The organism is Corynebacterium sp. 1103A, from assembly GCF_055700955.1.
On the sequence record NZ_JASTTF010000003.1, the window covers coordinates 1 to 56,805 of the forward strand.

The 56,805-nt window shown below is 65.8% G+C and carries 54 protein-coding genes and 4 pseudogenes (1 of these 58 only partly in view); 25 read left to right on the forward strand and 33 right to left on the reverse strand.

Annotation, left to right across the window (positions count from 1 at the left end; genetic code table 11):
* Positions 1–77: 77 nt before the first annotated feature.
* The 5 genes and pseudogenes from QQS52_RS03215 to QQS52_RS03235 all read left to right on the forward strand — a co-directional run.
* Positions 78–617: pseudogene (locus QQS52_RS03215) on the forward strand (IS3 family transposase); the annotation flags it as partial.
* 28 nt (positions 618–645) lie between these two features.
* Positions 646–819, forward strand: a pseudogene (locus tag QQS52_RS03220) (integrase core domain-containing protein); the annotation flags it as partial.
* 639 nt (positions 820–1,458) lie between these two features.
* Complete coding sequence (locus QQS52_RS03225; RefSeq protein ID WP_472772552.1) at positions 1,459–3,123, forward strand: carbon starvation CstA family protein; 1,665 nt, start codon at positions 1,459–1,461, stop codon at positions 3,121–3,123.
* Positions 3,120–3,362 (forward strand): cory-CC-star protein, encoded by a 243-nt coding sequence (locus tag QQS52_RS03230; protein ID WP_070768664.1) that lies wholly within the window; start codon positions 3,120–3,122, stop codon positions 3,360–3,362. Before QQS52_RS03225 ends, QQS52_RS03230 begins: the two co-directional genes overlap by 4 nt.
* The gene (locus QQS52_RS03235; RefSeq protein WP_472772553.1) at positions 3,353–4,249 is read left to right on the forward strand and encodes an ArsA family ATPase; all 897 of its coding nucleotides are present in this window, start codon (positions 3,353–3,355) and stop codon (positions 4,247–4,249) included. The genes QQS52_RS03230 and QQS52_RS03235 overlap by 10 nt, the downstream gene beginning before the upstream one ends.
* Here the strand turns inward: QQS52_RS03235 and QQS52_RS03240 are convergent.
* From QQS52_RS03240 to dacB, 12 genes and pseudogenes are all read right to left on the reverse strand, one after another.
* Positions 4,193–5,011, reverse strand: a complete 819-nt coding sequence (locus tag QQS52_RS03240) for a pantoate--beta-alanine ligase (protein ID WP_472772554.1) — start codon at positions 5,009–5,011, stop codon at positions 4,193–4,195. The two genes, QQS52_RS03235 and QQS52_RS03240, sit on opposite strands and share 57 nt — an antisense overlap.
* Positions 4,995–5,600, reverse strand: coding sequence for a Rossmann-fold NAD(P)-binding domain-containing protein (locus QQS52_RS03245; RefSeq protein WP_472772555.1), 606 nt, complete (start codon positions 5,598–5,600; stop codon positions 4,995–4,997). The genes QQS52_RS03240 and QQS52_RS03245 overlap by 17 nt, the downstream gene beginning before the upstream one ends.
* Positions 5,601–5,602: 2 nt before the next feature.
* Positions 5,603–6,301 carry a DUF6779 domain-containing protein gene (locus QQS52_RS03250; protein WP_472772556.1) on the reverse strand — a complete coding sequence of 233 codons (699 nt, stop codon included), beginning with the start codon at positions 6,299–6,301 and terminating at the stop codon, positions 5,603–5,605.
* A gap of 5 nt (positions 6,302–6,306) precedes the next feature.
* Positions 6,307–6,777, reverse strand: coding sequence for a DUF3180 domain-containing protein (locus QQS52_RS03255; protein ID WP_472772557.1), 471 nt, complete (start codon positions 6,775–6,777; stop codon positions 6,307–6,309).
* The gene (gene folK, locus QQS52_RS03260; RefSeq protein ID WP_472772558.1) at positions 6,778–7,245 is read right to left on the reverse strand and encodes a 2-amino-4-hydroxy-6-hydroxymethyldihydropteridine diphosphokinase; all 468 of its coding nucleotides are present in this window, start codon (positions 7,243–7,245) and stop codon (positions 6,778–6,780) included.
* The gene (gene folB, locus QQS52_RS03265; protein ID WP_070768670.1) at positions 7,245–7,616 is read right to left on the reverse strand and encodes a dihydroneopterin aldolase; all 372 of its coding nucleotides are present in this window, start codon (positions 7,614–7,616) and stop codon (positions 7,245–7,247) included. The genes folK and folB overlap by 1 nt, the downstream gene beginning before the upstream one ends.
* Positions 7,616–8,476, reverse strand: a complete 861-nt coding sequence (gene folP / locus QQS52_RS03270) for a dihydropteroate synthase (protein ID WP_472772559.1) — start codon at positions 8,474–8,476, stop codon at positions 7,616–7,618. Before folP ends, folB begins: the two co-directional genes overlap by 1 nt.
* A 4-nt stretch (positions 8,477–8,480) precedes the next feature.
* Positions 8,481–9,053, reverse strand: a complete 573-nt coding sequence (gene folE, locus QQS52_RS03275) for a GTP cyclohydrolase I FolE (protein WP_472772560.1) — start codon at positions 9,051–9,053, stop codon at positions 8,481–8,483.
* Positions 9,054–9,126: 73 nt separating this feature from the next.
* Positions 9,127–11,121 (reverse strand): annotated as a pseudogene (gene ftsH / locus QQS52_RS03280) (ATP-dependent zinc metalloprotease FtsH); the annotation flags it as partial.
* Positions 11,122–11,133: 12 nt separating this feature from the next.
* On the reverse strand, positions 11,134–11,721 hold the full coding sequence (gene hpt / locus QQS52_RS03285; RefSeq protein WP_472772703.1) for a hypoxanthine phosphoribosyltransferase: 588 nt from the start codon (positions 11,719–11,721) through the stop codon (positions 11,134–11,136).
* Between the two features lie 42 nt (positions 11,722–11,763).
* Positions 11,764–12,642: pseudogene (gene tilS / locus QQS52_RS03290) on the reverse strand (tRNA lysidine(34) synthetase TilS); the annotation flags it as partial.
* A 2-nt stretch (positions 12,643–12,644) separates the two neighbouring features.
* Positions 12,645–13,907 (reverse strand): D-alanyl-D-alanine carboxypeptidase/D-alanyl-D-alanine endopeptidase, encoded by a 1,263-nt coding sequence (gene dacB, locus QQS52_RS03295; protein ID WP_472772561.1) that lies wholly within the window; start codon positions 13,905–13,907, stop codon positions 12,645–12,647.
* 86 nt (positions 13,908–13,993) lie between these two features.
* Between dacB and QQS52_RS03300 the strand changes: the two genes are divergently transcribed.
* The 4 genes from QQS52_RS03300 to QQS52_RS03315 are packed head-to-tail and all read left to right on the forward strand — an operon-like array spanning position 13,994 to position 19,114.
* Entirely contained in the window at positions 13,994–14,470 is a 477-nt protein-coding gene (locus QQS52_RS03300) for an inorganic diphosphatase (protein ID WP_070768674.1), read from the forward strand.
* An 8-nt stretch (positions 14,471–14,478) separates the two neighbouring features.
* Complete coding sequence (locus QQS52_RS03305) at positions 14,479–14,769, forward strand: rhodanese-like domain-containing protein (protein ID WP_290223330.1); 291 nt, start codon at positions 14,479–14,481, stop codon at positions 14,767–14,769.
* A gap of 58 nt (positions 14,770–14,827) precedes the next feature.
* The gene (locus QQS52_RS03310) at positions 14,828–15,271 is read left to right on the forward strand and encodes a MarR family winged helix-turn-helix transcriptional regulator (protein ID WP_296203317.1); all 444 of its coding nucleotides are present in this window, start codon (positions 14,828–14,830) and stop codon (positions 15,269–15,271) included.
* Positions 15,272–19,114 carry a Pls/PosA family non-ribosomal peptide synthetase gene (locus tag QQS52_RS03315; protein WP_472772562.1) on the forward strand — a complete coding sequence of 1,281 codons (3,843 nt, stop codon included), beginning with the start codon at positions 15,272–15,274 and terminating at the stop codon, positions 19,112–19,114.
* On the opposite strand, the gene QQS52_RS03320 is transcribed toward QQS52_RS03315, so the two are convergent.
* The 7 genes from QQS52_RS03320 to QQS52_RS03350 all read right to left on the reverse strand — a co-directional run bounded on the left by QQS52_RS03320 (position 19,111) and on the right by QQS52_RS03350 (position 27,906).
* Positions 19,111–20,580 carry a metallophosphoesterase family protein gene (locus QQS52_RS03320; RefSeq protein ID WP_472772563.1) on the reverse strand — a complete coding sequence of 490 codons (1,470 nt, stop codon included), beginning with the start codon at positions 20,578–20,580 and terminating at the stop codon, positions 19,111–19,113. The genes QQS52_RS03315 and QQS52_RS03320 overlap by 4 nt on opposite strands.
* Before the next feature lie 202 nt (positions 20,581–20,782).
* Positions 20,783–21,682, reverse strand: coding sequence for a polyphosphate kinase 2 (ppk2, locus tag QQS52_RS03325; RefSeq protein WP_472772564.1), 900 nt, complete (start codon positions 21,680–21,682; stop codon positions 20,783–20,785).
* A gap of 132 nt (positions 21,683–21,814) precedes the next feature.
* Positions 21,815–21,964 (reverse strand): hypothetical protein, encoded by a 150-nt coding sequence (locus tag QQS52_RS03330; RefSeq protein ID WP_472772565.1) that lies wholly within the window; start codon positions 21,962–21,964, stop codon positions 21,815–21,817.
* Between the two features lie 91 nt (positions 21,965–22,055).
* Positions 22,056–22,268 (reverse strand): hypothetical protein, encoded by a 213-nt coding sequence (locus QQS52_RS03335; RefSeq protein WP_472772566.1) that lies wholly within the window; start codon positions 22,266–22,268, stop codon positions 22,056–22,058.
* Positions 22,269–22,772: 504 nt separating this feature from the next.
* A complete protein-coding gene (gene groL / locus QQS52_RS03340) occupies positions 22,773–24,422 on the reverse strand; it encodes a chaperonin GroEL (protein ID WP_070768681.1) in 1,650 nt (549 codons plus the stop codon).
* 188 nt (positions 24,423–24,610) lie between these two features.
* Positions 24,611–25,843, reverse strand: coding sequence for a metallophosphoesterase family protein (locus QQS52_RS03345; RefSeq protein WP_472772567.1), 1,233 nt, complete (start codon positions 25,841–25,843; stop codon positions 24,611–24,613).
* Positions 25,844–25,947: 104 nt separating this feature from the next.
* Positions 25,948–27,906 (reverse strand): OPT family oligopeptide transporter, encoded by a 1,959-nt coding sequence (locus QQS52_RS03350; RefSeq protein WP_472772568.1) that lies wholly within the window; start codon positions 27,904–27,906, stop codon positions 25,948–25,950.
* Positions 27,907–28,079: 173 nt separating this feature from the next.
* Here QQS52_RS03350 and QQS52_RS03355 point away from each other — a divergent pair, with 173 nt between their 5' ends.
* The 8 genes from QQS52_RS03355 (at position 28,080) to QQS52_RS03390 (ending at position 37,494) form a co-directional block, all read left to right on the forward strand.
* Positions 28,080–29,441: a M20/M25/M40 family metallo-hydrolase gene (locus QQS52_RS03355; RefSeq protein WP_472772569.1), complete on the forward strand. Its 1,362-nt coding sequence runs from the start codon at positions 28,080–28,082 to the stop codon at positions 29,439–29,441.
* A 315-nt stretch (positions 29,442–29,756) separates the two neighbouring features.
* Positions 29,757–32,771 (forward strand): Na+/H+ antiporter subunit A, encoded by a 3,015-nt coding sequence (locus QQS52_RS03360; protein ID WP_472772570.1) that lies wholly within the window; start codon positions 29,757–29,759, stop codon positions 32,769–32,771.
* Positions 32,772–33,272: a Na(+)/H(+) antiporter subunit C gene (locus tag QQS52_RS03365; RefSeq protein ID WP_070768686.1), complete on the forward strand. Its 501-nt coding sequence runs from the start codon at positions 32,772–32,774 to the stop codon at positions 33,270–33,272. It begins immediately after the preceding gene.
* Positions 33,265–35,025, forward strand: a complete 1,761-nt coding sequence (locus QQS52_RS03370; RefSeq protein WP_472772571.1) for a Na+/H+ antiporter subunit D — start codon at positions 33,265–33,267, stop codon at positions 35,023–35,025. Before QQS52_RS03365 ends, QQS52_RS03370 begins: the two co-directional genes overlap by 8 nt.
* Complete coding sequence (locus QQS52_RS03375) at positions 35,026–35,565, forward strand: Na+/H+ antiporter subunit E (RefSeq protein WP_472772572.1); 540 nt, start codon at positions 35,026–35,028, stop codon at positions 35,563–35,565.
* The gene (locus tag QQS52_RS03380; RefSeq protein ID WP_296203287.1) at positions 35,566–35,841 is read left to right on the forward strand and encodes a monovalent cation/H+ antiporter complex subunit F; all 276 of its coding nucleotides are present in this window, start codon (positions 35,566–35,568) and stop codon (positions 35,839–35,841) included. It begins immediately after the preceding gene.
* Positions 35,838–36,218, forward strand: coding sequence for a monovalent cation/H(+) antiporter subunit G (locus tag QQS52_RS03385; RefSeq protein ID WP_472772573.1), 381 nt, complete (start codon positions 35,838–35,840; stop codon positions 36,216–36,218). Before QQS52_RS03380 ends, QQS52_RS03385 begins: the two co-directional genes overlap by 4 nt.
* Before the next feature lie 13 nt (positions 36,219–36,231).
* Positions 36,232–37,494 (forward strand): glycosyltransferase 87 family protein, encoded by a 1,263-nt coding sequence (locus QQS52_RS03390; RefSeq protein WP_472772574.1) that lies wholly within the window; start codon positions 36,232–36,234, stop codon positions 37,492–37,494.
* Here the strand turns inward: QQS52_RS03390 and QQS52_RS03395 are convergent.
* The 3 genes from QQS52_RS03395 to QQS52_RS03405 form a co-directional block, all read right to left on the reverse strand.
* Positions 37,491–38,630, reverse strand: a complete 1,140-nt coding sequence (locus tag QQS52_RS03395; protein WP_472772575.1) for a glutamate--cysteine ligase — start codon at positions 38,628–38,630, stop codon at positions 37,491–37,493. The two genes, QQS52_RS03390 and QQS52_RS03395, sit on opposite strands and share 4 nt — an antisense overlap.
* Positions 38,631–38,701: 71 nt before the next feature.
* Positions 38,702–39,331, reverse strand: a complete 630-nt coding sequence (locus tag QQS52_RS03400) for a LytR C-terminal domain-containing protein (RefSeq protein WP_472772576.1) — start codon at positions 39,329–39,331, stop codon at positions 38,702–38,704.
* Positions 39,332–39,341: 10 nt separating this feature from the next.
* Positions 39,342–39,647, reverse strand: a complete 306-nt coding sequence (locus QQS52_RS03405; protein WP_472772577.1) for a DUF3263 domain-containing protein — start codon at positions 39,645–39,647, stop codon at positions 39,342–39,344.
* Here QQS52_RS03405 and QQS52_RS03410 point away from each other — a divergent pair.
* The 5 genes from QQS52_RS03410 (at position 39,646) to QQS52_RS03430 (ending at position 43,822) form a co-directional block, all read left to right on the forward strand.
* The gene (locus QQS52_RS03410; protein ID WP_472772578.1) at positions 39,646–40,269 is read left to right on the forward strand and encodes a peptide deformylase; all 624 of its coding nucleotides are present in this window, start codon (positions 39,646–39,648) and stop codon (positions 40,267–40,269) included. The two genes, QQS52_RS03405 and QQS52_RS03410, sit on opposite strands and share 2 nt — an antisense overlap.
* Positions 40,270–40,272: 3 nt before the next feature.
* Positions 40,273–41,019, forward strand: coding sequence for a GNAT family N-acetyltransferase, cg3035/Rv0428c family (locus QQS52_RS03415; protein WP_472772579.1), 747 nt, complete (start codon positions 40,273–40,275; stop codon positions 41,017–41,019).
* A 3-nt stretch (positions 41,020–41,022) separates the two neighbouring features.
* Complete coding sequence (locus QQS52_RS03420) at positions 41,023–41,832, forward strand: exodeoxyribonuclease III (protein WP_472772580.1); 810 nt, start codon at positions 41,023–41,025, stop codon at positions 41,830–41,832.
* Complete coding sequence (locus QQS52_RS03425; protein WP_472772581.1) at positions 41,832–43,304, forward strand: phospholipase D-like domain-containing protein; 1,473 nt, start codon at positions 41,832–41,834, stop codon at positions 43,302–43,304. The genes QQS52_RS03420 and QQS52_RS03425 overlap by 1 nt, the downstream gene beginning before the upstream one ends.
* An 80-nt stretch (positions 43,305–43,384) precedes the next feature.
* Positions 43,385–43,822 (forward strand): hypothetical protein, encoded by a 438-nt coding sequence (locus tag QQS52_RS03430; RefSeq protein ID WP_070768699.1) that lies wholly within the window; start codon positions 43,385–43,387, stop codon positions 43,820–43,822.
* Positions 43,823–43,824: 2 nt separating this feature from the next.
* Here the strand turns inward: QQS52_RS03430 and QQS52_RS03435 are convergent, their stop codons facing one another.
* The 5 genes from QQS52_RS03435 to QQS52_RS03455 are packed head-to-tail and all read right to left on the reverse strand — an operon-like array spanning position 43,825 to position 46,688.
* On the reverse strand, positions 43,825–44,046 hold the full coding sequence (locus QQS52_RS03435) for a hypothetical protein (RefSeq protein WP_472772582.1): 222 nt from the start codon (positions 44,044–44,046) through the stop codon (positions 43,825–43,827).
* Positions 44,047–44,104: 58 nt separating this feature from the next.
* The gene (locus tag QQS52_RS03440; protein WP_472772583.1) at positions 44,105–44,431 is read right to left on the reverse strand and encodes an MFS transporter; all 327 of its coding nucleotides are present in this window, start codon (positions 44,429–44,431) and stop codon (positions 44,105–44,107) included.
* A 27-nt stretch (positions 44,432–44,458) separates the two neighbouring features.
* Positions 44,459–45,220: an ABC transporter permease gene (locus QQS52_RS03445; protein ID WP_472772584.1), complete on the reverse strand. Its 762-nt coding sequence runs from the start codon at positions 45,218–45,220 to the stop codon at positions 44,459–44,461.
* A complete protein-coding gene (locus tag QQS52_RS03450; protein ID WP_472772585.1) occupies positions 45,210–46,148 on the reverse strand; it encodes an ABC transporter ATP-binding protein in 939 nt (312 codons plus the stop codon). Before QQS52_RS03450 ends, QQS52_RS03445 begins: the two co-directional genes overlap by 11 nt.
* 30 nt (positions 46,149–46,178) lie before the next feature.
* The gene (locus QQS52_RS03455; protein ID WP_472772586.1) at positions 46,179–46,688 is read right to left on the reverse strand and encodes an NUDIX domain-containing protein; all 510 of its coding nucleotides are present in this window, start codon (positions 46,686–46,688) and stop codon (positions 46,179–46,181) included.
* 84 nt (positions 46,689–46,772) lie between these two features.
* Between QQS52_RS03455 and QQS52_RS03460 the strand changes: the two genes are divergently transcribed.
* The 3 genes from QQS52_RS03460 to QQS52_RS03470 are packed head-to-tail and all read left to right on the forward strand — an operon-like array spanning position 46,773 to position 51,731.
* Positions 46,773–48,278, forward strand: a complete 1,506-nt coding sequence (locus QQS52_RS03460; protein ID WP_472772587.1) for a hypothetical protein — start codon at positions 46,773–46,775, stop codon at positions 48,276–48,278.
* Complete coding sequence (locus tag QQS52_RS03465; RefSeq protein WP_472772588.1) at positions 48,278–49,327, forward strand: glutamate ABC transporter substrate-binding protein; 1,050 nt, start codon at positions 48,278–48,280, stop codon at positions 49,325–49,327. Before QQS52_RS03460 ends, QQS52_RS03465 begins: the two co-directional genes overlap by 1 nt.
* Complete coding sequence (locus QQS52_RS03470) at positions 49,320–51,731, forward strand: serine/threonine protein kinase (RefSeq protein WP_472772589.1); 2,412 nt, start codon at positions 49,320–49,322, stop codon at positions 51,729–51,731. Before QQS52_RS03465 ends, QQS52_RS03470 begins: the two co-directional genes overlap by 8 nt.
* 74 nt (positions 51,732–51,805) lie before the next feature.
* On the opposite strand, the gene QQS52_RS03475 is transcribed toward QQS52_RS03470, so the two are convergent.
* The 6 genes from QQS52_RS03475 to QQS52_RS03500 form a co-directional block, all read right to left on the reverse strand.
* Positions 51,806–52,090 carry a hypothetical protein gene (locus QQS52_RS03475; protein WP_472772590.1) on the reverse strand — a complete coding sequence of 95 codons (285 nt, stop codon included), beginning with the start codon at positions 52,088–52,090 and terminating at the stop codon, positions 51,806–51,808.
* A gap of 143 nt (positions 52,091–52,233) precedes the next feature.
* Positions 52,234–52,554 carry a hypothetical protein gene (locus QQS52_RS03480; protein WP_472772591.1) on the reverse strand — a complete coding sequence of 107 codons (321 nt, stop codon included), beginning with the start codon at positions 52,552–52,554 and terminating at the stop codon, positions 52,234–52,236.
* Positions 52,555–52,693: 139 nt separating this feature from the next.
* Entirely contained in the window at positions 52,694–53,914 is a 1,221-nt protein-coding gene (locus tag QQS52_RS03485; protein WP_472772592.1) for an acetate kinase, read from the reverse strand.
* Complete coding sequence (gene pta / locus QQS52_RS03490; RefSeq protein WP_472772593.1) at positions 53,915–55,291, reverse strand: phosphate acetyltransferase; 1,377 nt, start codon at positions 55,289–55,291, stop codon at positions 53,915–53,917.
* Between the two features lie 149 nt (positions 55,292–55,440).
* Entirely contained in the window at positions 55,441–56,427 is a 987-nt protein-coding gene (locus QQS52_RS03495) for a lactate/malate family dehydrogenase (RefSeq protein WP_472772594.1), read from the reverse strand.
* An 89-nt stretch (positions 56,428–56,516) separates the two neighbouring features.
* Positions 56,517–56,805, reverse strand: partial view of an SLC5/6 family protein gene (locus tag QQS52_RS03500; protein ID WP_472772595.1) — the end only. It continues 1,061 nt past the right edge of the window; the window shows 289 of its 1,350 coding nt (coding positions 1,062–1,350); its start codon lies beyond the right edge, outside the window; it ends in the stop codon at positions 56,517–56,519.

A 56,805-nucleotide genomic window follows, 5' to 3' on the forward strand; every position in this document is an offset into this window, starting at 1 on the left:
TGCCGGTCCCTGACACCAGCACAGCTCTAGCCCACTGATTCAGGAAGGACAGATACACCACTTTCTCGGACTTGACCGATGCTGGTGAGCTTAACCGGGTATGGCTATCGGATATTACCTATCTGCGCACCCGTGAAGGCTGGTTGTATCTGTGCGTTATCCGTGATGGGCATTCTCGCCGGGTGTTGGGCTGGGCGGTGGATTCTGTCCAGGCAACAAACTTGGTGGAGCGTGCTCTGCGGATGGCTCACACACTGCGTGGTGAGGTGCCCGACGGGCTGGTGTTCCATGCTGACCGTGGGTGCCAGTTCACCAGTACGCAGATGTGGCAGGTCTGCCAGGAACTGGGGATTGCTCAATCGGTGGGCCGTACCGGGGTGTGCTTTGATAACGCGATGAGCGAGTCGTTTTGGTCCACGCTTAAGACCGAGTTCTATGAACGGAAATCGTGGGCCACAAGGAACCAGGCGCGCAAGGCGGTGGCCCACTGGATTGAGGTGGTCTACAACCGGCGGCTCCGGCACTCGGCCATCGGAATGATCTCACCCGTTAGCTTCGAGAGTCAGATCACCGAAGGAAAGACCCCAACAACCGCGGCCAACACCAAAGCCGCTTAATTACGTGTCCACGCTTTGCGGGCAACCCCAACTGATTCATGCCCAAGATCCGTGGACATCGGTGGGGGAAGTCGAATTGGCCACCTTGCGGTGGGTGCATTGGTGGAACACCAAGCGGCTTCATTCAGCTTTGGACTACGCCACCCCACAGGAAGTCGAAACCGAGTACTATCTCACCCAGCCCATCAACACAGGGCCGTAAAAGAAGCGGAACTAAACCCAGGACGCTTCAGTCCAAGAGCGAGGTTTACAGTGGTTCTAGCGCGCCAGGAAAAGCTACCAGCAGCGAACGCAAAGCACTAGCCACCATGGGGCGCAGAGGCGGTAAGAAAGCCGCAGAGCGCTGGAAAAACGACCCACACGGCGAATATGAGCGGACAGAGCGCAAAAAGCTTCAAGCCGCAAACCCACTTCGACAGAGTCGTGGAAAAGGTACCCGCGGACGGGTGCTAGCGACAGCGATGGACATCTTGACGCAGACAGGAAAGACTCCGTCAGGACGAACCGTAGGTCAGGAATTGGGCATCACTCGTCAGCTACCTGGTCAACCTCTGCCAGCACCACCACAACATCAAAACCGACGGCCGCGTGACCTATATCCTCGACCCGTGCACCGGCGCCGTGGTGTGGCTGTCTAACGACGGCACCTGGGAGTCCACCTCCCCGTAAGGCCCGCTGTCCGCGAAAAACGTCAATTGGATGCGGACTATGGCTCAGGCGCAGCACGCCCGGCGCGACCGCGCGCACGCCAAAGCCACCTCCCCCATTTCAGAAAACTGGCCCCTCCACGAAACATTCGTGCCACAATAGTGATTCATTGCACACTTCGACGGAGGATACCATGAACTCACTCATCCTCGCTGCCATCGGCATCGCCATGATGGCCGCCGGGTACTTTCTCTATTCCCGCTTCCTAGGAAACCGAATTTTCCGACTCTCCCCCGACTACGCCACCCCCGCGCACACCATGCGCGACGGCGTGGATTACGTCCCCACCAACAAGTACGTCCTGTGGGGGCACCACTTCACCTCCGTCGCCGGCGCAGCCCCCATCATCGGCCCGGCCGTAGCCGTCATCTGGGGCTGGCTACCCGCGTTCCTGTGGGTGACCATCGGCACCGTCCTCATGGCCGGAATGCACGACCTCGGCGCGCTGTGGGCATCGCAGCGCCACAACGGCCAGTCCATCGGTACGCTCTCGGGCCGCTACATCGGCTCCCGCGGGCGCAACCTCTTCCTAGTCGTAATCTTCCTCCTCCTGCTGATGGTCAACACCGCCTTCGCGGTGGTCATCTCCAACCTGCTGGTCTCCACCCCGACCGCGGTCATCCCAACCTGGGGCGCCATCGTCGTGGCGTTGCTCATCGGCCAGGCCATCTACCGTTTTAACTGGAACCTGCCGGTGGTCTCCATCGTCGGCGTCGTGGCCCTCTACGCGCTGATGATTATCGGCGACCGCGTGCCGGTGGTGCTCCCGGAGACCGTGCTCGGAATTCCGGCCAACGGCGTCTGGATCATCGCGCTGTTCATCTACGCTTTCGCGGCTTCCCTCCTTCCCGTCTGGGTGCTGCTCCAGCCGCGCGATTACATCAACGGCCTGCAGCTCTTCATCGGCCTGGGCATCCTCTACGGCGCCTTCTTGGTCACCGCCCCGGACATCGTCGCCCCCGCGCTTAACGATGCCGTCCCAGACGGCACCCCACCCATCTTCCCGCTGCTGTTCGTCACCATCGCCTGCGGCGCCATCTCCGGATTCCACGGCGTGGTGGCCTCGGGCACCTCCTCGAAGCAGCTGGACAAGGAAACCGACGCCCGCTTCGTCGGATATTTCGGCGCCGTCGGCGAAGGCCTGCTGTCCCTGGGCACGATTATCGCGACCACGGCCGGCTTCAAGGCCCTCCGGGACTGGGAAGAGATCTACCACGAATTTAACGCCGGGGGCGTGGACGCCTTCGTCGCCGGCGGTGGCTCGCTGATGAACGAGGGCCTGGGTATCCCGACCTCGCTGTCGGGGACCATTCTCGCGACCATGGCGGTGCTCTTCGCCGCCACCACCATGGACTCGGGCATCCGCCTACAGCGCCTGGTGGTCCAGGAAATCGGCGAGGTCGTCGGGGTGAAGATCGGTGCGCTCGTCGCAACCTTGATTGCGGTCGGTGTCGCCTTCGCGCTGACCTTCTCCCAGGGCACCGACGGCTCGGGCGGCATGACCATCTGGCCGCTGTTCGGCACCACCAACCAGCTGATGGCGGGCCTGACCCTGGCCGTCCTGGCGGTCATCCTGACCTACCTGCGCCGCCCCACGCTGCCGGTGCTCATCCCCTTCGCCTTCCTCATGGTCATGTCCGTATGGGCGCTCATCATTCAGCTCGGCGCCTTCTGGCAGGAGCAGAACTGGCTGCTACTGGTCATGGACATTATCATCCTCATCGCCGCGCTGTGGGTCACCGTCGAGGCGCTCGCTTCCCTCAAGCAGGCGCGGCGGCAGCCGGAGCCGGTCCAATGAGCCTGCGGCAACTGCTCCAGGATTTCTACGCCGGCCCCTACCGCGCGACCTTCGCGAAGGCGCGGCAGGAAGAGGATGACCTGTTCCTGCTGCTGGTGCTGTCAGAGGCGCTCGGAGTGCCCAACCCAGCGTCCTACTACACGCTGGAGCTGTTGCCGGTCGTCTACGACGAGTTCCACGACTGGCACCGGCGCATGGGGATGGACCGTTCCCCGCTGGAGGGAATCTCATGCTGCTAAAGCCCGTGACGTTTTTCGGCGGCAAGGGCGGCGTTGGCAAGACCACGCTGGCGGCCGCCGCGGCGTGGAAGGCCGCGCAGCAGTATTCGACGCTGCTGGTCTCCACGGATCCGGCACACAACCTGGGCCACCTCTGGGATGTCTCGCTGAATGATACCCCCACGGCAGTCGCCGACCGCCTCGACGTCGTGGAGATTGACCCGGCCGAGGTCACGGAAAAGCACCTGACCGAGGTCCGGTCAACCATGCAGAAGATGATGCCGCAGCGGCTGCACTCGCAGGTCGACCACCACCTGGACCTGGCGCGGCAGTCGCCCGGCACGCACGAATCCGCGCTGCTGGAGCGGATGGCGGACCTGGTCGATAGCGGATACGAGCGCATCATCTTCGACACCGCCCCCAGCGGCCACACCGCCCGCCTGGTGGAGCTGCCAGAAATCATGCAGGCGTGGACCGACGGGCTGCTGGAGCGGCGGGACCGCTCGGACCGGTTCACCTCGCTGGTGCGCGGGCTGGGTGGAGACACCGACAAGGTGGACAAGCGCAACCAGGAGATTCGAAGCATCCTGTGGCGCCGGCGGGAGCGCTTCGTGTGGCTGCGGGAAACGCTGCAGCAGGACTCCGATTTTTACCTGGTTCTGACTCCCGAGCGGCTGCCGGTGCTAGAGACCAAGCAGTTCTACTCCCAGCTCCGGAACAGCGGCATGACCATCGGCGGCGTGATTGTTAACCGACGCTCGCCGAAAGGGCAGGGCAGCTTTATGGATGCCCGCCGGCGGGTCGAGGACGAGGCCTTAAAAAGCCTGGGCCTGCCGACCGTGGAGGTGCCGCTACTGCCCGCGGACGTCGGACCGGAGCAGCTCGGCTTCATCGCGGAGCTGCTCTGACTGGTACTCGTCCCAGTTTTTGAAGCCCACGCCCAGCGGCAGGCCGACGTTGTCGATAAGCCGGATCCCTCCCAGGGTGGCGGCGACGAGGAGGCGGGCATCGCCCTGCTCGGGTGCGGGACCGAGATCCTTGCCGCGCACGGCGACGTAGTCGGGATCCACGCCGGCGGAGCGAAGGACGGACTCGGTGACCTCGAGGACGTGCTCGGCGCCGGCTTCTGCCGCGTGCGCCCCGGCGGTCAGCGCGGCGGAGATCGCGGTGGCAGCGGTGCGGTGCTCGGCGGGCAGGCGGGTGTTGCGCAGGCTCATCGCCACGCCCTCGGCGGTGCGGACGGTGGGCACGCCGTGGAGGCTCACCCCCAGGTGCAGATCGCGCACGGCCTGGTTTAAGGCCAGGTTGTATTCGTAGTCCTTCTCCCCGACCACGACGTCGGAGGGACGTAGCGCGCCGATGAGCGCCAGCGGCAGCGCTAGGTCCTGGACGGGTTCCAGGCCCCGGTCGGGGGTCGGAACGGTGATGGTTTTTCCGTGCGGCCAGAGGGTCTCGGCATCGTAGTGCCAGACCACGTCGGCGTCGGGGGCGTCGCCTTCCCGCAGCGCAACGACCACGACGGCCGAGCGGATGGCGCGGGCCGCGCGGATGAGCGCCTGGTGGCCGGCGTGCACTCCGTCGCCCAGGATCACCAGCACGACGGGCCGGCCGGTTTTCGCGTACGCGCTGCCGACCATGCGGATCTTGGCAAGCTCACTGGTTTCGATCATTGTTCCCCCAGAATTCTAGGTCTATGTCCCCGCGCAATTCTGCTAGCCGGCGGGCATAGCTTAGGTAGGCGGGTTCCCCGTTGTAGCCGGCCATTATCTGCTGCGCGCTCAGCGGCACGTAGTCGTTTCCGCCGCCCTCCCGGGCGAGGATCTCACGCAGCATCTCCCGCTTGTAGAGCCCGGCGACGAAGCCGGGGCGGTCGGTATCATCGAGCAGCATGTATTTCCCGTGCGCCTCGAAGACCAAGAGGGTGGCGACGGTCTCGCCGAGCTCGTCCAGGGCATCAACGGCCCAGGCCTCGTCATCGACCGGGCAGACAGCGGCGACGATAGCGCCGCGGGTCTCCAGGGCATCGAGGGCCTGCGCGCCCCGGGTCAGGCAGGTGTGCATGACGATGGTTCCGGAGGAAACGAAACCTGCCGCTTCGTCGATGGCCACCGGCAGCCGGTCTTCCTCCACCGCCAGAATGAGGGCTTCCGCGTCCGCGGCGGTGCCGACCTTGTGGCCGGCTTGGGCCAGGCGTTCGGCGAAGAGCTTTCCGGGGGCAGAGTCACCGATCACCCCGACGCGCATGCGCGGTGCGTCCACGGCTACTTCTTTTTCTTCATCTCGGCCATGAGCTCCGCGACGGAGACCGAGCCCTCGCGGTGAGCGTCCTGGCGGCGGCGGCCGCGCTTTTCTTCCTTCGGCTTGCTCACTTCCGGATCCCCACCGGTATCCCAGCGCACGGCCTGGAAGGAGTCAGTCTGGAAGGTGGGGCCTTCCTTCTTTGGCTCCTCGGCTTCCTGCTTTTCCTTAATGATCTCCTCGAGCGGGGTCTCCTGCGGCGTCTGGTTGCCCAGGCGGCCGGCGATGGCGTCCTCGGAGGGGGCGCCGGCGGAGGTCTGCGTGAAGTTATCTTCGAGCTCCATGATGCGGCGGGCCTCGGCGCGCAGGGCGGCCGGCTCGTAGCCGAACTCGCGGCCCGACAGATCCTCCAGCTGCTTGCGGATGGTGCTCAGCTGCTCGCGGATCTCGGCGAGGACCTCCGGTTCTTCGGCGGTCTGCGCCTTTTCCAGCTCCGCCTGGTGGAGCTTCTCGCGGTAGGCGAGCTCGCCCTCACTCTTCTGGGCCAGGCGGCGGTAGCGGGTGACAAGGAAGAACCCGACCACAGCGGCCCACAGAGCGGCGAGAAGTGCGATCTTTAGCGCGGCGTCGGAACCGGCAATGAGCATGACGATGCTGGCAACAATTGCGAGCACCACCAGCACTGCGAGCCCAATCTGGCCGCGATCGGTCTGGTTATTCATGGGTACTACTCTAACGCGTCCGATCCCGTTTCGGGTGGAGGGACTTCGCAGTATCGCTCCAAAACCACTCCCGCGATCGCCATCGCCAGCCCACCCAGGGCAGAAGCCAACACGCCGGTCAGATCGTCGGAGGCAGCGGCCAGGCGGCCGGCGTTCGGGACGACGTAGCAGGCAATGCCTGCGTACGCGTTGCCGACGATGGTCCCGGTCCACGCCGAGGCCTTCGCCACCAGCATGAACTGGGCAATCGTCAGCGGGTTCAGCTGGGTGCGGTCCAGGCCGATGCCGTCGTCGTTTTTGGCCTGCCGCACCTTCCACGCTAGGCCTAGGCAGAGCGCGGTCATGACCCACAGGGTGATAGACACCGTCGCGGGTATGGCCAGCATGGAGCCGTAGAAGCGGCCGGTCAGGATCGCGGCCGCGGCGGCCACGAAGAGCCCTACCCCGACGAGCGTTCCAATGGAGGTGCGTTTCACTTAGCGTTCCTTGATCTTCGAGACCTCGGCTGGGTCCAGTTCCGCGATCAGATCGCGGACGGGCACGCCGTTCAGGCGCGCGTCCGGGTCGGCCGCCAGCCACGGGACGAGGACGAAGGCGCGCTCGTGGGCGTACGGGTGCGGCACGGTCAGCGCGGGGGCGTCGCTGACGTAGTCGTCGATGTCGACGATGTCGACGTCCAGGGTGCGCGGGCCCCAGTGGCGGATGCGCTGGCGGTCGGCGGCCTGCTCGAGCTTTTGGCCGCGGCGCAGCAGCTCGATCGGGGTCTCCTCCACGTCGACGATGAGCACCGCGTTGAGGAATTCGTCCTGGTCGGTAACGCCCCACGGCGGAGTGGAATAGACGGGTGAGGCCGCCACCGTCTGGTCCGCGAATTCGCGGAAGACGGTCTCCAAGAGTTTTTCTCGGTCGTCCATGTTGGAGCCGATGGATAGTACCGCGCGCATTAGCCCCTCCGAATGGTCTTCTTCGAGCGCCGGGCGACGACGGCGACGTCACCGAAGGTGCGCTCGATGGGTGCCTGCGGCTTGTGCACGGTCACCTCGACCGCGAAGAGCTGCTCGTAGGTTTCCATTGCGGCGTCGGCAATCCGGGAAGCGACGGTCTCGATGAGATCGTAGGGCTCGCCCTCGACGATCCCGGCGGCGAGATCCGCCAGCTCCGCGTAGTTGATGGTCTCGGCTAGGTCGTCGTTCGGGCTGAAGCTCAACCAGCAGGTGATGTCGACGAGGAACTTCTGGCCATCTCGCTTCTCGTGGTCGAAGACCCCGTGGTAGCCGTAGCACTCGAGGCCAGTGAGCTCAATGCGGTCTGCCATTAGTTCCCCTGGTAATCCGCGCCGAGCTTCCAGGCGGCGGCGACATCGACGGCGTCGCGGGAGACGGCCACCTCGTGCACGCGCACGCACCACGCGCCCAGCTGGGCGGACAGCGCGGTCACGGCGGCGGTGGCGGGATCGGCTTCGGTCGGGCCGGCCGGAAGGTCGCGGTTTTTACGAATGCCGGTCAGGAAACGCTTCCGGGAAGCGCCGACGAGCACCGGGTAAGGCCCGTCGATGAATTCGGGCAGGGCTTTCAGCAGCGCCCAGTTGTCCTGCGGGGTCTTGGCGAATCCCAGGCCCGGGTCGATGCTGATGTTGTTCTCGTTCACGCCGGCCTGCAGCGCCTTGTCGACCAGTTCGTCTAGAACGTTGTGCACGTCGCGCACGACGTCGCCGCCGTGGTCCGCTGCGCCCGCGGCGTCGCCGAAGCGGACGGTGCGCCAGTGCATCAGGCACACGGGCAGGTCGGTCTCGCCCATCACGCGGAACATGTCCGGATCGGCCAGACCGCCGGAGACGTCGTTGAGCAGATCCACTCCGGCCTCGGCGGAGGCGGCCGCCACGCTGGCGCGCATGGTGTCCACGGAGGTGAGGATCCCGTCTTCGTGTAGGGCCTTGATCACCGGGGTGACGCGGTCGCGCTCGACGTTAGCCTCCACGCGGGTAGCCCCCGGGCGGGTGGACTCGCCGCCGACGTCGATGATGTCCGCGCCCTGGGCCACGAGCTCGTGGGCGTGCGCGACGGCGTCGTCGACAGCCAGCCACTTGCCGCCGTCGGAGAAGGAATCCTCGGTCACGTTGACAATCCCCATGACCAGCGTGCGGTCGGTCGAGGTAGACAGATCTGCAATCGACATAGTGTTAGCTCCGGATTAAGCTCATGACCTCAGCGCGTGAGGCCGCGTTGGTTTTGAAACCGCCGCGCACGGCGGACGTCGTGGTGGTCGCGCCCGGCTTGCGGATGCCCCGCATGGCCATGCACAGGTGCTCGCACTCGATGACCACGATAACCGACTGCGCTCCCAGGGTATCGGTCAGTGCGTCGGCGATTTGGGTGGTCAGGCGCTCCTGCACCTGGGGGCGCTTGGCGTACATATCCGCCAGGCGGGCCAGCTTGGACAGGCCAGTGACATGCCCATCCTTGCCGGGGATATAGCCGATGTGGGCCACGCCGTAGAAGGGCACCAGGTGGTGCTCGCAGGTGGAATAGATCGGGATATCGCGCACCAGGACCAGCTCCTCGTGGTTCTCGGCGAAGGTCTTGTGCAACACCTCGGTGGGATCCACCTGCAGGCCGGCGAAGATCTCCGCGTACGAGCGGGCCACGCGGGCCGGGGTCTCCTGCAGGCCCTCGCGGTCTGGGTCTTCGCCCACGGCCAACAAGAGTTCGCGGATAGCCGCCTCGGCGCGCGGCTGGTCGAAGGAATTAGTCATCGTCGCGGTCCTTTTCATAGTCCCCGGCGTGCTCGCCGAAGTTGAATCCATACTCGCCGGACGGGGTCTCGCCGGCCTCCCGGCGCTCGCGGGCCGCGCGGGAGGCGTCTAGCAGCGTCATGCGCTTGGGCAGCTCCTCGCCGCGCTCCTTGGCCAGCTCCACCGGGGTTTTGACCGGCTCGCGGCCGGCCTGCTGCGGGAAGCGCACGTTCTCGCCCGGGAAGACGTCGTAGGACTCGCGCGGGACGATGTCGGTAAACAGGCGCTCCAGGTCCGGGCGGCGCAGCGTTTCCTTCTCCAGCAGCTCGGTGGCCAAAGCGTCCAGGTAGTCGCGGTGCTCGGCCAGGATCTCGTAGGCCTGCTGGTGGGCGCGGTCGAGCAGGTAGTGCATCTGCTCGTCGATCTTGGCGGCGACCTGCTCGGAGTATTCGCTGGTGCCACCCGGGCGCCCCCCGAAGGGATCGCCCTGTTCCTGGCCGTATTTCACGGTGCCCAGCTCCGGGGAGAAGCCGTATTCGGTGATCATGGCGCGCGCGATCTTGGTGGCCTGCTCGATATCGGCGGAAGCGCCGGTGGTCGGGTGGCCGAAGACCAGCTCCTCGGCGGCGCGGCCGCCCATGGCGAAGACCAGGCGGGCGAACATCTCGTCCCGGGTGTACATGCCCTTGTCGTCTTCCTGGGCGGTCATGGCGTGGCCGCCGGTACGCCCGCGGGCCAGGATGGTGACCTTGTAGACGCGCTCGATGTCCTTGAGCGCCCACGCGGACAGGGTGTGCCCGCCCTCGTGGTAGGCGGTGACCTTCTTCTCCTGCTCGGAGATGATCTTGGACTGGCGGCGCGGGCCGCCCACCACGCGGTCGGTGGCCTCCTCGAGGGCGTCGGCGGTGATCACGTTGCCGCCGATGCGGGCGGTCAGTAACGCGGCCTCGTTGAGCACGTTGGCCAGGTCGGCGCCGGACATGCCGGCGGTGCGCTTGGCCAGCTGGGTGACGTCCACGTCCTTGCCCAGTGGCTTGTTCTTGGAGTGCACACGCAGGATCTGCTCGCGGCCGGCCAGGTCCGGGGCGGTGACCGGTATCTGGCGGTCGAAGCGGCCCGGGCGCAGCAGCGCCGGGTCCAGGATGTCCGGGCGGTTGGTCGCGGCGATGAGGATGACGCCCTCGCGGTCGCCGAAGCCGTCCATCTCCACCAGCAACTGGTTCAGGGTCTGCTCGCGCTCGTCGTGGCCGCCGCCCATGCCGGAGCCGCGCTGGCGGCCGACGGCGTCGATCTCATCGACGAAGATGATGCACGGGCTGTGCTCCTTCGCCTGCTTGAACAGGTCGCGCACGCGGGAGGCACCCACGCCCACGAACATCTCCACGAAGTCCGAGCCGGAGATGGAATAGAAGGGCACGCCCGCCTCGCCGGCCACGGCGCGGGCCAGGAGGGTCTTACCGGTGCCGGGCGGGCCGTAGAGCAGCACGCCGCGCGGGATCTTCGCACCCAGCTCGTGGTAGCGAGTCGGATCCTCCAGGAAGTCGCGGATTTCTTGGAGCTCGTCGACAGCCTCGTCCGCGCCGGCCACGTCCTCGAAGGTGTTGGTCGGCATGTCCTTGGTGAGCTCTTTGGCCTTGTTGCCGCCGATGCCGAACATTCCCCCGCCCTGCTGCATGCGGGACATGAAGAAGAACAGGAGGCCAAACAGCAGGAGCATGGGCAGCAAGAAGCTAAGCATGGAGCCCAGGAAGGATTCCTGGGTCACGTTGGTCTCGTACTTCTCGGCGTCGGTGTCCTTGACCGTGTTGAAGATCTGCTCGCTGGCCCGGGCCGGGTACTTCGCGACGATCTGCTCGACGCCCTCGCGGTCCTCGACCGTGATGGGCTTTTTCAGTTCCAGGCGCAGCCGCTGTTCGCGGTCGTCGATCTGGGCTTCCTTTACGTTGCCGTCCTGCAGCTGCTGGATGGCCATCGACGTATCCGCCGGCTCGTAGCCGCGGGTGTCGTCGGTCAGGAAGGTAAAGGCGTACAGGGCGATGAGCAGGATCGCCGCAATGCCGCCGTAGCGGAGGATTTTCTGGTTTTTCATCAAAGAATAAGTCTAGTTGTTGCTGTAGACGCTGGGGTGCAGGGTGCCCACGAACGGCAGGTCGCGGTAGCGCTCGGCGAAGTCGAGGCCGTAGCCCACCACGAACTCGTTGGGGATGTCGAAGCCGACGTCAAACAGATCCAGCTTGGCCTTGACGACCTCGGGCTTGCGCAGGAGGGAGACCACCTGCAGGGACTTCGGGTTGCGGTTTTCCAGGTTGCCGATAAGCCAGGACAGGGTCAGGCCGGAGTCGATAATGTCTTCGACGATGAGCACGTCGCGGTCCGCGATGTCCCGGTCCAGGTCCTTGAGGATGCGCACCACGCCGGAAGACGAGGTGGAGTTGCCGTAGGAGGAAACCGCCATGAACTCCAGCTGGGCCGGGATGGACAGTGCCCGGGAGAAGTCCGTGAGGAAATAGGCCGCGCCCTTGAGCACGCAGACCAGCAGCAGCTCGTCCTCGGCGTCGCGGTAGTGTTCGGAGGCCTTGTCGGCCATTTCTTGGACGCGACGGGCGATGTCGTCTTCGGAGAGCAGGACCGCTTCCACATCAGAGCCGTACCGCTCATCCGGCACGGAGTAGTCCTTGGCCTCGTGCAGAGTCATGGTGGGGTGACCTTTCTTCTTCGCTTCTACCAGTGACAGTTTGCCACCTCGGCGCAGCACTTCCAAGCTCTGCACCGCCACCGGACCCTGGCCGTGCCAGTCGGTGCACAGCTTGTCGATGCCCCGGATGGCCGCCCGGCTCACCGGCACGCCGTGCGCGTTCAGCCAGCTGGCAATCGCGCGGCGGCGCTGCGGCTCGGTCAGCGCGGCCAGCTCCGCGCAGTCGTCGGTTAGGCGCGCGGGGCTAAGCAGCTCGTCGTCGGCGGCGACGTCCGCGGCCGCCTGGGCCAGCGCCGGGGTGGGATCCCCGCCGATGATGTCGCGCAGCAGCGGCAGGACCTGGGTACGGATAGCCGCGCGGCGGAAGCGGGCATCGGCGTTGTGTGGATCCTGCCAGGGGGTATAGCCCAGCTCCCGGCAGGCGCCCGCAGTGTCGGCTCTCCTGATACTAAGGAACGGCCGCCAGACGTTGTTTTCCACCTTTCGCATACCCGTCGCCTTGCCGCGCAGGGCTCCCAGCAGCAGGGTTTCCGCCTGGTCGTCGGCGGTGTGGGCGACCAGGACGGGCCTTTCCGTGCCAAGCGCCTGGTACCGCGCGACCCGGGCGGCGGCCTCGGTGGGTTCGGGCACGTCGACGGTAACGACCTCCCCGGCCACGCCCAGCTGCCGCGCCGCCTCCACCGCGCGTTCGGATACCTCCCGCGAGCCGGGCTGCAGGCCGTGATCGACGGAGACGGCGGTGATTCTGTCTTTGTGCTCTCCGTACTCGGCCGCCAGGGCGGCGGTCAGGGCGAAGGAGTCCGCCCCGCCCGACAACCCGACGGTGACAGCGGGATAGCCCTCCGCGAAGGGCCGCACCGCGGTGCGGCAGGCCAGAAAGTGCGGGGATTTCCGCGGCCAGAAGGGCTCGGCCATGGCTAGTACTTGGCCAGGATGCTGGTCAGCGCGTCCTGGTTGGCGCGGGCGGGCAGTAGCTCGCCGTCGTTGGTCAGCAAAGCGAAGGCGTAGATGCGGCCGGACTGGCCCTGGGCGGTGCCGGCCAGGGCGGCGGTGCCCGTGAGCGTACCGGTCTTGGCACGCACGTAGCCCTTGCCCGCCAGGGCGCCGTAGCGTTCGTAAAGGGTGCCCTCCCCGCCGGCGACCGGCAGGTAGGTCAACAGCGGGCGCAGGTCCGCATCCTCGGCGGCGCGCTCGACCAGGTGGGCCAGCAGCTGGGAGTTCAGGCGGTTGTCCGAAGAAAGGCCAGAGTTATCCTCCAGGTGCGCCCCGCTCAGGTCGTAGCCGGCATCGTGTAGGACCTCGAAGGTGGCCTCGGTCGCGCCTTGGAAGCTGGCCGGCTTGCCCTGGTGGAGGGCGAGCTCGCGGGCGATAGCCTCGGCCGCGACGTTGTCGGAGTGCTTAACCATCTGCTCGGCGCGCAGGGACAGCGGCTCGGATTCGATGGTGGCCGCGATCTGCGCGCCCTCCGGGGCAGTGCCCTCGCCGGCCTCCGCGCCCAGGCGATCGGCCAGCTGCTGGGCGACGTCGCGGGCCGGCTGGTGGCTGCGCGGGACGTCGCCTTCGGTGGCACCCAAGCGGCCGCCGTTAATCATGGACGGCTGCATGGGGGCGACGTAGCCCTCGTCCACGTTCGCCGGGTCCCAGCCGGTGGCCTGGTCGGGGCCGGACCAGACGGAGTTGTCGATCAGCACGCGGGAAGCACTTCCGATTTCTTCCGCCGCGCGGTCCAACTGCTCGTGTGTCATCCACACGTCGCCGGCGGACTTAATGATGACGTCGTCGCCGTCGCGGACGATGTCGGTGTGCAGCCGCTCGTTCTCGTCCAGGGCCAGCGTGGCCGCGGCCGTGGTCAGCACCTTAGTGGTGGAGGCGGGGACGAGGGCTTTGCCCGCGTCCTTTTCCCACAGCACCGCCCCGTCCGTGGTGTCGATGATCTGCGCGCCGTAATTGGCCAGGTCCTCCTTGCCTAGGGCCTCGATTTCGCCCACGAGCGCGGCAGCGTCGATGTCACCCGGGGTGGCCGGGGTGAGCGCGTCTCCAGGGGCGGAGACGGCATACGCCTCGCCGTGGTCTAAGTCGCTGTAGGCCTGCTGGACCGTGATACCCACCGCCGCGGTCGTACCCACTGCCGCGGCGGTGACCACCGCAGCCAGGGTCCACCACACATGTTTTGCCTTCATCGCCTAATACCCTACCCCGGGCGCGCGCTAGGATGTTCACTAGAATCATTACTGCCAATCTGCATTTCTTTTCATGGAGGTACAACGTGAGCGTTGAAGTAACCATCGAGATCCCGAAGGGCTCCCGCAACAAGTACGAGGTGGACCACGAGACCGGCAAGATCTACTTGGATCGCTACCTGTTCACCCCGATGGCCTACCCGGCGGACTACGGTTTCATCGACCACACCCTGGGCGAGGACGGCGACCCGCTCGACGCTCTGGTTCTCCTGCCCGAGCCGGTATTCCCGGGCGTCATCGTGGAAGCCCGCATCGTCGGCGTGTTCAAGATGACCGATGAAGCCGGCGGCGACGACAAGCTGCTGGCCGTGGTCGATGACCCGCGCTGGGAGCGCTACCAGGACATCGACGACGTCGAGCAGCACATCAAGGACGAGATCGAGCACTTCTTCACCCGCTACAAGGACTTGGAGCCCAACAAGGAGGTCACCGGTTCCGGCTGGGGCAACAAGGAAGAAGCGGAGAAGATCCACGCCGCCGCCATCGAGCGCTACCAGGGCTAGTCCTTATTATGCGTAACGTTAACCCAACTGAGGTCCCCGCGGGCGCCCAGCTCATCGACGTGCGCGAAGACAGCGAGTGGGCCACCGAGCACGCCGCTGGCGCCACCCACATCCCGATGGGCGAAATCATCGACCGCGTGGGCGAGCTGGATAGTGATAAGCCCGTCTACGTCATCTGCCATTCCGGCGGGCGCAGCCTGCAAGTGGCCGCCTACCTGGAGCAGAATTTTGGTCTCGACACCGTCAACGTCGTCGGCGGGACCGACAACTGGAAGGCCAGCGGTCGCGAGATGGCCTAAATCGTTGGCTTCCGCCAATCATTTAGGTTTTCGACCTTAGGGGCGTTACTATGGTGGAATGAACTCAATACCCACCGAATTGCTAGAATCCCCGTCTTTCCAGCTGGAGCGCCTCCGCCGCCGCACCCGCGACGGCGTTGAGGCCGCCTTGTCCACCAAGCAGACCACCCTGCGCGAGTACTGGGTGCTGACCTGCTTGGTGGATTCTTCTGCCACCTCCCAGTCCTCCCTGTCCGAGCTTTTGGCTATCGATGCCTCGGATATGGTCCGCCTCCTGGACTCGCTGGAAAAGCGCGGCTGGGCCAAGCGCGAGCGCGACCCGCAGGACCGCCGCCGCCAGATCGTGGCCTCGACCAAGAAGGGGTCCAAGGCCCAAAAGGATCTGGCCCAGCTGGTCGACTCCGCCGAGGAAGAGGCCCTGGACTCTTCCACCAACAAGCAGCTCAAGCACCTGCGCAAGCTGGCCAAGTCGATCATTGCCGCGGATGAGGAAGAAGCGTAAATGGTCCCACAGCACTACCTAGCCAGTGCCCTAGCCCCGCGCCCGCGGACTCTCTGGGACGTGCTGTGCACCACCGCTGAACTCTTCCCAGAGGCAGCGGCAATCGACGACGGCGAGGTGATGACCTACGCCGAACTCATCGACAGCGCCCGCGCCTGGGCCGCTGAGCTGGCCTCCCAGGGCATCCGTCGCGGCGACCGCATTGGCATCCGCATGACCTCAGGCCGCCGCGATCTCTACCTGGCCATCGTGTCCACCCTGGCGGTCGGCGCGGCCTACGTGCCGGTGGACGCGGACGACCCGGACGAGCGCGCCGAGATGGTTTTCGGCGAGGCCGATATCGACGGCCTGTTCACCGACGCCGGCTTCCGCGCCCTGCGACGGCGCGATCCCGCTCCGCTGGAGGAGCCGCAGCCGGGAGATAACGCCTGGATCATCTTCACCTCCGGCTCGACCGGCAAGCCCAAGGGCGTCGCGGTAAGCAACCGATCCGCGGCGGCCTTCGTGGACGCGGAAGCCGCGCTCTTTTTGACCGACAACCCGCTCGGTCCGGACGACCGCGTGCTGGCGGGCCTGTCCGTGGCCTTCGACGCCTCCTGCGAGGAGATGTGGCTGGCCTGGGGTCACGGCGCCTGCCTGGTGCCGGCCCCGCGCTCGCTGGTGCGCTCCGGCATGGATCTGGGCCCCTGGCTCATCCGCCGCGACATCACCGTCGTCTCTACCGTCCCGACCCTGGCCGGCCTCTGGCCCGCGGAGGCGCTGGATCACGTGCGCCTGCTCATCGTGGGCGGCGAAGCCTGCTCGCAGGAGCTGGTCGAGCGCCTGGCGACCGAGGACCGCGAGATGTGGAATACCTACGGCCCCACCGAGGCCACCGTGGTCGCCTGCGCCGCGCAGCTCAAGCCCGGCCAGCCCGTCTCCATCGGCCTGCCGCTCAACGGCTGGGACCTGGCCGTCATCGACGGCTCCGGCAACCCGGTTTCTTACGGCGAGGTCGGCGAGCTGGTTATCGGCGGCGTCGGCCTGGCGTCCTACCTGGACCTGGTCAAGGACGCGGAGAAATACGCGCCGCTAGAGTCCCTCGGCTGGCAGCGCGCCTACCGCACCGGCGACCACGTGCGGCTGGAAGAAGACGGCCTCTACTTCGTGGGCCGCGTGGACGACCAGGTCAAGATCGGCGGCCGACGCATCGAGCTCGGCGAGGTCGAGGCGAACGTTGCCGCCCTGGACAACGTCTACAACTCCGCCGTCGCCGTGCAAAAGACCCCCGGTGGCGAGTCCGTGCTGGTGGGCTACGTGAGCCTGGAAGAGCCGGACCGCGGCTTCGACGAGCGCCAGGCGCACGAGCGACTAGCCGAGACCATGCCGGCGGCGCTCGTGCCGCGCATCTGCGTTATGGACGAGCTGCCCGTGCGCACCTCCGGCAAGGTGGACAAGAAGGCCCTGCCCTGGCCGCTGCCCGGCGTGGGCGTGGACAGCGCCGGCCTGACCGCCACCGAGGCCTGGCTGGCCCAGCTGTGGGTCGACGTGCTGGGCGTGTCCGTCGAGGACGAAAACGCAGACTTCTTCTCCCTGGGAGGGACCTCCCTGGCCGCAGCGACCCTGGTCGGCCGAATCCGCGAGCGCTACCCCACCGTGGCCGTGCGCGACCTCTACGATCACCCGCGGCTGGGCTCGCTGGCCGAGCACCTCGCCGGCGCCGAGCCGCGCCCGGCAACCCACGAGCCGCGCTCGGTGGCCCCGGTGGGGGCCGCGACCCGCGTGGCCCAGACCCTCACCAACGTGGTAGCCATGACGCTATCCGGCATGACCTGGATCGCCTGGCTGCTGCTGGGCTCGAACCTGGCCGCGGCGGCCGGCGTCGATTTCGCCGCGCACACCAGCTGGTGGCTGGTGGCCGTCCTGCTGGTCGTCTTCGCGACCCCGCTGGGGCGCATCCCCATCGGTGCTTTGGGCGCCCGCGCGCTCACGGCCGGGATCTCCCCGGGCGACTACCCGCGCGGCGGCTCGGTGCACCTGCGCATCTGGGCCGCGGAGCGCTGGGCGGACGCCTCCGGATCCCGCGGTATCGCCGGCGCTACCTGGGTCAACAACTACGCCCGCCTGCTGGGGGTAAAGATCGGCAAGTCCGTGGACCTGCACACGCTGCCGCCCGTGACCGGGCTGCTGACGGTGGGCAAGCACGCCGCCATCGAGCCGGGCGTGGACCTGTCCGGCTACTGGGTGGACGGGGACATCGTCCACGTCGGGGCCATCGACATCAAGGAGGGTGCTCGCATCGGCGCGCGCTCGACCCTGCTGCCCGGCGCGGTCATCGGCGCTTATGCCCACGTGGAGACCGGCTCTACCGTTACCGGGGCCAAGAAGGTCAAGGCGGGCCAGCGCTGGTCCGGCTCCCCGGCGCGCAAGGTCGGTCGCTCCAAGCACCGCTTCCCCGACCACCCACCGGCGCGGCGCTCCGGCTGGGTGCCGGTCTACGGGCTGACCTCAGTGGTGCTGTCGCTGCTGCCAATCGTCGCTATGGCGGCCGGCGCCGCGCTGGTGGTCTGGCTGGTGAACGGCCCGGGCAACCCCGCAGTCGGCGCCATGCTTTTCGCACCGCTGGGCGGACTGGTGGCCTTCGCGGTCCACCTAGCGCTGACCTGGGCGGGCGTGCGGCTGTTCTCGCTGGGGCTCAAGCCCGGCACGAACCCGGTGCGCTCAGCGGCCGGCTGGCGCACGTGGACCATCACCCGCCTGATGGACGACGCGCGCACCAACCTCTTCCCGCTCTACGCGGGACAGCTGACCCCGGCCTGGCTGCGCAGCCTGGGCGCCAAGATCGGTTCCGACGTGGAGGTCTCCACCGCCGTGATGGTGCCCAAGTTCGCGGAGGTCAAGGACGGCGCGTTCCTGGCCGACGACACCCTGCTGGGCGGCTACGAGCTCGACGGCGGCTGGATGCTCACCGGCGTGTCCAAGGTGGGCAAGCGCTCCTTCCTGGGCAACTCGGGCGTGACGGGCCCGGGCCGCAAGCTGTCCAAGAACTCCTTGGTGGCCGTGCTCTCCTCGACCCCAAAGAAGTCCAAGGCCGGCGCCAACTGGTGGGGCTCCCCGCCGGAGCGCATGCGCCGTGTGGAGGCCCACGTGGAAGGCAGCAGCGGCGAGTCCCGCACCTACCGCCCGGGCCTGGGCGTGAAGGTGGCCCGCGGGCTGGTGGAGACCCTCCGCCTGCTGGCCCCAATGGCCTCGGCCATGCTGGCCGCCGGCGTGCTGGCTCCCCTGCTGTGGCTGCTCAAGGCCGCCAACCTGGGCGCGGCGATCGCGCTGAGCGGCCTCGTCCTCATGGCGGCGGGCGCGGTCGCGGTGGCGATTGCCTGGGTGGCCAAGTGGGTCTGCGTCGGCAAACACCGCGCCGCAGATCACCCGCTGTGGTCGGCGTTCGTCTGGCTCAACGAGCTGCAGGACACCTTCGTGGAGGTCGTCGCCGCGCCCTGGTTTTTCAACCACACCACCGGCGCGGGCGAAATCAACCTGGCACTGCGTGCGCTGGGAGTCAAGATCGGCCGCGGCGCCTGGATTGAGACCTACTGGTTCCCGGAGACGGACCTGTGCGTGGTCGGCCGCGGCGCTTCCGTAGGCCCCGGTACGGTGGTCCAGACCCACCTTTTCCAAGACCGCGTGATGAGCCTGGATACCGTCACCGTCTCCGACGGGGCCACCCTGGCCGCCCACTCGGTCGCCCTTCCGGCCGCCACCATCGGACCCGGCGCGACCGTCGCGCCCGGCTCCCTGGTCATGCGCGGCGATGCCGTGCCGAGCGACTCGGTCTGGCAGGGTAACCCCATCGAGCCGATCGCCTAGCGCGGGAAGTCCTGGTACTTCAGCATCTTTCCGACCTGGAAATCCCAGGCTTCCACGCGCACCCGGTCCGGGTAGACCTTCACCCGCAGGCCGGACGATGCCTCGTCCTTCCCCTTCAGGATTTTCTCGTCGTGGTCGCCGTCGGGCAGGAATTCGTTCAGGATCGCCCCGGTGTTGACCACCGGGAAGGCGGCGTCTTTGTAGCGGTAGGTGCCCCACCAGTTGTTCTGGCGCAGCGAGGAGTGCGAGTGGCTGGTAAAGGCCACGATCTTCGGGTGCCGGGCGAGCACCTCACTGAGCGCTTCTAGGTCCTCGAAGTCGTTTTGGTACCACGCCGAGTGCGACATCGACACCGTCTGCGGCAGCAGCGGGTGGGTAAACACCAGCGGGGTCACTCCCCTGTCTTCCCAGTAGGCCAGGCGGGACTCCAGCCAGCCCAGCTGCTCGACTGACAGGCGCTGGAAGGGCTCCTTGCCGCCGCGGTCGATATCGGAGTAGTACTCCGTGTTGATTGAGATCAGCGGCACCCCGCCGGCCATGACCTCCGCCCAGGGCTTGTCCTGGCCCGAGTGCTCTAGGAAGCGCTGCAGGTAGGTCTCCGAGCCTTCGGGCCCGTACATCTCATGGTTGCCGATGGTCCACAGCTCCGTGCCGGAATCATGCGGCTGTGCCCGGTGCGCGGCGAGGAACTCATCCCACTGCGCCTTCGAGCCGTCATCGACCAAGTCCCCGTTGAGCACCAGCGCGTCCGCCTTGTCCTCCATGCCGTTGAGCTGGCGCACCGCGTCCTGGTAATCCTCCGGGTCTCCCTGCACGTCGGAGAGCACGTCCACGACTGCCTCCGGCGTGCCCGCCTGCCCGAGCGGGCGCGTGATCTGAACGTTGTCCAGCGCCCACCACCAGTCATCGTTACCGTTGCGGTAGACGAATTCCACCTGCATGGTTTTAGCCCCCGCCGGCACGTCGAGCTCCAGGCTCTCGTGCTTGGAGAAGACGTCCTCGGAAAAGACCGCGACCTCGCGCGCCTCGCCGCCATCGAAGGCCACGCGCACCGCCGCCGACTGCTCCGGGGAACCCTGCCGGTAGTGGTGATCGAATTCCAGGTTCACGGTCTCCCCGTCGACGGGGATCTCCGGGCTACGCAGCGCCGTGGTCATGGAGTCGGTCTCATTGAGGCGCTGCTGCTTGTTATCCACAATGGCGACGTTGCCGTGCGCCTGCGTGAACCAGTGCCGCATGTCCGTCCCGGCCACCCAGGTCCAGTCCCGGATGGTGGACAGCGCCCACCCGTTCCAGCGCGCCTCCCCGGAGCTGACCCCGGAAGTAGCCACCGACCAGCCCTCCGGCACGTTGTGCGTGAACTTCGCGGGGTTGGCGACCTCGTCGAAGCCCTCCGACCAGAGGACCCGGTCCCCCGAGTCAGCCGCAGAGTCAGAAACAGAAGAAAAACTAGACGACGAACTCAACGACGAACCCGACGACAACGAGGACAAAGAGGATAGAGACGAAGTAGAAGACAGAGACGGCTGCGCGTGCGCCACCGGCGCAGCAAGGGCCGCGGTACACAGCAAGCTGACGAAAAAACGGGAAGAGTAATTCACCCCAATAACTCTTCCCTACCCCCACCACCGCAGGGTGACGACGAGATTAACCCTGAGGAAACTTCTGCTAGTCCCCAATCTGGTCTCGGCCGCGCTTAACGATGTTCTCGTCTACCTCGCCCACGACGGAGTGATCCTTGTTCGTGTACTCGAACTTGGACAAAACGTAGCGCATGGCGTTGATGCGGGCGCGCTTTTTGTCATTCGACTTGATGGTGATCCACGGCGACTCGTCCGTATCCGTGTAGCGGAACTGCTCCTCCTTGGCGCGGGTGTAGTCATCCCACTTGTCCAGGGAGGCCAGGTCCATCGGCGAGAGCTTCCACTGGCGCACTGGATCGATCTGGCGGATAGCAAAGCGGGTGCGCTGTTCTTTCCGGGTCACGGAAAACCACAGCTTGGTCAGGGAGATGCCGGAGCCCAGAATCATGTTCTCCAACATCGGCACCTCGCGGAGGAACTCCGCGTGCTGCGACTCGGTGCAAAAGCCCATGACACGCTCGACGCCGGAGCGGTTGTACCAGGAACGGTCGAAGAAGACGATTTCCCCGCCGGCCGGGAAGTGCTGGATATAGCGCTGGAAGTACCAGGAGGTCGACTCGCGCGGGGACGGCTTCTCCAAAGCCACCGTCCGCGCACCACGCGGGTTGAGGTGCTCGTTGAAGCGCTTAATGGTACCGCCCTTGCCCGCGGCGTCGCGGCCCTCGAAAAGGATAATGTGGCGCTGGCCCGTTTCCTTGGTCCAGTTCTGCCACTTCAGCAGCTCGATCTGGAGCGCGCGCTTAGTAGACTCGTATTCATCGCGCGTCATGCGCTCTTCATAAGGGTAATTTTCCCGCCAGGTCTGGACCGGCGAGCCGTCCGGCATAAGCAGTGCCGGGTCGTCCTCGTCAGAGTCGTCGACGACGTAGCCGTCGGTCTGCGCCAAGTCAATCTCGGGAAGTTCGTCGTCTTTGTGTTCAGCCATGTATTAAGTGTAACCTCCCCACCCCATTCTGGTGCGCCGATCTAGACATCCACTTTGCGCAAAAAATCAAAAAAGACCCCATCCGAAGATGGGGTCTCAATCCAACCGCTTCAAGCAGTTAGAGCATTGTTCTTAGACGAACATGCCGATCAGCTGGGACAGGCCCTTGCCGAAGTTGACCAGCGGCTCCATCCAGTCGGTAACGCGGACCAGGTCGGCAGCGAAGGCGGAAGAGCCCTCAGCGAAAGTCTGGAAACCCTCGTTTTCGAAAGTGTGCTCCATGATTTTTCTCCTTAGTGAGTCGAAATAGATTGTGGGTGGGCTTAAAGCCCGTGGTTAGCGGCCGTCTGTGCCACTAACCGATGGAATTACTTTAAGCAGCAGCCTCGGCAGCCTTCTCGTTAGCGTCGATTAGAGCGTCGGTCTTCGGGAAGAAGTCAGAGCTACCCAGATCGTCCTGGCCCAGGAAGTTGACCAGGCGGGCCAGGCCGCTGAAGATGCCTTCGACGTTACCGAAGACCTTGCCCCAGCCTTCCCAGGTATCAACGAAGTTGTCGATGTGAGTCTGGATGAGAGAGAGATCCATATTGAACTCCTAATCTAGTTCCGACTTACGCCGGAGAGGGTTTGCGGTTTTGCAGACACCCTGCGGGCGTCACACGAAGTAATTTTGCCACAATATTTCCGAACGTCAACCGGAGTATGTCTCCATAATTTATTCCACACCAAAAACTCACACCACACTTGACACTTAATACACAGGCGGTTCAGGTGTGCTACCCCCGTCTTTCCTGCGGTTTTGCCGTAGAATTCCGGATATTTTTGTCATTAACACTTTGTCACGTAACAAACATTTGTTTCGTCGCGATAAAATCGACCAACCTCCAAAGCTTCTAGGGTCAATTTTTTAGGCACCTACCCTATTCCAGGGGTAATACGCGGCTCAGATTTCCAACTTTCCAGCGGTTAAAACCTTTAGCCTGAACAACTCTTAAACGCCCACTGTGACGCCTTTAGAGCAAGCTACATACAGCAAAAGGTCGCCTCCCCATTGGGGAGGCGACCTTAGCTTTATGGGCTGATGGTGGACTTAGAAGCCGCCCATGCCACCCATGGCATCGGCAGCAGCTGCGGCGTCGCCCGCACCGGCCGGCTGCGGCTTGTCAGCCACGACGGCCTCGGTGGTCAGGAACAGGCCCGCGATGGAGGCCGCGTTCTGCAGGGCAGAGCGGGTGACCTTTACCGGGTCGTTGATGCCCTTCTCCATCAGGTTGACGTACTCGCCGGTGGAGGCGTCCAGGCCCTCGCCAGCCGGCAGGGAAGCAACCTTGTCGGCCACCACGCCCGGCTCCAGGCCGGCGTTGTAGGCGATCTGCTTCAGCGGAGCGGACAGGGCCTCACGGACGATCTTGACGCCGGTGGCCTCGTCGCCGGTCAGGTCGGACAAGCTGTCCAGGGCGGAAGCCGCCTGCAGCAGGGCCACGCCACCGCCGGCGACGATACCCTCCTCGACGGCTGCCTTCGCGTTGCGGACAGCGTCCTCGATGCGGTGCTTGCGCTCCTTGAGCTCGACCTCGGTGGCGGCACCGACCTTCAGGACGGCCACGCCGCCGGACAGCTTGGCCAGGCGCTCCTGCAGCTTCTCGCGGTCGTAGTCGGAATCGGAATTCTCGATCTCGGCGCGGATCTGCTTGATGCGGCCGTCGATCTGCTCCTGGGCGCCGGCGCCCTGGACGATGGTGGTGTCGTCCTTGGTGACAACGACCTTGCGGGCCTGGCCCAGCAGCGGCAGGTCGGCGGTCTCCAGGGACAGACCGACCTCCTCGGAGATGACCTGACCACCGGTCAGGATAGCCATATCCTGCAGGGTGGCCTTGCGGCGATCGCCGAAGCCCGGGGCCTTGACGGCCACAGACTTGAAGGTGCCGCGGATCTTGTTGACCACCAGGGTAGACAGGGCTTCGCCCTCGACGTCCTCGGCGATGATCAGCAGCGGCTTGCCGGCCTGCATGACCTTCTCCAGCAGCGGGACCAAGTCCTTGATGTTGGAGATCTTGGAGGAGACCAGCAGGATGTACGGGTCCTCCAGGACGGCCTCCTGGCGCTCCATGTCGGTAGCGAAGTAGCCGGAGATGTAGCCCTTGTCGAAACGCATGCCCTCGGTGACCTCGAGATCCACACCGAAGGTGTTGGACTCTTCCACCGTGATGACGGAGTCCTTGTTCACCTGGCCGTTGCCCACGGTGTACATGGCCTCGGCGATCTTCTCACCGATAGCTGGGTCCGCAGCGGAGATGCCAGCGGTGGTAGCGATCTGCTCCTGGGTCTCGACCTCCTTGGCCGAAGACAGCAGCGAGTCCACGACGGCCTTGGTGGCGGACTCGATGCCGCGCTTGATGCCCATCGGGTTGGAGCCAGCCGCGACGTTGCGCAGGCCCTCGCGAACCAGAGCCTGGGCCAGGACGGTAGCGGTGGTGGTGCCGTCACCGGCAACGTCGTCAGTCTTCTTCGCCACTTCCTTGACCAGCTCGGCACCGATCTTTTCGTAAGCATCTTCCAGCTCAATCTCGCGTGCGATGGAAACGCCATCGTTGGTAATGGTCGGAGCGCCCCAGGACTTCTCCAACACAACGTTGCGGCCCTTCGGGCCCAGGGTGACCTTGACGGCGTCGGCCAGGGTATTCAGGCCGCTTTCCAGGCCGCGGCGGGCCTCTTCATCGAAGGCGATAATCTTTGCCATGGTGTTTGTGCTCCTCGTTTATTAGATGGGACGACACTCACGTCGGTGCTTGCATGGACGCCCGCGACGGCATGATTGGCGAGTGTTAGACCAACCTCAACCATGCAAACCAAGATTTCTAGCACTCGCCTTCTGCAAGTGCTAAGCACCATTCTGGCACTCGGGACCCCCGAGTGCAAGGACGCCGCCTACCACGAGCTGCCTGAGCTCAGACTGCTAGAGTTTAGGCTGCTCGAACCCTCTTCCTCGCCGGCACTGACGTAATCGGGTAAAGCCTTCGACGCATCCAGGGGTTGCTTCGCCGGGGACATGTCCAACCCCAGGTCCTTGGCGAAGATGACGCGGGTGGATTCGTAGATGTTCGGGGCATCTAGGTTCAGCTCGAAGACTCGCGCGCCGCGCAGTGTATGCGTGGCCAGCGTGCCGTCCCGCAGGCCGTAGGGGCCAAACCCGGTGCCCGGCGCGTAACCCAGCTCCACGCCGAAGTAGTTACCCTTATACGTATTGATGTGGTCGTGCCCGCAGTAGATGCCCTTGACGTCCCCGCGGTTGGCCACCGCGGCGTAGATGCCGGAGTTGAACGCGCCTTTGTAGACGTCCTCGTTCTTCTCACCGACAATCTGGTGGCGCTGCTTCGCCTTCCCATGATCGATCAGGGAATTCTTGTCTGGGCCGCCGAACCACATGTCGCGGTGCTCGTAGGTCGGAATGTGGAAATACATCAGGCCCGGGACCATCGCGCCGGCTTGGTCCTCCAGCTTCCGGGAATTGTCCTCGTACCAACGGATCTGGGCCGGGCGGAGGTAGTCGTAACCCGGCAGGTCCTCCACGGGCTGGCCGGCGACTTCCTCACCGAGGTACGCGCCCGAGTCCAGCAGCCAGAGCGCAAACGCGGGCTTGTCACCATCCAGGAGAGGAATCACCGTATTCGAGACGCCATAGCCCTCCCCCGTGGCCGGCGCGTTGCAGTTGTGGCGGTATTGCCTGACAAAGCGGGTCATTTCCGGCTTCCGCACGGTGACCGCCTCGACCTCCTCGGCCGGGTCCTCGTCGTGGTTGCCGAAGGTCACCGCCCACGCGATGCCGCGCTCTTCCATCGGTAAGACCACGTTGTTGATGGCCTGGTAGACCTGCTCGTTGGTGGCCGGCCCGGCCGCGATGACGTCACCATTAATAAGGGCGAAATCGGGCTCTTCCATCTCCAGAACCTTCTCCATGAACTCGATGGTCCGGCGGTCAGTGAGGTGGTCGTCCTGCGTGTCGTTGAACTGGATGACCTTGAAGCGACGCTCGGCATTAAAGCTCAGCGCCTTTTGCGCTGGGGCCGCGACGGCGGCCGGCTGGTGAGTGGTGGTGGCAGCAGCAGTCATTCCCAGCATGCCGGTGGCGGCAAAGAGAGTGCGGCGGTTAAAAGGGCTCACGGGCTTTTCTCCTCTACTATACGAATGCAAAAGCAGAGCCTACGCAGTCGAGATAGCCCGTGAGTTAATACTGCGTAAACTCTGCTTCTAGTTTTCTGAGTGCCTTAGGCTTCCTGCGATTTCTTCGCGGTGTAGCAGTAGACGAAGGCGAGCACGACCACGAAGAGGATGGCGCCGACCCAGTTGGCGGCGGGGCCGCCGGCGAAGATCTCCAGCGGGCTGTCGCCGCCGGAGGCTGCGATGATGGGCGCGTTGACCACGCCGAACAGGGACTCGCCGACGATGAGGCCGGTGGCGGCCAGGGTGCCCAGCCGCTTCTTGGCCTCCGCGCTGTCCTGCTTGGCGGCCCAGCGGTTGTAGAAATAGCCCAGCAGGGCGCCGATCGGGATGGTCACCGAGAGCGTGGCCGGCAGGTACATGCCCATGCCGGCGGCCAGCGGCGACAGGGACTTGTTCGCGGTGGTGCGCTGCAGGGTCTCATCGATAACGATCAGGATGGCGCCGATTCCGGCTCCTAGGAAAATGAGGTTCCAGTCTAGGGAGCTGTCGAAAATACCGGAGGCGACCGAGGACATCAGGGCGGCCTGCGGGGCGGCAAGCGCGTCTTCGCCGGCGCCCTCCATGCCCTGGAAGCCGAAGCCGGTCAGCATGACCTGCAGGATAGGTGGGATGACCAGGGAGCCGAAGACGACGCCGATGACCAGGGCGACCTGCTGCTTCCACGGGGTCGCGCCGACCAGCTGGCCGGTCTTGAGATCCTGCAGGTTGTCGTTGGAAATCGTGGCGATACCGAAGACGATCGCGGCAGTGAACAGGGTATACGCCACCAGGGAGAGCGGATCGGCGCTCGTGCCGCGGGTCACGGCGGCGATGATCAGAGAGGCGGCCAGCACCGCGATGATGCCGATGGAGGAGATCGGCGAGTTAGACGCGCCGATAAGGCCGGCCATGTAGCCGCAGACCGAGGCGATGATCAGGCCGGCCAGCAGCGTAAAGAGCACGGAGACGGTAATCAGCACGCCCATGTGCTCGTGGATGTCGGTGCCCTGCACGAAGTCCCACAGCAGCAGCCCAATGGGCAGCATCAGCAGCACGATGGTGGTGACCACGTACGGGAAGGGGATGTCGCGCTCGGTAACGTCGACGGCCTGGCCCGCCTTGCGCAGGCGCGAGGAGGTGAGGCTTTCGCCGATGCCCTTGACGATGGGCCCGATGATCTTCAGCAGCGTCCAGATGGCGGCAATCGCCATCGCGCCCACACCGATGAAGCGGATCTCGTCCGAGAAGACGGTGTCCACCACGTCCGGCAGGCTGGCCACGGCCGTTATATCCCCGGTCTTCCAGGGCAACAGGATGAAATAGGAGATGCCGACGCCGACCAGCATGGCGATGCCCACGGGCAGGCCGACCAGGTGGCCGACGCCGATAAGCGCCGGCGAGAGGCTCATGCCCAGGGTGGTCGCGCCCGCGCCCAGCTTGAAATAGCTGCCCAGCGAGGAAGCAGCAGCCTTCATGGCCGCCAGCAGGCTCATCCCCGCAGAGACTAGGCCGCCGACCAGGATGACGCGCAGGCCGCGGGCGTTCTCGACGTGGTTGCCGTTGTCGTCGCCGACCTTGAGCACCTCAGCCGCGGCGACGCCCTCCGGATACGGAAGGTCGGAGCCGGTGACCAGGGCGCGGCGCAGCGGGATGGAGTACATCACGCCCAGGATGCCGCCGATGGCACAGACCGCGGTGGTCTCCAGGAAGGAAAAACCAGTCCAGTAGCCGACCATGACCAGGCCGGGCAGCACGAAGATGATGGCCGACAGGGTGCCGGCTGCCGAGGCAATGGTCTGGACGATGTTGTTTTCTTTAATATTGTGCCCGGCGAACTTCCGCAGGATAGCCATGGAAATCACGGCTGCCGGGATGGAGGTGGCAAAGGTCAGCCCCACCTTCAGGCCGAGGTAAACGTTAGCGGCGGTAAAAACTAGGGTAATAAGCCCGCCGATGATGATGCCGCGGAGGGTAAGCTCCCGCAGGCTCGTCTGTGAACCGGCGGCGGTTTCCGTTGTCGCCATGCCAGGTCCTTTCTAGCTAGAATGGAGGTTTTTCGCCCGCGTCCGGAAGGCGTACTGCCGAAAAGGTTTCCTAGTAGGTAGTTTCCTGGTTGCGAGTTAACGAAATTCTAATACTTGACAGGTTGATTCCCTAAACGAGCCTCCCAGTAGGCGGGACGGGTAGTTTAGAGGGCATGACCGAAAACATTTCCGCACAGCAAGCACTCGAATTCGTCACCGGCGACCGCGAGCAGATTTTTAAGCAGCTTTCCGAGCTAGTCGGCTTCAACTCCGTCCATGGGGCTCCGGAGCTTCAAGACCAGACCGAAAAGGCCGCCGCGTGGGCCGCCAACGCCCTGCGCGAGCTGGGCGCCGAGGTGGAAGAGATTGCCGCAGTGGACGGCTCCACCGCCGTGGTGGGCACCCGCGCCGGCAAGGAGGGCGCGCCGACGGTACTGCTCTACTCCCACTCCGACGTCGTGCCGGCCGGCGACCCCGCCGCCTGGGACTCTGATCCTTTCACCCTGACCGAGCGCGACGGCCGCTGGTACGGCCGCGGCGCCGCGGACTGCAAGGGCAACGTCGCCATGCACCTGGCGGCCCTGCGCGCCGTCGAGGCCCTAGGCGGGACCGATCTGAACCTGAAATTCCTCATCGAGGGCTCCGAGGAACAGGGCGGCGAGGGCCTGTCCCACCTCATCGAGACCCGCCCGGAGCTTTTTGCCGCCGACGCCATCATGATCGCCGACGCCGGAAACGTGAAGGTCGGCCAGCCGACGCTGACGACCTCCCTGCGCGGCGGTGGCCAGATCGTGGTCCGCGTGGACACGCTGTCTTCCCCGGTACACTCCGGCCAGTTCGGCGGCGCCGCCCCGGACGCGGTCAAGGCCCTGATGCGCGCCATTGACTCGCTCAGCGACGACCAGGGCCGCCTGGTCATCGACGGCGTCGACACCCGCGCCAAGTGGGAGGGCCGGGAGTACTCCCGCAAGGACTACCGTGCAGACGCGCAGCTGCTGGACGGAGTGGACATCCTGGGCGATGAGACCGACGCCGTGGCCGACTTCCTCTGGGCCCGCCCGGCGGTGAGCGTGACCGGCTTTACCTCCACCCCGGTCGCCGAGGCGGTCAACGCCGTGCCCGCCACCGCGCAGGCCAACCTGAACGTGCGAGTGCCGGCCGATATGGACCCGCGCGAGTTCATCGACGGCATCGTCAGCCACCTTAAGGCCCACACCCCGTGGGGCGCGCACGTAAGCTGCGAGGTCCCGGAGGTCAACCGCGGGTTTACCACCGATCCGACCAAGCCAGCCCTGGCCACCCTGGGCGAGTGCCTGGGGGCCGCCTACGGCGCGGAAGTCGCCCAGGTCGGCATGGGCGGTTCCATCCCGCTGACCGTGGAGCTGCAGGAGGCCCACCCGAACGCGGAGATCGCGCTGTACGGGGTCGAGGATCCGCAGGCGGCCATCCACTCCGCTAACGAGTCCGTGGATCCGACGGAAATCGAGCGCATCGCCACCGCCGAGGCGCTGTTCCTCCTGCGCTACGGTAAATAAACCCAACGGGCGCCGCCAACTGACCCCATATAATACTGAGTGGAAAAATTTAGGTTTAAAAACCAGCACTTTAACGGTAAAGTGGGGAAACGTTGGCCGCGCCATTCATGACGCCGCCTCAACGCTGGACGCTCCCGCCTGGTGGTGTCGCTTGTGTTTCTCAGTGAAAATCAGATCGGTTCCGCCGCCATCCTTAAGCGCGGCGAATGAGTGCAGACTGCCGCTGGGGCAGCACCGTTGTGCGTCGACATGGACTCTTCCCTAGCGGCACCTTGTCCTATCCGCGACTTACACCTAGGGAGCACTCGTCTTACCGTGCTGATTCTGCTTTGCTCACTGCTAATCGCCTCGATCAGTGCGCCTATCCTGATCCACTATCTGGGTAGACCCGCGTTCGGTTTGCTCGCCCTAGCCCCCGGCGCCGGCTTCGTGTGGGTGCTCAGCCTCTTTGCTAACGGTACGTTTAATAACGGCGGATCCGTCGACGTCTCCGTCGAATGGATGCCAGCGGCACACCTGGCCTTCGACCTGCGCCTGGACTCCCTGGCCGGGTTGTTCAGCCTGATCGTGCTGGGCGTAGGCGCGCTGGTCCTGGTCTACTGCTGGGGTTATTTCGACCAAACTCCCCGGCGCTTGTCCATGTTCGGCGCGCAGATGGTCGCCTTCGCCACCGCCATGTTCGGCTTGGTGTCCTCCGACTCCATGCTGCTGATGTACGTCTTCTGGGAAATCACCTCCCTTTTGTCGTTCCTGCTGGTCTCCTACTACGGTGAACGCGCTTCCTCCCGCCGCGCCGCCCAACAAGCACTCATGGTCACCGTGCTGGGAGGGCTGGCCATGCTGGTCGGCATCATCCTCTTCGGCCGCCAGACGGGCATCTGGCATTTCTCGGAGATCTCCGGGCTGGAGCAGATCGAGCTGACCCCGTACATCACCGCGGCCATCGTGCTGATTCTCTTCGGCGCGCTGACCAAGTCCGCCATCGCCCCGGCGCACTTCTGGCTGCCGGGCGCTATGGCCGCGCCGACGCCGGTCTCGGCCTACCTGCACTCCGCGGCCATGGTCAAGGCCGGCATCTACCTGGTCGCCCGTCTGGCCCCGGACCTGCAGGTGGTAGACACCTGGCACCTGGTCATCATCCCGCTGGGCGTTATCACCATGCTGCTGGGCGGCTGGATGGCGCTGAAGCAGAAAGACCTCAAGCTCATCCTGGCCTACGGCACGGTCTCCCAGCTGGGCTTTATCACCGCCGTGGTGTCCATCGGCTCTAGGGAGGCCATGCTGGCCGGCCTGGCGCTGACGTTTGCCCACTCGCTGTTTAAGGCCCCGCTGTTCATGGTGGTCGGCGCCATCGACCACACCGCTGGCACCCGCGACATCAACGAGCTGTCCGGCCTAGGCCGCCGCCACCCGGTGGTCTACGGCCTGGCGATCGTCTCCGCGCTGTCGATGGCCGGCATCCCGCTGCTGTTGGGGTTCGTGACCAAGGAGGCGGTCATCGAGTCCGTCATGCACGAGCAGCTTTTGGTCGGCATGCCGCGCAACATGCTGCTGGTCGGCGTGGTGCTAGGCTCCATCCTGACTATGGCCTATGCGCTGCGCTTCCTCTGGGGCGCTTTCGCCACCAAGCCGGCCACCCACCCAACGGGCGGCGGCACCTCCGAGGCGGTGGAGAACATGCACGCCATCGGGCCCATGCTCTGGTTCCCGCCGACCGCGCTGACCGCCTGCACGGTGGCCTTCGGCGTCTTCCCGCGCCCGCTGTCGGATCTCATCAACCAGCACCTGGACAACGTCTACGGCGCGGATCCGGAGGCGACCTACCTGGCGCTGTGGCACGGCTTCAACCTGCCGCTGGCCATCTCCGCGCTGATTATCGTTTGCGGGGTCGCCATGCACTGGCAACGCGGCGTGGTGGCCAAGGCCCAGCTGGAGCACCCGGCCCTGGGCTCGGCCGACGTGGCTTACGATGCCACCATCGACGGCATCCGCAACCTGTCGCTGCGCACCACCGCCTTCACCCACCGCGGCTCCCTGCAGATGAACCTGACCATCATCTTCGCCTGCCTCATGCTGCTGCCGGCCGCCGCGATCGTCTCCGGCGGCCTCAACGACGTGCGCATGGTCGTGGCGGAAAGCCCCTGGCAGGCCATCGCCGCCATCATCATGATCGTCGCGGCCATCGCGGCGACCGTCACGCACAACCGCCTGTCGGCCGTGCTGATCGTCGGCGTGTCCGGCTACGGGCTCTCCGCCGTCTTCGCGCTGCAGGGCGCGCCGGACCTGGGCCTGACCCAGCTGCTGGTCGAAACCCTCATCGTGGTGCTGTTCATGCTGGTGCTGCGCAAGATGCCGGCCAGCGTCGAGTGGCGCCAGGGACCCCAGCTCAACCGGCTGCGGGCCTGGCTGTCGGTGGGCGTGGGCCTGACCGTGACCATCGTGGGCATGTTCGCCATCAACTCCCGCACCGCAGACCCCATCTCGGAGCCCATGCCGGAGCTGGCCAAGGAGACCGGCCACGGCGCGAACGCCGTCAACGTCCTCCTGGTCGACATGCGCGCCTGGGACACCATGGGCGAAATCACCGTGCTGGTCATCGCCGCCATCGGCGTGGCCTCCCTGATTTTCCGCACGCAATCCTTCGAGCGCGACTCCCGCCGCCCGACGCTGCGGGTGACCGGCCGCCGCTGGCTGGCCGCGGAGGTCGAGACCGAGCAGGCCCTGAACCGCTCGCTCATGATCGACGTGTCCACCCGCGTCCTCTTCCCGCTGATGATGGCGCTGAGCTTCTACTTCTTCTTCGCTGGGCACAACGCCCCGGGCGGCGGCTTTGCCGGCGGCCTGGTCGCCGCGCTGGCGCTGACACTGCGCTACCTAGCCGGCGGCCGCGAGGAGTTGGAGGAGGCCCTCCCGGTCGATCCGAGTCGGCTCATGGCCGCGGGCCTGTTCGCCTCCCTGGCCGCAGCGATTGTGCCGATGTTCTTCGGCCGCCCGCCGCTGGCCTCGGCCTACGGCTCCCTGGACATCCCGCTCATCGGCAGCGTGTCCTTCCCCTCTGCGCTGGTCTTCGACGTGGGCGTCTACCTGATCGTCATCGGACTCATCCTGTTTATCCTCTTCTCCCTGGGCGGCAAGCTCGACGAGGAGGAAGAGGTCCGTAAGCAGCGCGCCCGCGACCGGGCCCGCTCGCTGGCCCGCCGCCAGCGCCAACGCGAAAACGCAAAAAACAAGAAGGCCGCGGCGGCCCGCGCCCAGCCGGCCAAGGCGGTAGCGCACCACCAGTCCACCGCCAACGACATCACCAACCGATCCACCGGAAAGGAGAAATAAATGGAAGCGAACCTGTTCTTGCTGCTCGCCACAGGCGTGCTGATCTCCGCCGGCGTCTACCTCCTGCTCGACCGCGCCATGACCAAGATGATGCTGGGCCTGCTACTCATCGGCAACGGCGCCAACCTGCTCATCCTGCAGGCCGGTGGTTCGGCCGGCTCCCCGCCGGTGATGGGCCGGGAAACCGCCCAGTACGGTGAGAAGATCGCCGACCCGCTGGCGCAGGCGATGATCCTGACCGCCATCGTGATTTCCATGGCCATGACGGCCTTCATCCTCACCCTGGCCTACCGCCAGTACCGCTATCGCACCGCCGACGTCATTGAGGACGACGCGGAGGATGCCGCCATCGCCAAGATCGCCGCCCGCCCGGGCAACGCGGCGGCCGCGCCGGACCACGACGCCTCCGACGACCCGACCACCGGCCGCGCCACCAAGCACGGCGACCAATTCGGCCCGAAGTTCTTCGAGGAGCCCGTGAAGGGGGCCAAGGATGAGTGAGACTTTCCAGCCCATCGTCGACTGGGCCCTGCCGAACATGGGCTACATCATTCCGCTGCCCATCCTGATCCCAGCCCTGGCCGCCGCGGCCGCGATGATGTTCGCCAAGAAGCCGGGCATCCAGCGCCAGATCGCGTTCTTCTCCCTGCTGGTTACGGCCGCGGTGAACGCGGTGCTCATCATCGTCGCCGATGCGGAGGGCATCCAGACCGTCCAGATTGGCGGCTGGGACGCACCCGTGGGCATCACGCTGGCCGCCGACCGGCTGGCCTCGGTGATGCTGTTTACCTCCTCCATCGTGCTCTTTAGCGTGATGTGGTACGCCATCTCCCAGGGCGTTCGCGACGGCTCCAAGGACGAGCCGGTGGCGGTCTTCCTGCCGACCTATATGTTGCTGACCATGGGCGTGAACGTCTCCTTCCTGGCCGGCGACCTGTTCAACCTCTACGTCGGCTTCGAGATCTTCCTGGTGGCCTCCTACGTGCTGCTGACCCTGGGCGCCTCGCCCGGCCGCGTGCGCGCCGGCGTGGGCTACGTGATGGTCTCCATGGCCTCGTCGATGATCTTCCTCTTCGGCATCGGCATGGTCTACGCCTCCGTGGGCACGGTCAACCTGGCACAGATCGGCATGCGCATGGAGGACATCCCAGCCGGCACACAGACCGCCATCTACGGCGTGCTGCTTATCGCCTTTGCGATTAAGGCCGCCATCGTCCCGTTGGACGCCTGGCTGCCGGACTCCTACCCCACCGCCCCGTCGCTGGTGACCGCGGTCTTCGCGGGCCTTCTGACCAAGGTCGGCGTCTACGCGATTATCCGCATGCGCACCACGGTCTTTACCGACGGGCGCCTGGACACGCTGCTGATGTGGGTGGCCCTGGCCACCATGGTGCTGGGCATTCTGGGCGCTATCGCCCAAAGCGATATCAAGCGTTTGTTGTCCTTTACCCTGGTCAGCCACATCGGCTACATGATCTTCGGCGTGGCGCTCGGCACCGCCCAGGGCCTGTCCGGCGCGATCTTCTACGTCGTCCACCACATCCTGGTGCAGACCTCCCTGTTCCTGGTGGTCGGCCTCATTGAGCGCCAGGCCGGCACCTCTTCGCTGCGCCGGCTGGGCTCGCTCATCTACTCGGCCCCGCTGATCGCCATCCTGTACTTCATCCCGGCGGTCAACCTGGGCGGCATCCCGCCGTTCTCCGGCTTCATGGGCAAGATCCTGCTGCTGCAGGCCGGCGCGAACGAGGGCTCCTGGCTGTCCTGGGTGCTCATCGCCGGCGCCGTGCTCACCTCCCTGCTGACCCTCTACGTGATGATGCTGGTCTGGTCCAAGGGCTTCTTGCGCGACCGCGCCGATGCCCCGGAGGGCAACGTGGCCATGGCCCGCCCGTCCCCGCTGGGCGATATCACCGACGAGGTCGCCTACTCCGACCGCGAGGACGTCGGCAAGCTGCCGCTGGGCATGGTCGGCTCCACCGCGCTGCTGGTGGCTGCCTCCACGGCGATCACCTTCCTGGCCGGCCCGATCTCCGGGATCACCTCGCGCGCCGCCGAGTCGGCGCAGGACACCTCGATCTACCAGTACGCGTTGCTGGGCGACAACGCGGACAACCCCACCCGGCACCTGGACCAGCGCGAGCGCTACCACGGCGGCCAGGATTCCCTGGAGTCGCGCACGCATCCGCTGCCCGAGCCGGAGCCGGGGATTGCCACGAGCCCGAACGACATTGACGAGTCGGAGGAGGAAGAGTAAATGACTCATCCCATCAAACCCACTTTTTCCCGCCGGCTCAGCTACCGCTTCCGCCCGGGCTTCCTGCTGGCTATCACCGTCATGTGGGTGCTGCTCATGGGCGAGGTCTCCATCGCCAACATCGTCGCCGGGATCGGCGTCGGGCTCGTCATCATGGTGATTTTCCCGCTGCCGGCGATGCCCATCAACGGCCTGTCGGTGTCCTGGGGCAGGCTTATCAAGTACGCCTTCACCTGGACCGGGGAGCTCTTTCAGGCCTCGCTGAAGGTCGGTTGGTTGGGCGTGCGCCCCCAGCCGACGCCGCGCAGCGCCATCCTGAACGTCCCCATGCGCGTGGAGAGTGAATTCGTTCTATCCTTTGCGGTGATGCTCTACAACCTGCAGCCGGGCGGCACGATCACGGATATCGACATCGCCAACCGCATGCTGACCGCCCACGTGCTGGACGCGGACACGGACGCCGACATCGCGCGCGAGATCGACAACATCCGCAAGCTGGAGGCGCACATGATCGATATCTTTGAAAGGAAGGTGCGCTAGATGGACCCGACAATCTACAACATCATCTTGGCGGGCGCCGCCGTGCTGTTCATGGCCGCATTCCTGATGACCACCTGGCGGATCATCGTCGGCCCGAACTCCATGGACCGGCTGATCGGCATGGACGGCTTTGTCGCCATGTTCCAGTGCGCCATGGCGGTTTATATCTGCTGGACGCTGAACACCACCGTGGTCAACTCCATGCTGGTCGTGGCCCTGCTGGGCTTCATTTCCACGGTCTCGGTCACGCGCTTTAGGAAGAGGGATAACCAGTGACTTATTCGCTCATCGCCGATATCGTCTCGCTCATCCTCATCGTCTGCGGCGCGCTGCTGGTCTTCTCCGCGGCCGTGGGCGTGGTGCGCTACAAGGACACGATGTCCCGCGTTCACTTCGTGACCAAGCCGCAGACCGTGGGGCTCATCCTGACCATGCTGGGCGCCCTCATTAGGGTGACCGGCTCCGAGACCTTCGGGGTCGCGGAGCGCGGAGACCTCGGCATGCTCTTCCTACTGGTACTCTTTGCGATGATGACCAGTCCCGTTACCGCGCAGCGCATGTCCCGTATTGCCCGGCGTGAGGGTCTGTACGGAAAGGAAGAGGATATGACACGCAACGACCGACCGGCAGGCAAATCCATGCGCCGGAAGTAGCAGGCACGCCGCTGTGAAGAAAATCTACGGTCTGCCCACCGTCGGGCTGGTTTTCCTGGCCCTTACCTGGTGGGCCTGGCACCAGATCACGCCGGTGCGGGAACAGTCCGCCTTCGTCTGGCGGATGCCCCTGGATTTGGCGATCTACCTCAAGGGCGGAGCGGAGGTCGCCCAGGGCCAGCCGCTCTACGACGGCCCGCTGATTTTTGATCTCCCCTTCACCTATCCCCCGTTCGCCGGTGTGGTCTTCGCCGGCCTCGAACCCCTAAGCGACAACGCAACCATGGCGCTGTGGCACGGCGTGACCTTCCTGGCGCTTTTCGCCGTCGTCGCCCTGGCCCTGCGGGAGCGCGGCCTGCGCCTGGGGGTGCTCGGGGTTGTCGTGTTCTTGATATTCACCCTGACCACCGTCAACCTGGAGCCCATCCACGGCACAGCCTTCTACGGCCAGATCAACGTTTTCCTGATGTTTCTGGTCGCGCTCGATTTCCTGCCGCGGAAGTTCCGCCTGGCTGGCATCGGCACCGGCCTGGCCGCCGGGCTGAAGCTCACCCCGGCGTATATGGGCCTGATTTTTGTCATTCAGCGCCGCTGGTGGCACGCGGTCATCTGCGTGCTGACCTTCCTGACCACCGTGGTCGTGGGCCTAGCGGTGGTGGGCGACGGCATGCGCTTTTGGACGGAGTCGATGTTCGAGTCCTCGCGCGTGGGCGCGCACACCAACCCGGGCGCGCAGGCGCTGCGCTCGGTGCTGGAGCGCGCCTTCGGCGTGGCCGGCGGGCCGGTCTGGCTGGGCGTTGTCGTGGCCGTCTTCGTGCTGACCTGTGCGGCGGTAGCACTGGCCAGCCGCAGCGGGAACAACACGCTAGCACTGGCCTTTACAGGCTTGAGCTCCTGCCTGGTCTCCCCGTTTAGCTGGTACCACCACTTCGTCTGGGTGGTGCCCTTGGGCCTCAGCTTTTTCGCTTGGATCAACCAGACTCTAGGCCGCAGGTGGCGCGGCACCGTCCTCCGCGAGCAGGTAGTCGGGCTGATCTCCGTCGCCGGGCTCTGCCTGGTCCTCGTCCCGTTCGTGGGGCAGCGCAGCTTCCCCTGGTTTTCCTACCGCACCTTAGACGGGCTGGAGGCCACCTGGCCGGCGCTGGTCTTTTCCTGCTCCCCCATCGTCTTCATGCTGGTCTACGTCATCTACCGGCTCATCCCGCGCACCCGAGTCGACGAAGGTCCGGACACTCAGGACCTGCCCGTGGTCACCGGCCGGCACCGCGCGGCCTAGCGCACTGGGCGCTTGTCCTCCATCTCCTGGCAGGCCAGGTCGACTGCGCCGACCCAGCTGCCGGTGGATTCGAAGATGGCGCGCTGGCGCTCGTAGCCGGCGCCGCCGTCGATGATCTCGCTGATAAGCTGCAGCTCTTCGGCGCAGCCCAGCTCGCGGCTTAGGTCCGCTAGCTCCTCCATCAGGTCGGCCAGCTCGTCCTTGACCCAGCGCTCGTCCGTCTCCCGCGAGGTGATGACCAGCGCGTCCATGCCATAGCGCGCCCCGCGCCACTTGTTCTCAGCCACGTGCCACGGCTGCAGGGTGGGCAGCTCTTCCCCGGCCTCCAGCATGCGGTCGTAGTGGACGACCAGGCAGTGGGTGAGGGCGACGATGGCGGAAAGTTCGCGCAGGTTGCTCGTGGCGTCGGAGACGCGCACCTCGACCGTGCCCCACTTAGAGGCCGGCCGGATGTCGAAGTGCATGGAGCCGGTGTGGTTGATGACCCCGGAGATCGCCTGATCCCGCATGTAGTCCTGCCACTGGGACCAGGTGGAAAACTGGTACGGTATGCCGGCGGTGGGGAGCTGCTGGTAGAGCATGGTCCGGTTGGAGGCGTAACCGGTATCAATCCCCTCCCAGCCCGGGGAGGAGGCGGAGATAGCCAGCAGGTGCGGGTACTTGGTCATCAGCGCGTTGATGATCGGCCAGACCTTGTCCTCGTGGCTGATCCCGACGTGGACGTGGGTGCCCCACAGCAGCATCTGCTGGCCCCAGTACTGGGCGCGGTTGATAATTTCGCTGTAGGCCTGCTTTTCCGAGACCGGGTTTTCGCGGAAGTCGGAAAACGGGTGCCCTCCCGAGGACCACAGCTTGACCCCCATCTCGTCTGCCACGGTGCGGACCTTGTCCAGGGTGCCACCCAGATCCGCCATGGCCTCCGGCACGGTGTGGGTAATCCCCGTGACCAGCTCGACGGTGTTTTGCAGGAATTCCTTTTCCAGGCGGACGTCCGGGGACGCGGCACGGACTCGATCGATGAGCTCGGCGCCGCGCGGGACGAAATCCCGCGTGTCTGGATCCACCAGCGCTATCTCCCACTCCACGCCCAGGGTGGGCTCGGCGGAGCGCGCGAATTTTTCTTCCGGGATCTTCACGCGTCAATCGTATCTATTCGGCGTTAGAATCCGTTAGCTGCCGCGCCTTTTAATTCTATCTTTACACGTATTTAGGCGTCGGTGAGCACCACGGTCAGCCCGCGGCCTTCCGTGGCCCTGTCCGGCAGGCTGTCGATGTTCTCGCGGGCGATGCCGCCCAGCCCCGAGGCGATCTTGCGGGCCTCGGCCTCCGCGACCGCGTCGCCCTTAGGGAAGAAGACGGTGGTCTCCGGCAGGACTTCCTCGGGGAAGTTGCCCACCTCGCCCAGCTCGTAGCCCTTGCCCTCCAGGTCTTGGGAGACGCGGTCGGCTAGGCCCTGGGTCATGGAGTTATTCAGCACGCTGACCTTCTTCGGCGCCGACTGCTCGGCCGGGGCCGGGTTGGCCTGCTCCAGCTGTTCCGCTGCCGGGGCGCCGTCCTCGGCCGGGGCCGGCGACGGGGTGTCGCTGCTGCGCTCGGCGTCGGCCTCCAGCTGCTGGCTGGGCGCGGCCGCAGATGTGGTCGGGCCCTCCGCGCCGCCAGCAGGGGCGGAAGAGGTGGCGGCGGCCGGGGTGGATTCTTCGTCCCCGCCGCCCTGGGTCAGGGCGTAGAGGGCCCACAGGCCCAGCACGACGGCGACGGCGATGAGCACCATCGCGAAACCGCGCAGGGGCAGGCTGGTCGAGGTGGCGTCGTTTTTCTCCTGATTCACATTAGTCACAGAACTTACTTTAAACCCCAGGAATTTCATTTTGTTGCGCGGCGCGCCGGATTTCTTCGCGCTGGCCGCGCACCCGCCGCAGGCGGCCCACCAGCACCGGCGCATATTGCTGCGCCGCCGGCAGGTCCAGCAGCGCGTTGAGGCGTTGGTGGTAGCGCACTGGCGTGAGGTCCAGCTGGGCGCGGATGGCCTCTTCCTTGCGGCCGACGGCGCGCGGCGCGTGCGCCTCGAAGTCCAGAATGGCCACGTCCTGCTCGGATAGGCCGGACAGGTCGGGTAGGTCAGATTGCGCGGACATGCTTAAACTGTAGAACATGAGTATTCGCCCCATCGTGATCCACGGCGACCCCGTGCTGCATCACCCCACCGAAAAAGTCACGGAAGACATCTCCAGCCCGGAGTTCCAGCAGCTCATTAGCGATATGCACGAGACCATGGACGCCGCCCACGGCGTCGGGCTGGCCGCCAACCAGATCGGCATCAACAAGCGCCTGTTCGTCTACCACTGCCCGGACACCGACGGGCCCGACGGCACGGAGAAGGAAGACGGCCGGATGCGCCGCGGCTGCGTCATCAACCCGGTACTGGAGACCTCCGAAATCCCCGTGACCATGCCGGCGGACGACGGCTCCGACGACGAGGGCTGCCTGTCCGTGCCGGGCGAGTCCTTCCCCACCGGCCGCGCCGACTGGGCGCGGGTGACCGGCCAGGACGAAAACGGCAACGACATCACCGTCGAGGGCTACGGATTCTTCGCCCGCTGCCTGCAGCACGAGGTCGGCCACCTGGACGGCTACGTCTACACCGACACCCTCATCGGGCGCTACAAGCGCGCGGCCAAGAAGGCCATCAAGCGCGAGGGCTGGAACGTGGCCGGGCTGACCTGGACCCCGGGCGTGGACGAGGACCCCTTCGGCCACACGGACGACGAGGACTAGCCCGTGGGCTTCGCGTTTCGCTCCGACGCGGTGGAGGTAGGCGACCGGGTCGTGGCCCGGCGCGAATACGCCAGCGGGGTCAAAAGCGACGTCATCGGGCACGTGCAAAGCCTCGACCCGCTGGTCATCCGCCCGCAGCAGGTGGGCGGATACCCCTCTGACAAGGAGGCGGTGGAAATCGCCCCGGGGGAGCTGAAGATCATCAAGAAGCTCTCCCCGCGCACCATTCGCAACTCGGATATCCGCCACGTCGAGGGGGCCATCGCAAATGCCTACACGGAGGCCCACCAGCGGTGGTCGGCGGACGGGCAGTGGCTGATGCGCGCCTCTGGCTCGGTGCCGCTGGGCCCCTCGGCCGGTTTTACCCCCATGCCGGCCACCGAGATCCTCGACCACGCGGGCCCGCGCCTGCTGCTGCCGGAGCGCATCGGCAAAAACGGCCTGACGCACTCCCGCCCGGTGGGCCCGGAGCTGGTCTGCTACGTCGGCGAGCTGCCCGACGACGGCAGCACCGAGGACACCGACACCGCGCTAGCCGCCCTGGGCACTGCCGGCGACGACACGGTGTGGGTGGTCGTGCCCACCGCCCCGGCCAGCGCGGCCGAGCTGCGCGACACGCTGCGCTGGGGCCGGGCCCAGGGCGCGACCCGCGCAGTGGTGGTCCTGGAGGTCCCGGATGCCGCCGCCCGCGCTATCGCCGCCGAGTGCGGCCTGGATGAGCACCATCGGCGGCGGTTCGCTACCCTGTAAATCATGCGCATAGCCACCTGGAACATCAACTCCGTCCGCACGCGGGCCGAGCGCGCACTGACCCTGCTGGACGCCCACGACATCGACGTGTTGTGCCTGCAAGAGACCAAGGTGGCTGATGACAAATTCCCGACCCAGGTTTTCGAGGACGCCGGCTACCACGTGGCCCGGCACGGCCTGAACCAGTGGAACGGCGTGGCCATTATCAGCAAGCAGGCCCCGGAGGAGACCTACGAGGGCTTCCCCGGACAGCCCGGCTTCGCCAAAGACCCGGACAAGGACCAGGCCCTGGAGGCCCGCGCGCTGGGTGTGGTCATCCGTGGCGTGGAGATCTGGAGCCTGTATTTCCCCAACGGGCGCGAGATCACCGATCGCCACTACGATTACAAGCTGCAGTTCTACTACGCGTTGGCGCGCTACGTGGAGCAGCGCTCGCACCGCAAGCTGCTGCTGACCGGGGACTTCAACGTCGCCCCGCGCGACGAGGACGTCTGGGACCTGTCCGTTTTCCGGGGCAAGACCCACGTGACCGAGCCGGAACGCGCCGCCTTCCAGATGCTGCTGGAGGCCGGCACGCAGGAGGTCACCCGCCAGTTCACGCGGGAGGAGCGCTGGACCTACTTCGACTACAAGGGCATGCGCTTCCAGAAGGGCGAGGGCATGCGCATCGACTTCCAGCTGGCCTCGCAGCCGCTGGCCGAGAAGGTGCGCTCCGCCGCGGTCGACATGGCCGAGCGCGCGGAGAAGGGCACCTCCGACCACGTGCTGCTGATGGCGGACTACGACCTTCCGGACTTCGACGCGGTGCGCTAATGAGCCTCAGCATTGATCTTACCTTCTGGCAGGCCTTCTTCATGGCGCTGGACTACGCCATCAAGGCCGTCGCCATCGGCATTGTCCCAGAGGGCCGCCGCCCGTCCAGCTCGAATGCCTGGCTGCTGGCCATCCTATTGCTGCCCTTCGTGGGCCTGCCGCTGTTTTTGCTGATGGGCTCGCCGTATATCAACCGGCGCCGCCACCGCATCCAGCAAGAGGCGAACGAGATGATAGACGACATCACCGCCGCCACCCCGGATCACCCGGAGGACCGCCTGCCCGCGGAGGTTGAATCCCTCATCCACCTCAACCGTGAGCTGACCGGTTTCCCCTGCCTGGTCGGCCACAACCAGGGCCTGCACGCGGACTACGCCGAGTGCATCCGGGCGATTGCCCGCGCTATCGATGCCGCCGAGGAATACGTCTACGTCGAAATCTACATCCAGTCCTGGGACGAGGCCACCGACGTCTTCTATCAGTCCCTGGCCCGTGCCCGCCAGCGCGGGGTGGAGGTCAAGCTACTACTCGACCAGATAGGCAGCATCAAGTACCCGGGCTATTTCAGCTTCGGCAAGAAGCTCAACGCCATCGACGTCGACTGGCGCCTCATGCTGCCCATCCAGCTGCACAAATTCCGCTTCCGCCGGCCCGATCTGCGCAACCACCGCAAGATCGTGGTCATCGACGGCCACACCGGCTTCCTGGGCTCGCTGAACATGATCAAGCGCCAGTACAAGACCGAGGACCGCGCCTGGATCGACTACATGGTCGAGCTGACCGGCCCGGTCGTCACCTCCCTGGCCGCCGTCTTCGCCGTGGACTGGTACCTGGAATCCAACGAGACCCTGGGGCTCAAAGAGCTGCCCTACGACGACGCCTGGGACGCCGACGCCAACTTCTTGCAGCTCATCCCCTCCGGTCCGGGCTATACCACGGAGCCGAACCTGCGCATGTTCAACTCCGTGGTGCACCACGCCAAGGAGCGCCTGGTGTTGGTCTCGCCCTATTTCGTCCCAGACGAGTCCCTCATGGAGGCCGTCACCACCGCCTGCTACCGCGGCGTGCGGGTGGAGCTCTACGTCTCCGCCAAGGCCGACCAGTTCATGGTCAACCACGCCCAGTCCTCCTACTACCAGACCCTGCTAGAAGCCGGTGTCTACATCTACCAGTTCCCCGAGCCCTACGTCCTGCACTCCAAGTTCACCCTCTCGGACCCGGACGAGCCGGCCAATACCTCCACCTACCCGCTGGCCATGTTCGGCTCCTCCAACATGGACATGCGCTCGTTCGGGCTAAACTACGAGTCCACCATGCTGGTAGCCCGCGGCGACCTCATCGACCAGCTCAACCAGCTAGCCGCCAACTACCGCAGCGTCTCCCACGAGCTGACCCTCGAGGAGTGGAACACCCGCGGCTTCTTCCGCCGGTACGTGGACAACGTCATGCGGCTGACCTCGGCGCTGCAGTAGCCGCCCATGCGTGACGCATCAACATTGCTAGAGTGGGGAGCAGAAAGTTCAATCCCCGTTCGCTTTTTATAAGGAGCATCATGTCCAAGTCTTCCAAGCCAACCCTCGGCCACCGTCTCGCTTCGGTCGCGCTGCGTGCTATCCCGGGCGCTTTCATCCTTAACTCCGGCATCGGCAAGCTGGGCCTGCACGGGGAAAACGCGGCCGGCCTGCGTGACTTCGCCGCCACCGGCGTCCCGGCTCTGGGCGATATGGACCCGGATACCTTCGGCAAGTTCATCTCCTACTCGGAGATCGGCATCGGCGGCGCCCTGCTGGCCCCGTTCATCCCGAACCGCCTGGCGGGCCTGGCCCTGACCGGCTTCTCCTCCGGTCTGTTGACCCTGTACTTCAACAACGAGAACATGACCCAGGACGACGGCATCAGCCCGTCCGAGGATGGCACCGCCATCGCCAAGGACAGCTGGATCCTGGCCATCGGCCTGGCCCTTATCGCCCTGGGCAAGGGCAAGAAGTAAAACTACTCGCCCACATGCCAGCGCGTGGCGGCCAAGGCGGCGGCCGCCGCCGCGCCCGCGCAGGCGCACATGCCCAGTGACATCGTCAGCAGACGATCACTGCCCAGCCCCATCAGCGGGCTAACCAGCCCGCCCAGCAGTGACTGGACCCTGCCCATCACGGCTGAGACCGAACCGGCCTTATCCCGGCGCAGGCCCGTGGCCAGGGCCGCGGAATTGCCCATGATGAACCCGGTGGGCGCAACGCAGAAAACAGCGCGACCAGCACCACGTGCAGGCCCACTAGCACCCAGTAGATGCCGCGCCAGCCGATGGGCTCGGCCAGCAGGCCGCCGATGATGGGCGCCAGCGCCGCCAGCACCGACGCGGCCACCGCCCCACCGCGCCGAGCAGGAGCAGGGTCTTGCGCCCGAGGACATCGGAAAGCGGGCCGATAAACAATTGGCCCGCCGCCAGGCCGACGAAGCACGCGGTCAGCGTGAGTTGGACCCACGCATCCGCCACCCCGAACTCCGCCGCGATGGCGGGCATAACGGGCAGGTACATATCCGTGGCGAAGGCGGCCGTGGCCGACAGCAGCGCCAGAGACAGAAGAAGTGAATAGGACACGGTTTTCTAGACTAAACCGTGCGGGCCTTAGGCATCGCGCTTGTGCAGTAGGAAAACGCCCAGCAGCCACAGGCCGCCGGCCCACAGCAGGAAGATAACCAGGTTCATCCAGTTGGCGTCCCACACCGCCTTTTCCGGAACGGTCTCAAAGATCCAGTTCTGCAAGGCCGTAAACGGCATGAACGGGGCGATGTGCTCACCAACCTTAGGCAGCTGGCCAATCAGCTGGTCGATGCCCAGGTTCAGGATCAAGCAGATGGCCACGGTGCCGGCCGTCTGCCGCAGCAACAGGCCCATACCCTGGGAAAACAGCACCATCACTGCCATGACCAGCGGGTAGACCCACAGGAAGCGCCGGGCGCTCTCACTGTTCCATGGGTCATAATCCGGGGCGACGTCGCCGGCAATGGCCTGGGTGAGCAGGTAGACGCCCACCACGGCGAGGAAGACCAGGAGGGCGGAAATCACCGCGTACATGACCAGCTTGACCACCGCCACCATCGGGCGGTTCGGGTTGGCCATATAGACGTTGGTCTGGATGTTGTAGCGGTATTCGGTGGTGATGATCATGATGGACTGGATCATCAGCACCGGCAGGCCCAGCATCCAGACCGCGGTGGCGGAGGACTCCGGGCTCAGGAACATGGCGGTCTCCGGTGTCTGCCGGGTAATAGACGCGTTCAGGGCGCTCCAGCCCCAGGTCAGCAGGAAGAACACGGCGCTGGTGAGCCAGAACGACCGCGTGGTAATCAGCTTGGTCCACTCTGCGCGCAAAGTATTAACGAGCATCATCAGCCCCCTCAATCTGGCCGTGGTACTGGACCGCGTGTCCGGTCATTTCCATGAAAGCGTCCTCCAGCGAGGCGCGGCGCAGCGTCAGCTCGTTCAGCGGCACGCCCACCGAGTACGCCAGCTGCCCGATAAGATCCGTGGCCTGCTCCGGGATGACCAGCGTGGCCCGACCCTCCTGGTCCCGGCTGTGCTGGTAGGTGATGTTCTCCTCGTCCAGCGCGTTGCTAAACGCATCCAGATACTCGGAGCGGACGATGACCTGCGAGGCAGCGTGCTCCTTGATGAAGTCGTAGGTGGACTGGTTAGCCACCAGCTGGCCGCGGCCTATAACCACCAGGTGGTCGGCGGTCATGGACATCTCCGACAAAAGGTGCGAGGACACCAGAATGGTGCGGCCTTCCCGGGCGAGCGCCTGGAGCAGGTCGCGCACCCAGCGAATGCCCTCCGGGTCCAGGCCGTTGACCGGCTCGTCCAGGATCAACACGCCCGGGTTGCCCAACAGGGCGCTGGCCAGCCCCAGGCGCTGCCCCATGCCCAGCGAGAAGCCGCCGGCCTTCTTGCCGGCCACCTCCGACAGGCCCACCAAGCCCAGCACCTCGTCCACGCGGCGGGTGGGGATGCCGTTGGACTGCGCCATCCACTTCAGGTGATTGGCCGCCGAGCGGTTCGGGTGCACGGCCTTCGCGTCCAGCAGCGCGCCGACCTCCCGCAGCGGGTTCTTCATCTCTCGGTAGCTCTTGCCGCCGATGCGGGCCGTGCCCGCCGTCGGCTTATCCAAGCCCAAGATCATGCGCATGGTGGTGGATTTGCCCGCACCGTTGGGTCCCAAGAAGCCGGTCACCATTCCGGGGTTAACCGTAAAACTTAAGTTATCGACGGCGCGGACCGACTTATACTGCTTAGTCAGCCCGTTCACTTCAATCATGCCCACTAGCGTGCCACAATTCGGGCGGTTTTACCTGCCCAAGGCACGCGCCGCGCGGCACAAATCCGCGTAAGCGGAGCGGAAGGCGGGCAGCAGCGGCAGCTGTTCGACCTCACCGAGCGGCACCCAGCGCAGCTCCAGCGATTCCTCATTAGGCACGGTGTCCAGCAGATTTCCGGTCTTGGTCCGGGCCAGGACCGAGGTATAGGTCCAGCCGCCGGCCAGCTCTGGGCGCGCGGGGTTGGCCGGGTAGGGACCGGCGGTAACAATCTCATCAATAATTTCTATGCCCCCCGGGTCGATGGTGCATTCCTCGACCGCCTCGCGCACCGCTGCCTGGCTGGCGGTTTCGTGCAAGTCCCGCGCGCCGCCGGGAATCCCCCAGGTGCCACCCTGGTGGGTCCACTGCGCGCGGTGCTGGAGCAGAACCCGCGGGCCCTCGGCCAGCAGGAAAAGGCCGGCCGCGCCGTAAAGCCCCCAGGCCGGTTTGCCGCCTGGGCCAGCTGCCCAGCCGTCACCGCTTTCGGGTTTGCCTGCCACATTCATCACCCTCCATGCTATAACTTTTGGCAAAACCCCGCGGACAGGTGGCGTAGCACACAGCGGAACAGCTATTCTAGATGAATGACCGGTTCCGGGGCACCCAGCTTGATGCGGCCACGCCGCAGGAAACCTAAGTCGACCCAGCCCACCGAGCACGACTCCCAGTTCGCCGGGGGCGACCACTGGCTCGACGACCTCACGGCCCCAGCAGACCCTGCCTTCAACCCGGCCACCCACCTGGCGATGTCCACCTTCGCGGGCCCCGCGCGCCTGGCCCGCCGCATCTGGTCCTTCCTGGAGACCACCCCCGGCAAGCTTTTCACCGTCACGGTGATTCTGACCCTGGCCATCGCCGCGGCCGGCATCTCCATGTCCAATTCTTCAGCCGCCCGGCAGGACAACCTAGATACCCTGCTGTCCACCACGGAACCGATGTCGAACTCGGCCCACAACCTCTACACCTCCCTCTCCCTGGCGGATACCGTCGCCACCACCGGCTTCGTCCAGGCCGGCGTCGAGTCCGGCGTGAACCGGCAGAAGTACAACGACGCGATCGACCGGGCATCGGTAGCCGCCACCGAGTCCATCCTGGGAGCCTCCGACGACGACCAGCGTATCCGGGACCTGGTCGGCTTCATCCAGCGCGAGCTGCCGGTCTATACCTCCATGGTGGAAACCGCCCGCGCCAACCACCGCGCCGGCAACGCCGTGGCCAGCGCCTATATGTCCAACGCCTCCACGCTGATGCGCGAGGAGATCCTGCCCGCCGCCGACGAGCTTTTCCAGCTGACCAGCCAGAAGGTCTCCGACGAGCGCCGCGAGCTCACCCGCCCCCAGTGGGTGCCGCTATCCGGACTGGTGGCCGCCGTCATCTTCCTGGTGCTGGCGCAATGGTGGCTGTGGCGGCTAACCCGGCGCCGCTTCAACCGCGGCTTTGTCACCGCCACCGGCCTGCTCACCCTGGCGGTGCTGTGGGTGGCCCTGTCCAACCTGGCGACCTGGTCCGCCGGCATGCAGGGCTTCGAGGACGCCTCCCGCCCGTGGGACGCGCTGACGAATTCGCGCATCGCCGCGCAGCAGGCCCGTACCTCGGAGACTCTGGCCCTGGTCAACCGCCAGTCGGAGCAGGAAACCGCCGTGACCTTCGACGAGACCACCGAATCCATTTCCCGCGCGCTGGAGGACTACGCGGCCTCCGAGTCGATCACCACCGAGTCCGAGCTCGACCGCGACGACTTCATCCGCGGCGCCCAGCACTCGCTGGAGCGCTGGACCCAGTCCCACGAGGCGCTGCTCAACGCGCTCAGCGAGGGCCGCTACGACGACGCCATCTTCCTGGCCACCGACCCCAACCCGGGCGACACGCTGCCCGGGGAGACCTCACCCACCAGCGCGGCCAGCTCCTTCAACGATCTCGACAGCACCCTGGACCAGCTCATCGCCGACGCCCGGCGCGCCATGCGCCTGCACATCCAGGAGGGCCTGACCGCCATGACGTTGGTCTCCAGCGCGGTCATGTTGCTGACCGTGGCTGCGGTGATTTCGGTCTGGCTGGGCATCCGCCCCCGAGTGCAGGAGTACCTCTAATGCTCAAGCACAAGAAAGCCCTGCCCGCGCTCCTCGGCCTCCCGCTGCTGCTGGCCGGCTGCGTGAGCTACTCGGCCGAGCTCGCCCCGACCAACGAGATCGGCCGCATCCTCCCCGACCACACGCAGCGGGAGAAGGCCGGCCCCCCGCTGCCCGCCGGCGCCTACTACGAGCCCGCCCATGCCGAAGCCACCGACGCGGACTCCCGCGGCAACCCCGCGGGTTCCTGGCGCCCCGACGACAAGGACGCCGAGGAGCGGGTGCCCGACATTGTCAAGCGCGGCCGGGTGATTGTCGGCGTGGACCAGTCGCACAACCTGCTTAGCTACCGCGACACCACCACCGGGCAGATGAGCGGCTTCGAGGTCGACCTGGCCCACGAGATCGCCCGCGACATCTTCGACGATCCGTCCAAGGTGGATTTCCGCTTCCTCTCCTCCGCCGAGCGCGTGGACGCGCTGGAGTCCGGCGAAGTCGACATGGTGGTCCGCACCATGACCATCAACGAGGACCGCCAAGAGCAGGTGGAGTTTTCCACGCCCTACCTCGACACCTCCACGCGCCTGCTGGCGCTGAAGTCCAGCGGCATCGACTCGCTCGAGTCCACCGCCGACAAGCGGGTCTGCGCCACCGCCGGCTCGACCTCGCTCAACGAGGCCCGCCTCCACCTGCCTGAGGCCCAACTGCTGGTCACGCGCTCCTGGGGCGACTGCCTGATGGCCCTGCAGCTGAGCCAGGCCGACGCCGTCATCACCGACGACACGCTGCTGTCCGGCATGGTGGATCAGGACTCCTACACCGAGATCGTCGGCGAGCCCATGTCGACCGAGTCCTACGGCGTAGGGATCAAGAAATCCCGCCCGGGCGCGGACACCCGTCCGCTGGTCCGGCAGGTCAACTCCACCCTGGAGCGGCTGCGCCGCGACGGCACTTGGGCACGCCTCTACGACGAGTGGTTCGGCCCCTACCTGGCTCCTGCCAGCCCGCCGGCCCTGGATTACCGCAGCGAAGACACCGATGACGATTCAGAGGAGACACGCAATGACTGATCGCTCCGATCATATGGACCGGGGCCCAGAGTCTGACATGGACGCCGCCACCGCGGCCGTGCCCTTCGATCCCTTCGCCGACGGCGACGAAGGTGAGACCGGCACCGCCGCCGTGGCCTTCGACCCCTTCGCGGACGACGAGGACGACGAATTCGCCGCGGACTCCGACAACATCGCCGCGCTGATCAAGGACCTGGGCAATCTGCGCGACAAGAAGGCACGCGACGCACAGCAGGTGGCGGATACCTCGCAGCGCTCCCGCCAGAAGGCGCTCGACACTTTCCGCTCTAGGCGCGCGACCCGCCGCCGCGACCGCGAGGTCGCCGACGGCATGGTCCACCTGCCCTTCGTCTCCCCCAGCCACCCGCGCCAGGCGTTGCTCGACGTGGATGAGGTCGTCAAGCGCAAGAAGATCCCGCGCCCGCAGCTAAACCCCGGCGACATGGTGGCCAGCCAGTACGAGATCTTGGGCGTCATCGCCCACGGCGGCATGGGCTGGATCTACCTGGCCAACGACCACTTCGTCTCCGGGCGCGTGGTCGTACTCAAGGGCATGCAGGCCCACAAGTCCGCGGACGAGACCGCCGCCGCGGCCGCCGAGCGTGAGTTCCTGGCGGACATCACGCACCCGGGCATAGTGAAGATTTTCAACTTCATCGACGACGCCCGCGTGCCCGGCGGATTCATCGTAATGGAATACGTGGGCGGCCCCTCCCTGCGCAGCCGCCGCAACGCGCAGCCGGGCAAGGTGCTGCCCATCGACATCGCCATCGCCTATATCCTGGAGCTTTTGCCGGCCCTGGACTACCTGCACTCGCGCGGGGTGGTCTACAACGACTTGAAGCCCGACAACATCATCGTCACCGAGGACCAGGTCAAGCTCATCGACCTGGGCGCGGTCTCCGGGATCGGTGCCTACGGCTTCATCTACGGCACGCAGGGCTTCCAGGCCCCCGAGGTGTCCGCCCAGGGGCCATCGGTAGCCAGCGATATCTACACCATCGGCCGCACCCTGGCGGCGCTGACCGTCGACCTTCCCAGCGAGGACGGCATCTACCTGCCCGGGCTGCCGAGCCCGGCGAAGGAGCCGCAGTTCCGCCGCCACCTGTCCTTCTACCGGCTGCTGCTGCGGGCCACCGAACGCGACCCGGACAAGCGCTTCCGCAACTTAGGCGAGCTGCGCACGCAGCTCTACGGCGTGCTGCGCGAGGTCATCGCCGTTCGCGACGGTGTCCAGCACCCCTCCCAGCACTCGCTGTTTTCGCCGCAGCGTACCACTTTCGGCACCAAGCACCTGGTCTTCCGCACGGATCAGCTCATCGACGGAATCGACCGCACCGTGCGGACCACCGCCCCCGAGGTGGTCTCCGCCCTCCCGACCCCGCTACTGGACCGCAGCGACGTCGGCGCCGCGCTGCTGCAGGGCGCGTCCTATACGGAGCCGCAGGAGGCCCTGGAGACCCTCCGCCAGGCGATGCAGACCGACGAATACGAGAAATCCGCCGAAATCCCCCTGGGCGTGGTGCGCTCCATGATCGACCTCGGTTACACGGGCCAGGCCCGCAGCTGGCTGTCCTCGCTGGAGCAGCGCCTAGGCGGCGACTGGCGCTTCGAGTGGTACTCCGGCGTGATTGCGCTGCTGCTGGACGACTACGCCGAGGCACAAAAGCACTTTGCCACCGTGCTCAGCCTCCTGCCCGGCGAGGCCGCGCCGAAGCTAGCGCTGGCCGCCATCAACGAGCTACTCCTCCAGCAGCTGGGCTACGACGACTCCTCCCTGCTCATGCCGAAGGTCGCCCGCGCCTGTGCGGTCCAAGACCTCAGCCTGGGCGACCTGCCCGACGAGGACTTCGCCGGCCAGCCCGAGCTCTGGGAACACGTCACCCAGGACCCCGGCGTGCTGCGCTTTAACTCCATGCGCCTCTACGGCCTGGTCTGGGCCGCCAACCCGACCACCGTCTCCTCCGCCTTCGGCCTGGCCCGCCAACTGCGCGCCGAGCACCAGGTGGAAATGGCTGTCAACACCCTCGACCGTGTGCCGAACGCCTCCCGTCACCAGCGCATGGCGCGGCTGACCACGGTGCTGCAGCTCATCTCCCACTCCCTGACCGAGCCTCGCGTGCGCCGCGCAGCCCGCCGCCTAGAGGAGATCCCCACGAGCGAGCCGCGCTTTTTGCAGATCAAGGTCGCCGTGCTCTCCGCCGGGCTGACGTTCCTGCGCGATCACCAGCTCACGCACGCCGCCAGCCCGAACGACCTGTTCGAGTACGCCTTCACCCAGCGCGGACTGCGCTACGGGCTCGCCGACACGCTCCGCGCGCTCGCCCGCCAGGCCCCCTTTTCCCAGCACCGCTACGCGCTGGTCGACCTGGCGAACCAGGTCCGGCCGGTGACGACGTTTTAGGTTCCTTTGGGGCTGGGGCGGGGGCGGGGAAATTATCGACCTTTGCGCAGAGGGCGATATTTTCCAAGCCCGCCCTACCTCCTCGCCCGCCGCAACGTGGTGGTCAGCATCTCCATGAACTCGGCGTAGTCGCTGAACAGCTGCCGGGGTGTTACCCGTCGGACCACGAAGCCCTGGTTTTGCAGGTAGACCTCGCGGTCGCGCTCGGAGCGGATGACGTCCTCGACCGCGCGGCCGTAGGTCTGCCCGTCGTATTTGGAAACGCCGTCCACCTCGAGGACCACCCAGCCGTCGATGAGTAGGTCCACACGGAAGGCCCCGATCCGGGCCTGCGGCTCGACGCGGTGGCGCTGCGCCAACGCGCTGTGGATGAGCAGGCCGCGGGCGAGCGACTCGTACGGCGACTCTGAGACGCCGATCGCGGCCTCAATGACCTGGCGGGCCTGGCCAATCCCCGCGTGCCCCTGAGCCGGCCGGCCACGGCCTCCAGCGCGGCACGCTCTTAACCGCGGGCCAGGTAGCTGTCGGCGGCCACCAGCCTGCGCACGAAGCCGTGCAGACGGGCCTGGTCCACCACGGTGTGGGCCGGGCTCGTGGCTCTGACGCTCGGGGCGCCTTCCTCAGGAGAAGCCGAAACAGAAACCGAAGCAGAAACCGAGCAGGCCGCCAGCACCACGCGGTGGGTGGTGAGCGCGGCGGCCAGGCAGCGCAGCCGGGTCTGCTCATGGACGGGTAATGAGGTATAAGCCTGCGCGTCGACAGTTACTTGCGGCGCCAGGCGGGTGCAGTGGGCATTAGCGGTACGGGTCTTTGTCAGCGTCATACCGCCATCGTGACCGGAAGCGCAAGGCCCGGTCTAGGCCATCCCGGCCCAGATACAGCAAAACTGTGGATGACTGGGCGCGGGCCCTAGTTATCCACAGTCGCGGGCGCGCTCAAGTGGCGCGCGGCAGCACAAGGTGCTAGTACAGGCCGGCCTCGCGGGCCATGGCGGCGATCTCGGCGGACTTCTGCGCGATGGCCAGCTCCTCGTTGGTCGGGACCACGAAGACCTTGACCGGGGAGTCCGCGGTGGAAATCATGCGCGGCTCCTTGGAACGGACCAGGTTGGCTTCCTTGTCGAAGTGGATGCCGTACATGTCCAGGTTGTACAGGGAGTCCTGACGGACCTCGGTGTCGTTCTCACCGACGCCGGCGGTAAAGGTGATGGCGTCGACGCGGCCGAGCGCAATCATGTAGGAACCAATGAAGCGGCGCAGCTGGTGGATGTAGATGTTGTACGCCAGCCAGGCGTCGGAGTCTTCGTTCTCAATCCGCTCGCGCAGCACGCGGAAGTCGTTGACGCCGGAAATACCCTTCACACCAGACTGCTTGTTGAGCAGTTTGTCGATCTCATCGATGGACATGCCCGCCTGGCGGGACAGGTGGAAGATAATGCCCGGGTCGATGTCGCCGGAGCGGGTACCCATTGCCAGGCCGGCCAGCGGAGTAAGGCCCATCGAGGTGTCGATGGCGCGGCCGTTGGAAATAGCGGCGGCGGAAGCACCGTTGCCCAGGTGCAGCGTGATCTGGTGGGTGTGGCCCGGGTCGCGGCCCAGCAGCTTCGGGACCTGCTGCGAGACGAACTCGTGGGAGGTGCCGTGGAAGCCGTAGCGGCGGATGTCGTACTTGGTGGCGACTTCCTTGTTGATGGCGTACAGCGCGGCGGCCGGGGCCATGCGATTGAAGAAGGCGGTGTCGAAGACGGCGACGTGCGGCAGGTCCGGCAGGATGGCGCGCGCGACGCGGATGCCGTCCAGGTTGGCCGGGTTGTGCAGCGGGGCCAGCGGGATGAGATCCTCGATCATGGACTCGATCTGCTCATCCAACAGCTGCGGCTCGCTGAACAGGCGGCCGCCGTGGACGACACGGTGGCCGACGGCGATGAGCTCCACCTGGGTGGGGCCGACCTGGTTGTCCTCCATGATTTCGAAGGCACGCTTCAGGCCCGCGGTGTGGTCGGGGATTTCCAGCTCTTCACGGATCTTCTCGCCGTTGACGGTGACGTTGATGGCACCGTTCGGCTCACCGATCTGCTCGACCAAGCCGGTGACCAGCGGAGCGTCGGTGGCTTCGTTCTCCGGGTTCACCACCTGGAACTTGATGGAGGAAGAGCCGGAGTTAAGTACTAGAACGTAGGCCATTTAGGCGTTGCCTCCTGCCTGGATAGCGGTAATAGCGACGGTGTTGACAATATCGGGGACGGTAGCACCTCGGGACAGATCGTTGACCGGCTTGTTTAGCCCCTGCAGGATCGGGCCCACGGCCAGGGCGCCGCCGGTGCGCTGCGCGGTCTTGTAACCGATGTTGCCGGCTTCCAGGTCCGGGAAGATGAAGACGTTGGCCTGGCCGGCGACCTCGGAGTCGGGCATCTTCTTCTTGGCCACGCCCGGGTCGCAGGCGGCGTCGAATTGCAGCGGGCCGTCGACCTTGAGGTCGCCGTTGATCTGGCGGGCAGTCTCCACGGCGGCCACGGCGCGGTCCACGTCCGGGCCGGAGCCGGAGGTGCCGGTGGAGTAGGACAGGACGGCCACGCGCGGGTCGATGCCGAACTGGGCCGCGGTCTTCGCGGAGACTGCGGCGATCTCGCCGAGCTGCTCGGCGGTCGGGTTCGGGTTGACCGCGCAGTCGCCGAAAGCCCACAGGCGGCCGCGCATGACCATCAGGAAGATGGAGGAGACCACGGAGGCCTCCGGGGTGGTCTTGATGATCTGGAAGGAAGGCTTGATGGTGTGGGCGGTGGTGTGCGCCGCGCCGGAGACCATGCCGTCGGCCAGGCCCTTGTGGACCATCATGGTGGCGAAGTAGGAGATGTCCTGCATGGTCTCGCGGGCCTGCTCGAGGGTGATGCCCTTCTTCTTGCGCAGCTCGGCGAAGTCGGCAGCGAATTCCTCGGCCAGCGGGGAGGTCAGGTGGTCGATGATGGTGGCATCGGTCAGATCCACGCCCAGCTCGCCGGCGCGGGTGGCAATGGAGTCCGGGTTGCCCAGGATGGTGAGCTTGACGATGCCCTTCTCCAGCAGCTGGCCAGCCGCCAGCAGGATGCGGTCGTCGTCGCCCTCCGGCAGCACGACGTGGGCGCCGGCGGCCTTAGCCTGGCCCAGCAGCTGCTGCTCGAAGACGGGGGCGGACATGACCGGCTCGACGTTGAGGTTAATCTGGCGGGCCAGCGCCTCGCCGTCCTGGAGCTGCTCCGGAGTGACAACGCCGGCGACGGTCGCCTGCACGTCCTTGGCGTGGCGGACCGCGAGTTCGGCTGCGCCCTTTTCCTGCTCGGCTACGAACAGCAGGGGCACGCCGACGGCGGCGGCAGCTACGGAGTCGAAGTGGGTGTCGCCGGTGCCCTGAATAACTACGGGGCCGTCGGCGGTAAGTTCCGCAGCGACGACGTCGGCGAGCTTCGGGTTGAGCTCATCCAGAGTGCGCAACTGCGCGTCTAGCTGGTGGGCAGTTTCCGCAAGGTTGAGGTTGGCAAAATCACGACCAACGACACTGACAAGGACAGAACGAGCATTAGACATGCGACGAACCTTTCATTCGCTGTCACGGGGCAATATCCACAGCAAAAGTGCTGTATATCACTCAGTAATTTGTTTAGTGACCTCTTCTACTCTACTTCAGAATGCCCATTTTTTCCGATTCGCGTAGATGTAAAACAGGTCACTCATGACTATAAGCTTTGGGCAGAATCCTCGATCGCGCACTTAACCGCAGCTACGGACTTTTCGAGGGCCTTGGTTTCCCAGGCATCCAAGTCCACCGGGACGCGCCGAAGGACCCCCGAACGCCCGATCAAACATGGCAAGGAGACCGCGACGTCGCCGTCGTAGCCGTATTCGCCGTGCAGCGTGGTCGAGACCGGGAAGATGGCGCGCTCGTCGAGCAGGACCGCGCGCGCCAGGCGCATGGCCGAGGCAGCGACGCCGGCGTTGGTCCAGCCCTTGGAGTGGAAGACCTGGTAGGCGGCTTCGACGACGCGCTCGGCCAGATCCTCCGGGTCGAGCTGGGCGCCGGGGAAGTATTCGCCGAGCCGGGCGGCCGGAATGCCCGCCACGGACAGGTGGGACAGGACCGGGAAGGCGGCCATGCCGTGCTCGCCCATCATGTAGCCGTCGACGGAATCGGGGCTAATGGCCAGATCGTCGGCGACCAGGCGGCGCAGGCGGGACGAGTCCAGCATGGTGCCGGTGGCGAAGATCTTATGCTCCGGATAGCCGAATTCGTTCTGGGCGATCCAGACGATGGTATCGGCCGGGTTGGTAATGAAGATGAGCACGGGGCCGGCCTCTTTGTCGGCCACGTTAGCGCACACCTCGCGCATGATCCCGCGGGTGATATCGCCGTTGACGGGCGCGAGCGCCGCCCGGTCCGGGTTGGCGTCCGGGTCGTCGGGGTCCACGATCATCGACGGTCCGGCCGCCGAAATCACGACGTCGGCGTCCGCACACTCGGAGTAGTCGCCGCCGCGCACGCGGGGCACGAAGCAGCCGGGCACCCCGGTCAGGTGGTGTTGGTCGAGGGCCTCGCCGTAGGCGATGTCGGGGTCGCTATCGATGACCACGATGTCAGCGAACAAGCCAGAATGTACCGCCTCTGCCAGCACGTAGGAACCTACGTGGCCCGCTCCGGTGATAACGAGCTTGGCTGGTCGGTTCATGGTTTTCCTTTCGACGAGAACTTTAAAAAGTGTGGGGTTCTCGGCAGGCGAAAACCGCCGACCTCGAGTCCAGGCCGGCGGGAAAGCGCTTACAGGGAGTGGAAGATGGAGAAGAAGATGGTTGCCACAGCCACCAGGCCGATGAAGGTGACGAACCAGTTGGACGGCTTGCCGCGGAAGCGCTTGAGCGCGTCCACCTTGTGGATAGCCCACATCGGAATCAGGAAGAGCAGGACCGCGATGGCCGGACCACACAGGGTCTCAATCATGCCCAGGATGGACGGGTCAGCCCAAGCGACCAGGATGCAGGTCACCAGGATGAAGATCAGGGAACCGGTCTCCAGCGCGCGGCTGTGGGTGAACTTGGTGTTGCCGGCC

Excerpts from the sequence above, each read along its gene's own strand:
- folE (WP_472772560.1), bottom strand. The coding sequence starts at position 9,053 with ATGACTAATTCCTTCGACCAGCCGCGCGCCGAGGCGGCTATCCGCGAA.
- QQS52_RS03305 (WP_290223330.1), top strand. The coding sequence starts at position 14,479 with ATGCGTAACGTTAACCCAACTGAGGTCCCCGCGGGCGCCCAGCTCATC.
- QQS52_RS03480 (WP_472772591.1), bottom strand. The coding sequence starts at position 52,554 with ATGACGCTGACAAAGACCCGTACCGCTAATGCCCACTGCACCCGCCTG.
- QQS52_RS03495 (WP_472772594.1), bottom strand. The coding sequence starts at position 56,427 with ATGAACCGACCAGCCAAGCTCGTTATCACCGGAGCGGGCCACGTAGGT.
- QQS52_RS03230 (WP_070768664.1), top strand. The coding sequence starts at position 3,120 with ATGAGCCTGCGGCAACTGCTCCAGGATTTCTACGCCGGCCCCTACCGC.
- QQS52_RS03225 (WP_472772552.1), top strand. The coding sequence starts at position 1,459 with ATGAACTCACTCATCCTCGCTGCCATCGGCATCGCCATGATGGCCGCC.
- QQS52_RS03350 (WP_472772568.1), bottom strand. The coding sequence starts at position 27,906 with ATGGCGACAACGGAAACCGCCGCCGGTTCACAGACGAGCCTGCGGGAG.
- QQS52_RS03240 (WP_472772554.1), bottom strand. The coding sequence starts at position 5,011 with ATGATCGAAACCAGTGAGCTTGCCAAGATCCGCATGGTCGGCAGCGCG.
- QQS52_RS03355 (WP_472772569.1), top strand. The coding sequence starts at position 28,080 with ATGACCGAAAACATTTCCGCACAGCAAGCACTCGAATTCGTCACCGGC.
- QQS52_RS03485 (WP_472772592.1), bottom strand. The coding sequence starts at position 53,914 with ATGGCCTACGTTCTAGTACTTAACTCCGGCTCTTCCTCCATCAAGTTC.
- QQS52_RS03335 (WP_472772566.1), bottom strand. The coding sequence starts at position 22,268 with ATGGATCTCTCTCTCATCCAGACTCACATCGACAACTTCGTTGATACC.
- folK (WP_472772558.1), bottom strand. The coding sequence starts at position 7,245 with ATGCGCGCGGTACTATCCATCGGCTCCAACATGGACGACCGAGAAAAA.
- QQS52_RS03420 (WP_472772580.1), top strand. The coding sequence starts at position 41,023 with ATGCGCATAGCCACCTGGAACATCAACTCCGTCCGCACGCGGGCCGAG.
- QQS52_RS03405 (WP_472772577.1), bottom strand. The coding sequence starts at position 39,647 with ATGTTCTACAGTTTAAGCATGTCCGCGCAATCTGACCTACCCGACCTG.
- groL (WP_070768681.1), bottom strand. The coding sequence starts at position 24,422 with ATGGCAAAGATTATCGCCTTCGATGAAGAGGCCCGCCGCGGCCTGGAA.
- QQS52_RS03365 (WP_070768686.1), top strand. The coding sequence starts at position 32,772 with ATGGAAGCGAACCTGTTCTTGCTGCTCGCCACAGGCGTGCTGATCTCC.
- QQS52_RS03315 (WP_472772562.1), top strand. The coding sequence starts at position 15,272 with ATGGTCCCACAGCACTACCTAGCCAGTGCCCTAGCCCCGCGCCCGCGG.
- QQS52_RS03450 (WP_472772585.1), bottom strand. The coding sequence starts at position 46,148 with ATGATTGAAGTGAACGGGCTGACTAAGCAGTATAAGTCGGTCCGCGCC.
- QQS52_RS03310 (WP_296203317.1), top strand. The coding sequence starts at position 14,828 with ATGAACTCAATACCCACCGAATTGCTAGAATCCCCGTCTTTCCAGCTG.
- QQS52_RS03460 (WP_472772587.1), top strand. The coding sequence starts at position 46,773 with ATGACCGGTTCCGGGGCACCCAGCTTGATGCGGCCACGCCGCAGGAAA.
- QQS52_RS03430 (WP_070768699.1), top strand. The coding sequence starts at position 43,385 with ATGTCCAAGTCTTCCAAGCCAACCCTCGGCCACCGTCTCGCTTCGGTC.
- folP (WP_472772559.1), bottom strand. The coding sequence starts at position 8,476 with ATGTCGATTGCAGATCTGTCTACCTCGACCGACCGCACGCTGGTCATG.
- pta (WP_472772593.1), bottom strand. The coding sequence starts at position 55,291 with ATGTCTAATGCTCGTTCTGTCCTTGTCAGTGTCGTTGGTCGTGATTTT.
- QQS52_RS03470 (WP_472772589.1), top strand. The coding sequence starts at position 49,320 with ATGACTGATCGCTCCGATCATATGGACCGGGGCCCAGAGTCTGACATG.
- QQS52_RS03235 (WP_472772553.1), top strand. The coding sequence starts at position 3,353 with ATGCTGCTAAAGCCCGTGACGTTTTTCGGCGGCAAGGGCGGCGTTGGC.
- dacB (WP_472772561.1), bottom strand. The coding sequence starts at position 13,907 with ATGAAGGCAAAACATGTGTGGTGGACCCTGGCTGCGGTGGTCACCGCC.
- QQS52_RS03380 (WP_296203287.1), top strand. The coding sequence starts at position 35,566 with ATGGACCCGACAATCTACAACATCATCTTGGCGGGCGCCGCCGTGCTG.
- QQS52_RS03330 (WP_472772565.1), bottom strand. The coding sequence starts at position 21,964 with ATGGAGCACACTTTCGAAAACGAGGGTTTCCAGACTTTCGCTGAGGGC.
- QQS52_RS03445 (WP_472772584.1), bottom strand. The coding sequence starts at position 45,220 with ATGCTCGTTAATACTTTGCGCGCAGAGTGGACCAAGCTGATTACCACG.
- ppk2 (WP_472772564.1), bottom strand. The coding sequence starts at position 21,682 with ATGGCTGAACACAAAGACGACGAACTTCCCGAGATTGACTTGGCGCAG.
- QQS52_RS03410 (WP_472772578.1), top strand. The coding sequence starts at position 39,646 with ATGAGTATTCGCCCCATCGTGATCCACGGCGACCCCGTGCTGCATCAC.
- QQS52_RS03370 (WP_472772571.1), top strand. The coding sequence starts at position 33,265 with ATGAGTGAGACTTTCCAGCCCATCGTCGACTGGGCCCTGCCGAACATG.
- QQS52_RS03425 (WP_472772581.1), top strand. The coding sequence starts at position 41,832 with ATGAGCCTCAGCATTGATCTTACCTTCTGGCAGGCCTTCTTCATGGCG.
- QQS52_RS03435 (WP_472772582.1), bottom strand. The coding sequence starts at position 44,046 with ATGGGCAATTCCGCGGCCCTGGCCACGGGCCTGCGCCGGGATAAGGCC.
- QQS52_RS03465 (WP_472772588.1), top strand. The coding sequence starts at position 48,278 with ATGCTCAAGCACAAGAAAGCCCTGCCCGCGCTCCTCGGCCTCCCGCTG.
- folB (WP_070768670.1), bottom strand. The coding sequence starts at position 7,616 with ATGGCAGACCGCATTGAGCTCACTGGCCTCGAGTGCTACGGCTACCAC.
- QQS52_RS03250 (WP_472772556.1), bottom strand. The coding sequence starts at position 6,301 with ATGAATAACCAGACCGATCGCGGCCAGATTGGGCTCGCAGTGCTGGTG.
- QQS52_RS03375 (WP_472772572.1), top strand. The coding sequence starts at position 35,026 with ATGACTCATCCCATCAAACCCACTTTTTCCCGCCGGCTCAGCTACCGC.